Source organism: Jatrophihabitans sp. (assembly GCF_051960575.1).
Lineage (GTDB): Bacteria > Actinomycetota > Actinomycetes > Mycobacteriales > Jatrophihabitantaceae > JBQCEE01.
In genome coordinates, this window is the sequence record NZ_JBQCEE010000149.1 from 1 (window position 1) to 42,385 (window position 42,385).

The 42,385-nt window shown below is 72.6% G+C and carries 41 protein-coding genes; 7 read left to right on the plus strand and 34 right to left on the minus strand.

The window, feature by feature from the left end; all coding sequences use genetic code 11:
• Positions 1-74: 74 nt before the first annotated feature.
• On the plus strand, positions 75-968 hold the full coding sequence (locus ACTHMS_RS08410) for a COX15/CtaA family protein (protein ID WP_440306250.1): 894 nt from the start codon (positions 75-77) through the stop codon (positions 966-968).
• A 133-nt stretch (positions 969-1,101) separates the two neighbouring features.
• Here the strand turns inward: ACTHMS_RS08410 and ACTHMS_RS08415 are convergent, their stop codons facing one another.
• The 13 genes from ACTHMS_RS08415 to ruvC form a co-directional block, all read right to left on the minus strand.
• Positions 1,102-1,791 (minus strand): class F sortase, encoded by a 690-nt coding sequence (locus ACTHMS_RS08415; RefSeq protein WP_440306210.1) that lies wholly within the window; start codon positions 1,789-1,791, stop codon positions 1,102-1,104.
• A gap of 106 nt (positions 1,792-1,897) precedes the next feature.
• Positions 1,898-2,794 (minus strand): hypothetical protein, encoded by an 897-nt coding sequence (locus ACTHMS_RS08420; RefSeq protein WP_440306211.1) that lies wholly within the window; start codon positions 2,792-2,794, stop codon positions 1,898-1,900.
• Positions 2,795-3,004: 210 nt separating this feature from the next.
• Positions 3,005-4,360, minus strand: a complete 1,356-nt coding sequence (locus ACTHMS_RS08425) for a DUF445 domain-containing protein (RefSeq protein ID WP_440306212.1) — start codon at positions 4,358-4,360, stop codon at positions 3,005-3,007.
• Positions 4,357-5,217: an ATP-grasp domain-containing protein gene (locus tag ACTHMS_RS08430; RefSeq protein ID WP_440306213.1), complete on the minus strand. Its 861-nt coding sequence runs from the start codon at positions 5,215-5,217 to the stop codon at positions 4,357-4,359. Before ACTHMS_RS08430 ends, ACTHMS_RS08425 begins: the two co-directional genes overlap by 4 nt.
• A gap of 130 nt (positions 5,218-5,347) precedes the next feature.
• Positions 5,348-6,295 (minus strand): heme o synthase, encoded by a 948-nt coding sequence (locus tag ACTHMS_RS08435; RefSeq protein ID WP_440306214.1) that lies wholly within the window; start codon positions 6,293-6,295, stop codon positions 5,348-5,350.
• Between the two features lie 62 nt (positions 6,296-6,357).
• A complete protein-coding gene (locus ACTHMS_RS08440; RefSeq protein WP_440306215.1) occupies positions 6,358-6,906 on the minus strand; it encodes an adenine phosphoribosyltransferase in 549 nt (182 codons plus the stop codon).
• Positions 6,903-8,012 (minus strand): protein translocase subunit SecF, encoded by a 1,110-nt coding sequence (secF, locus tag ACTHMS_RS08445; protein ID WP_440306216.1) that lies wholly within the window; start codon positions 8,010-8,012, stop codon positions 6,903-6,905. Before secF ends, ACTHMS_RS08440 begins: the two co-directional genes overlap by 4 nt.
• Positions 8,012-10,174, minus strand: coding sequence for a protein translocase subunit SecD (secD, locus tag ACTHMS_RS08450; protein WP_440306217.1), 2,163 nt, complete (start codon positions 10,172-10,174; stop codon positions 8,012-8,014). Before secD ends, secF begins: the two co-directional genes overlap by 1 nt.
• 111 nt (positions 10,175-10,285) lie before the next feature.
• Positions 10,286-10,564 carry a preprotein translocase subunit YajC gene (yajC, locus tag ACTHMS_RS08455; RefSeq protein WP_440306218.1) on the minus strand — a complete coding sequence of 93 codons (279 nt, stop codon included), beginning with the start codon at positions 10,562-10,564 and terminating at the stop codon, positions 10,286-10,288.
• 10 nt (positions 10,565-10,574) lie between these two features.
• A complete protein-coding gene (gene ruvB, locus ACTHMS_RS08460; protein WP_440306219.1) occupies positions 10,575-11,642 on the minus strand; it encodes a Holliday junction branch migration DNA helicase RuvB in 1,068 nt (355 codons plus the stop codon).
• On the minus strand, positions 11,639-12,247 hold the full coding sequence (gene ruvA, locus ACTHMS_RS08465; RefSeq protein WP_440306220.1) for a Holliday junction branch migration protein RuvA: 609 nt from the start codon (positions 12,245-12,247) through the stop codon (positions 11,639-11,641). Before ruvA ends, ruvB begins: the two co-directional genes overlap by 4 nt.
• Entirely contained in the window at positions 12,244-12,801 is a 558-nt protein-coding gene (locus ACTHMS_RS08470) for a hypothetical protein (protein WP_440306221.1), read from the minus strand. Before ACTHMS_RS08470 ends, ruvA begins: the two co-directional genes overlap by 4 nt.
• Positions 12,798-13,316, minus strand: a complete 519-nt coding sequence (gene ruvC, locus ACTHMS_RS08475; RefSeq protein ID WP_440306222.1) for a crossover junction endodeoxyribonuclease RuvC — start codon at positions 13,314-13,316, stop codon at positions 12,798-12,800. Before ruvC ends, ACTHMS_RS08470 begins: the two co-directional genes overlap by 4 nt.
• Positions 13,317-13,457: 141 nt before the next feature.
• Here ruvC and ACTHMS_RS08480 point away from each other — a divergent pair, with 141 nt between their 5' ends.
• Positions 13,458-14,270 carry a site-2 protease family protein gene (locus ACTHMS_RS08480; protein WP_440306223.1) on the plus strand — a complete coding sequence of 271 codons (813 nt, stop codon included), beginning with the start codon at positions 13,458-13,460 and terminating at the stop codon, positions 14,268-14,270.
• Positions 14,271-14,282: 12 nt separating this feature from the next.
• Here ACTHMS_RS08480 and ACTHMS_RS08485 read toward each other — a convergent pair whose 3' ends face one another.
• The 9 genes from ACTHMS_RS08485 to pgsA form a co-directional block, all read right to left on the minus strand.
• Complete coding sequence (locus ACTHMS_RS08485; protein WP_440306224.1) at positions 14,283-15,860, minus strand: hypothetical protein; 1,578 nt, start codon at positions 15,858-15,860, stop codon at positions 14,283-14,285.
• Positions 15,861-15,888: 28 nt separating this feature from the next.
• A complete protein-coding gene (locus ACTHMS_RS08490) occupies positions 15,889-16,644 on the minus strand; it encodes a YebC/PmpR family DNA-binding transcriptional regulator (RefSeq protein ID WP_440306225.1) in 756 nt (251 codons plus the stop codon).
• Positions 16,641-17,300 (minus strand): pyridoxal 5'-phosphate synthase glutaminase subunit PdxT, encoded by a 660-nt coding sequence (pdxT, locus tag ACTHMS_RS08495; RefSeq protein ID WP_440306226.1) that lies wholly within the window; start codon positions 17,298-17,300, stop codon positions 16,641-16,643. Before pdxT ends, ACTHMS_RS08490 begins: the two co-directional genes overlap by 4 nt.
• 104 nt (positions 17,301-17,404) lie before the next feature.
• A complete protein-coding gene (gene pdxS / locus ACTHMS_RS08500) occupies positions 17,405-18,301 on the minus strand; it encodes a pyridoxal 5'-phosphate synthase lyase subunit PdxS (protein WP_440306227.1) in 897 nt (298 codons plus the stop codon).
• Between the two features lie 63 nt (positions 18,302-18,364).
• Positions 18,365-19,441: a DUF3048 domain-containing protein gene (locus ACTHMS_RS08505; protein ID WP_440306228.1), complete on the minus strand. Its 1,077-nt coding sequence runs from the start codon at positions 19,439-19,441 to the stop codon at positions 18,365-18,367.
• A complete protein-coding gene (locus tag ACTHMS_RS08510) occupies positions 19,438-19,980 on the minus strand; it encodes a hypothetical protein (protein ID WP_440306229.1) in 543 nt (180 codons plus the stop codon). Before ACTHMS_RS08510 ends, ACTHMS_RS08505 begins: the two co-directional genes overlap by 4 nt.
• A gap of 24 nt (positions 19,981-20,004) precedes the next feature.
• Positions 20,005-21,138 (minus strand): glycosyltransferase family 4 protein, encoded by a 1,134-nt coding sequence (locus tag ACTHMS_RS08515; protein ID WP_440306230.1) that lies wholly within the window; start codon positions 21,136-21,138, stop codon positions 20,005-20,007.
• 1 nt (position 21,139) lies between these two features.
• Positions 21,140-22,084 (minus strand): phosphatidylinositol mannoside acyltransferase, encoded by a 945-nt coding sequence (locus ACTHMS_RS08520; RefSeq protein ID WP_440306231.1) that lies wholly within the window; start codon positions 22,082-22,084, stop codon positions 21,140-21,142.
• Positions 22,084-22,713, minus strand: coding sequence for a phosphatidylinositol phosphate synthase (gene pgsA, locus ACTHMS_RS08525; protein WP_440306232.1), 630 nt, complete (start codon positions 22,711-22,713; stop codon positions 22,084-22,086). The genes ACTHMS_RS08520 and pgsA overlap by 1 nt, the downstream gene beginning before the upstream one ends.
• A gap of 149 nt (positions 22,714-22,862) precedes the next feature.
• Here pgsA and ACTHMS_RS08530 point away from each other — a divergent pair, with 149 nt between their 5' ends.
• The gene (locus ACTHMS_RS08530) at positions 22,863-25,049 is read left to right on the plus strand and encodes an elongation factor G-like protein EF-G2 (protein WP_440306233.1); all 2,187 of its coding nucleotides are present in this window, start codon (positions 22,863-22,865) and stop codon (positions 25,047-25,049) included.
• 73 nt (positions 25,050-25,122) lie between these two features.
• Positions 25,123-25,965, plus strand: a complete 843-nt coding sequence (locus tag ACTHMS_RS08535; RefSeq protein ID WP_440306234.1) for a DUF4328 domain-containing protein — start codon at positions 25,123-25,125, stop codon at positions 25,963-25,965.
• Between the two features lie 83 nt (positions 25,966-26,048).
• On the opposite strand, the gene ACTHMS_RS08540 is transcribed toward ACTHMS_RS08535, so the two are convergent.
• Entirely contained in the window at positions 26,049-27,626 is a 1,578-nt protein-coding gene (locus tag ACTHMS_RS08540) for a helicase HerA-like domain-containing protein (protein ID WP_440306235.1), read from the minus strand.
• Between the two features lie 456 nt (positions 27,627-28,082).
• Here ACTHMS_RS08540 and ACTHMS_RS08545 point away from each other — a divergent pair, with 456 nt between their 5' ends.
• The gene (locus ACTHMS_RS08545; protein ID WP_440306236.1) at positions 28,083-28,796 is read left to right on the plus strand and encodes a hypothetical protein; all 714 of its coding nucleotides are present in this window, start codon (positions 28,083-28,085) and stop codon (positions 28,794-28,796) included.
• Positions 28,797-28,949: 153 nt separating this feature from the next.
• On the opposite strand, the gene ffh is transcribed toward ACTHMS_RS08545, so the two are convergent.
• Positions 28,950-30,500, minus strand: coding sequence for a signal recognition particle protein (gene ffh, locus ACTHMS_RS08550; protein WP_440306237.1), 1,551 nt, complete (start codon positions 30,498-30,500; stop codon positions 28,950-28,952).
• 16 nt (positions 30,501-30,516) lie between these two features.
• Positions 30,517-31,068: a MarR family winged helix-turn-helix transcriptional regulator gene (locus ACTHMS_RS08555; RefSeq protein ID WP_440306238.1), complete on the minus strand. Its 552-nt coding sequence runs from the start codon at positions 31,066-31,068 to the stop codon at positions 30,517-30,519.
• A 70-nt stretch (positions 31,069-31,138) separates the two neighbouring features.
• Here ACTHMS_RS08555 and ACTHMS_RS08560 point away from each other — a divergent pair, with 70 nt between their 5' ends.
• The gene (locus ACTHMS_RS08560) at positions 31,139-32,143 is read left to right on the plus strand and encodes a methyltransferase (protein WP_440306239.1); all 1,005 of its coding nucleotides are present in this window, start codon (positions 31,139-31,141) and stop codon (positions 32,141-32,143) included.
• Positions 32,144-32,250: 107 nt separating this feature from the next.
• Here the strand turns inward: ACTHMS_RS08560 and fabG are convergent, their stop codons facing one another.
• The 9 genes from fabG to lgt all read right to left on the minus strand — a co-directional run bounded on the left by fabG (position 32,251) and on the right by lgt (position 41,568).
• On the minus strand, positions 32,251-33,015 hold the full coding sequence (gene fabG, locus ACTHMS_RS08565) for a 3-oxoacyl-ACP reductase FabG (RefSeq protein ID WP_440306240.1): 765 nt from the start codon (positions 33,013-33,015) through the stop codon (positions 32,251-32,253).
• A gap of 25 nt (positions 33,016-33,040) precedes the next feature.
• Positions 33,041-33,820, minus strand: coding sequence for an SDR family oxidoreductase (locus tag ACTHMS_RS08570; protein ID WP_440306241.1), 780 nt, complete (start codon positions 33,818-33,820; stop codon positions 33,041-33,043).
• On the minus strand, positions 33,817-34,776 hold the full coding sequence (locus ACTHMS_RS08575; protein ID WP_440306242.1) for an LLM class F420-dependent oxidoreductase: 960 nt from the start codon (positions 34,774-34,776) through the stop codon (positions 33,817-33,819). Before ACTHMS_RS08575 ends, ACTHMS_RS08570 begins: the two co-directional genes overlap by 4 nt.
• A 13-nt stretch (positions 34,777-34,789) precedes the next feature.
• A complete protein-coding gene (locus tag ACTHMS_RS08580) occupies positions 34,790-35,374 on the minus strand; it encodes a TetR/AcrR family transcriptional regulator (RefSeq protein WP_440306243.1) in 585 nt (194 codons plus the stop codon).
• Positions 35,375-35,387: 13 nt separating this feature from the next.
• Positions 35,388-36,617 (minus strand): acyl-CoA dehydrogenase family protein, encoded by a 1,230-nt coding sequence (locus ACTHMS_RS08585; protein WP_440306244.1) that lies wholly within the window; start codon positions 36,615-36,617, stop codon positions 35,388-35,390.
• A gap of 2 nt (positions 36,618-36,619) precedes the next feature.
• Entirely contained in the window at positions 36,620-37,651 is a 1,032-nt protein-coding gene (locus ACTHMS_RS08590) for a phosphotransferase family protein (protein ID WP_440306245.1), read from the minus strand.
• A 51-nt stretch (positions 37,652-37,702) separates the two neighbouring features.
• Positions 37,703-39,853 (minus strand): MMPL family transporter, encoded by a 2,151-nt coding sequence (locus ACTHMS_RS08595; RefSeq protein WP_440306246.1) that lies wholly within the window; start codon positions 39,851-39,853, stop codon positions 37,703-37,705.
• Between the two features lie 91 nt (positions 39,854-39,944).
• A complete protein-coding gene (locus tag ACTHMS_RS08600) occupies positions 39,945-40,676 on the minus strand; it encodes a VIT1/CCC1 transporter family protein (RefSeq protein WP_440306247.1) in 732 nt (243 codons plus the stop codon).
• Positions 40,648-41,568 (minus strand): prolipoprotein diacylglyceryl transferase, encoded by a 921-nt coding sequence (lgt, locus tag ACTHMS_RS08605; RefSeq protein ID WP_440306248.1) that lies wholly within the window; start codon positions 41,566-41,568, stop codon positions 40,648-40,650. Before lgt ends, ACTHMS_RS08600 begins: the two co-directional genes overlap by 29 nt.
• A 31-nt stretch (positions 41,569-41,599) precedes the next feature.
• On the opposite strand from lgt, the gene ACTHMS_RS08610 reads away from it, so the two are divergent.
• Positions 41,600-42,385: quinone oxidoreductase family protein (locus ACTHMS_RS08610; RefSeq protein ID WP_440306249.1), on the plus strand; the 786-nt coding region annotated here is incomplete at its 3' end.

The window sequence follows — 42,385 nt, forward strand, 5'->3', positions numbered from 1 at the left end:
GCGGCCGCGCGGTGGTTCAAGTGGGAGTGACGGCCGCGCCGCCGCTGCCGCTCGGCACGTCCGTACGGCGGCGACTGCCCGGCTGGGTGCACTCCCCCGCACTGCTGCGACGGCTGGCGCTCGCGGCGGTCGTGGTGAACGTCGGCATCGTCGTCACCGGCGGCGCCGTGCGCCTGACGAACTCCGGGCTCGGGTGCCCGACATGGCCGCACTGCGCCGGTGACTCGCTGGTGCCGCACGCCCAGCTCGGCTACCACGGCGCGATCGAGTTCACGAACCGCACGCTCACCTTCGTCGTCGGGCTGACGCTGCTCGTGACGCTGCTGGTCGCGCTGGTGCAGCGCCGCGGGCGCGCGCTCGCGCTGGTCGCGTTCCTCGGCATCCCCGCCCAGGCCGTGCTCGGCGGGATCGTGGTGCTCACCGACCTCAACCCATGGCTGGTCGGCGCCCACTTCCTGCTCTCGTCGGCGATCATCGCCGTCGCGGTGCTGCTGTGGTGGAAGGTGGGCGACCGCGTGGTGTCGCCGGTGCCGCAGGCCGTCGGCTGGCTGCTGCGCGCGCTGGTGGGCGTCACCGCGCTGGTGCTCGCCGTCGGGACGGTGGTCACGGGCACCGGCCCGCACGCCGGCGACCTGACCCACGGGCACATCCGGCGCATCGGCCTCTCGACCGCCGGCGCGGCCCAGCTGCACGCCGACCTGGTCATGATCCTCATCGGCCTCACCGTCGGGGCCGTCGTCGCGGCGCACCTGCTGCACCTGGCGGTCGTGCGGACGGCGGCGGTCGCGTTGCTCGGCGTCGAACTGGCGCAGGGGCTGCTCGGCTACGTCCAGTACTTCCTGCACGTGCCGGCCGTGCTGGTCGGCCTGCACATGCTCGGCGCCTGCCTCACCTGGGTGGCGGCCCTGCTCGTGCTGCTGCGCACCCGCGCGTCCACCCCGGCCACCGCGACCACCGCGACCACCTGACCGCGTCCGCTCGCCTCGACCACCTGACGCGCCCGCTACCCCGATGATCCCGCTACTCCGATGATCTCGGGAAAACCCCGGTGATCGCAGGGGTTTTCCCGAGATCATCGGGTGTCGCGGGCGCGTGGTGCGGTCAGGCGGGGAGGGCGTAGAGGAAGACGTTGTCCTCGTACGAGCCGGTGTCGGGGTCGAAGGCGCCGCCGCACGAGACGAGCAGCAGCCGTCCCGACGGCCGTGAGGCGGGCCCGAACGCCGAGGTCTGGTCGAACAGCGCCCGCCGCAGCGACGGGTCGGCGGCCAGCTGGTCCTTGCGGTACTCGCGGCCGGCGGTGACCCGGTAGGCCAGGGTGCGCCCGTCGGCGAGGGTGACGGTGAAGCGGCGGCCGATCGCGTCGTGCGCGTACTCGGCGAGGTCGGCGAAGGCGCCGGCGACGGTGCGCCCGTCGATGACGTAGTCGATGTGGCTGGTGAGGATGGCCGTGCCGGTCGCCGCGCCCGGCATGGCGTCCTGCCTGGCCCAGCTGACGTCCCGCGGGTCGGCGGGGACGTACAGCGCGCCGTTCGGCTCGAGGTCGTGGGCACCGATGCGGGCGTGCACGCCGTGCGGGTGGTTCGCGCTGGCCCACGGGATGGAGATTGCGACCGGGACGCCGGGGGCGGGTGTCGGCGCCGGGGCGCTGGTCGAAGCGGCGGACGTGCTGGTGATGCTGCCGTCCGGAGCAGGCGGGGCGGTGCTGCTGGGCGGCGGGACGCTGCCGGTGAGGTCGGTGGGCAGCGGCGCGGCGGCGGCGCGCGGGCCGCCGCCGGTCGCGTCCACCGGCATGCGCAGGATGCTGGCGCCGCTGATCAGCAGCGCGACGGCGGCGAAGAGGACGAGCGTGCCGCGGGCACGCCGTCCGTCTTAACCCCCGTCGGCGGGACGCGGAGCGTCAGTGGGCACGACCACGGATCGGCCGAAGACCGGTCGCCATGAGCGCCAGCGCCGCACCGAGCAGCAGCAGGGCCAGGCCCCACGTGGTGCGCGAGCCATTATCGACCGGGGCGTGCAGGCCGGCGTCGACCGCGCCAGGGATCGGTCCGGCCGAGGTGGCCTGCCCGGCGACACCCACGGTCTCGCTGCTGCTGGTGCTCGTCGGGTCGCCGGCGGACGACGTGCCGGTGGCGTCGACGCCCGAGCTGCTCGAGCTCGGCGGCGGGTCGGACGGGCTCGTGGCGCAGCTGTCACCCTCGGCGCACGTCGGGGTGTCCGTCGGCGGCGCGGTCGTGCTCGACGAGGACGACGGCGGCTCGGTCGTCGTGGACGACGACGACGGCGGCTCGGTCGTCGTGGACGACGACGACGGCGGCGCGGTCGTGCTCGACGACGACGACGGCGGCTCGCTCGTGATCGACGACGACGACGGCGGCTCGGTCGTCGTGGACGACGACGACGGCGGCGCCGTGACGAGGGCGCAGCCGTTGTTCCAGATCGCCTGGCCCTCGGCCGTCCAGTTCAGCTCGTAGGTCGTGCCCTGGTAGACGAACGGCGGGATGATGTCGCCCCACGTGCCGTGCTTGGTCGGGACGAGGTTGGTGCTCGGGTCCTTCAGGTGGGCGTCGTAGGCGCCGGCGGCATCGACGGTGGGTCGCGTCCACGGGTTGTCGACCGACGAGGTGGCGTGGCAGATCGTGACGTTCTCGCTGTCGGCCTTCGGCGTCGACGCGGTCGACGAGCCGGCGGAGATCGCCAGCAGGGCGCCGCTGGTGGCCGAGGCGGCGGCGAGGGTGAGCAGCGCGCGGCGACGGCGGAGGCCGCCGGAGGGCGCGCTGGAGCGGGTGGTGGTCATCGTCGGTCTCCGGTGTGCGGGGGTCGGAACGGAACTGACCGGCCCAACGAGACCACCGGTGGGGACGGCGGGGACGCGACTGCATGCTGTCAGCGACGCTGACGCAGCGTGCCGATCCGACTGCGGTCGGTGACCGGGCGCTACCCGTCCAAATCACCCGTGTCGCGCACCGTCGAAGATCGATTGGCAGCTTCGTGCCATGACCGTCCGTCAGAACAGGTGCGCCAGGGTGTAGATGAGCAGGCCGGCCAGTGCACCGACCACGGTGCCGTTGATGCGGATGAACTGGAGGTCGCGGCCGACCTGCAGCTCGAGCCGGCGGCTGGTCTCGGCGGTGTCCCACCGCTCGACCGTCGTCGTGATGACCGCGGCGAGGTCGTCGCCGTAGTGGCTGACCAGGTGCCCGGTCAGCTTCTGCAGGGCCTGGTCGACCTTCCCGGCGATGGCGGGGTCGTCGCGCAGGGCGGTGCCGGCGCGCAGCACGAGCGACTCGATGCTGCGACGGAGGTCGGAGTCGGGGTCGACCGCGCCGTCGAGGATCAGGCCCTTCACCGTCGTCCAGAGGTCGCTGAGGTAGCTGCGCACGGCGGGGTGGTCGAGCAGTTCCAGCTTCGCGTCCTCGATGCGGGCGGCCTGCTGCGGGTCGGTGCGCAGCCGCTCGGCGAACTGCTCCAGCTGCTCGGTGACGTTGCGGCGCAGGGCGTGCTCGTCGTCGCCGATGACGTCGCCGAGGAAGTGCTGCACGAGCGAGAAGCCCTTGGCGAAGACACGCTCGTCGACCCACTCCGGCACCCAGTCGGGCGACTCCTGGGCGACCTTCTGGCGCAGCACGTCGCGGTTCTGGTCGAGCATGGTGCTGATGCCCCGCAGCACCGCGGTGAGGGCGCGCTGGTGCTGGCCCGAGTCGCGGGCGGCGTCCAGCAGGCGGGCGAGGATCGGGGCCACCTCGACCTCGCGCAGCCGCTTGTCCGCGAAGGACGCGACCGCGTTGCGCAGCTCGTCGTCGCGCAGCAGGCCCGCGAGCCCGCCCACCGACCGCGCGGCCTCGGCAGCGAGCTCGCGCGCGTGATCGGGGTCGGCGAGCCACTCGCCGAGCCGACGCGGGATGCGGGCCTGGGCGACCCGCTCGCCGATGATCTCGGGGGTGAAGAAGTAGTCGCTGACGAACTCGGCCAGGCTCTCGCCGATCTGGTCCTTCTTGCGCGGGATGATCGCCGTGTGCGGGATCGGCAGCGCCAGCGGGTGCCGGAACAGGGCGGTCACCGCGAACCAGTCGGCCAGGCCGCCGACCATGGACGCCTCGGCCGCGGCCTCGAGGTAGCCCCAGGCGCCGCGGCTGTGGCCGACCCAGTGGCAGACGGCGTAGACGACCGCGGCGAGCACCAGCAGGCCGGCCGCGGTGGCCTTCATGCGGCGCAGCGCCACGATGCGCGAGCGGTCCATCGGCCGGAACGCCGGCGCGCTTCCCGGCCCGCCGGCGGGCGCGTCGCCCTGTCCGACGGGCGGCGGGGCGGGCGTGGGGAACGGCCGGGGCCGGGCCGCCGGGCGCTTCGCGGTCGACGTCATGTCCGGGCCGCCAGCACGGACGCGAAGCGGTCGGCCGCGCCGGGCGCGTGCTGCAGGAACAACGACGGCTCGGTGAGCTCGAGTTCGATGATCACCGGGCCGTCCGGCGAGGGCAGCAGGTCGACGCGGGCGTAGAGCGGCACGCCGAACCGGTCGCCGACGAGGCGGACTGCCGCCTCGGCGACGGCGAGTTCGTCCGCGTCCGGCTGCGCCGCCGTGATCTGCTCCTGCACGTAGAGCTCCTGTCCGTCCACCGGGTGCACGGTGCCGGTCGGCAGCAGCGCTCCCTTCGTGATGGCGTGGCTCACCTGGCCGTCGAGCACGACGACCGCCCGCTCACCCTCGACGTCTACCCGTCGCAGGTAGGGCTGCATCAGCACCGTGCGTCCCGTCTCGTGCAGCGCGGCCAGATGCTGCCGGGCCGCGGCGAGGCCGGCGGGATCGGCGGGGAAGCGGCCCGCGCCGCGCGAGCCTGCGCCGACGGCCGGCTTCAGCACGAACTCGTCCTGCGGCGGAGTCGGCCACTGCTCGCCGGGCGGGATGGCGGTGGTCGGCACGGTGGGGATGCCCGCGGCCGCGAGCTCGGTCAGGTAGGTCTTGACGGTGTTCCACCGAAGCACCTCGGCGCGGTTCGCCAGCCGCGGCACGGTGGCCGCCCAGGCGAGGAAACCGGCCCGGTCGCGCCAGTAGTCCCAGGTGCTGCGCACGACCACCAGCGCGTCGTCCCACCGGGCCGCCGGGTCGTCCCAGACCTGCCAGCGCGCCGTGATCCCCCGGCGCTCGAGCGCCGCGGCCAGCTCGGCGGCGTCCTCGTCCCCCCGCGGGTACTCGGCACAGGTCGCGAGGATGACGTCCACGCCGATGACCTTACGGAGATGGCGTCGTCTCACGTGACCACCACGCGATGAGCGCTCGCGCGAAGAGCCGGCCGCCGCGACGCGGCCCGAGCGCAGCGAGGTACGGCGCGGAGCGTCCGTCAGGGCCGGTTCAGGAGGAACAGAGGACGTCGACGGCGACGGCGACGAAGACGAACGCGAGGTAGCTGTTCGACAGGTGGAACAGCTGCATCGGCTTGGCCTTACCACCGCGCGCGGTGACGCGCAGCAGGCGGTGCGCCGAGGCGAGCAGCGGTACCGCGGCCGCCGCGGCGAGCACGCCGTAGACCCACCCGGTGGCCGGCACGAGCGCGAGGGACGCGGCCACGGTGAGCCAGGTGTAGACGACGATCTCGCGGGCGACCCGCACCGGCGACGCCACGACGGGGAGCATCGGCACGCCGGCGTTCGAGTAGTCCTCGCGGTACCGGATGGCCAGCGCCCAGAAGTGCGGCGGCGTCCAGAAGAACACGACGGCGAAGAGCACGGCGGCGGGCCAGGCGAGCGAGCCGGTGACGGCCGACCAGCCGATGAGCACCGGCATGCAGCCGGCGGCACCGCCCCAGACGATGTTCTGGGAGGTGCGCCGCTTCAGCAGCATCGTGTAGACGACCACGTAGAACGCGATCGCGACGGCGGTGAGCAGCGCCGACAGCCAATTGGCCACCAGCCCCATGACCGCGATCGAGACGACGCCGAGGATGACGCCGAACACGAGCGCGCCCTGCGGCGACACGTCGTGCCGGGCGAGCGGCCGGTGGCCGGTGCGCCGCATGAGGGCGTCGATGTCGCGGTCGACGTAGCAGTTCAGCGCGTTGGCGCTGCCGGCGGCGAGCGTGCCGCCGATCATGGTGGCGACCACGAGCTGCCAGTCGGGCAGGCCCTTGGCGGCCAGGATCATCGACGGCAGCGTCGTGACGAGCAGCAGTTCGATGATGCGCGGCTTGGTGAGGGCGATGTAGGACGCCACCCGCCCGCGCCGGTGCCCACGCACCCGCGGGGTGCCCGCGACGGGGTCTGCCAGACCCGTCGGGACGGGCGCCGTGGGGGTCTGGGTCACGACATCGAGCGTACTTGCCGGTACCGGCTGCTTCGCGCCGACCTCAGCGTGATGTGTGCCGATCACACCGTGAGCAGCGCGTGCAGCTCGGCCCCGTACGCCGCCCGGCCGCCGAGGAATGACAGCTCGAGCAGCACCGCGGTCGACACGACGTCGGCGCCCGCCTGCTGCAGCAGGTCGGCGGCGGCGACGAGGGTGCCGCCGGTGGCGAGCACGTCGTCGATGAGCAGCACGCGGTGGCCGTCGAGCACGCCGACCGGCACCTCGAGGGTGGCCTCGCCGTACTCGAGCTGGTAGGTGCGCTTGACGGTCGGTGGAGGCAGCTTGCCGGCCTTGCGCACCGACAGCACGCCGCAGCCGAGCTTGCCGGCCACCGCCCCGGCGAGCAGGAAGCCACGGGCCTCGACGCCGGCGATCAGGTCGGTGCCCGACGGCGCGCAGGACGCGAGCGCGGACACCACGGTGCCGAAGGCCGCCGAGTCGGCGAGCAGCGGGGTGATGTCCTTGAACAGCACCCCAGGCGTCGGGAAGTCGGGGATGTCGCGCAGGCCGCCTGCGACCGTGGCTGCCGCGGCCGCGCCGGTGTCGCCGCGGTGGACGGAGGCGGTCATCGACGCCGCCGCTGCGGACGGGCGCCGGGACGCGGGGCGGGCGCCGGCCCGCCGCCGCGGTGCACGCCGACCGCGGTCGCGCCGGCGAGTTCGCCCGACTCGTCCGCGGCCTTCTTGGCGTCGCTCGCCCGCTTGGCGACGACCCGGCGGGTGAGCGCCTTGTAGGCCGGCTCGCGCTCGGTGAGGTCGACGACCACGGGCGTGGCGAGGAACAGCGACGAGTACGCGCCGACGGCGAGGCCGACGAACAGGATGAGCGCGAGGTCCTTGATCGTGCCGACCCCGAGCAGGCCGGCGCCGACGAACAGCAGTCCGGCGACGGGCAGCAGGCTGATGAGCGAGGTGTTGATCGAGCGCATCAGCGTCTGGTTGACGGCCAGGTTGGCGGCCTCGCTGTAGGTCATCCGCGACCCGGCCAGGATGTCCTTCGAGTTCTCGCCCACCTTGTCGTAGACGACGACGGTGTCGTAGAGCGAGAAGCCGAGGATGGTGAGCAGGCCGACGACGGTCGACGGCGTCACCTCGAAGCCGACCAGCGAGTAGATGCCGGCCGCGATGACGAGGTCATGCGCCAGCGCCACCATGGCGCCGACCGCCATGCGCCACTGGTACCGCAGCGAGATGAAGATGGCGGTCAGGATCAGGAAGACGATGAGGCCGTACAGCGCGTTCGTCGTCGTGTCATGGCCCCACGACTGGCTGAAGGTCGTGTAGCCGACGTTGCCCTTCGCGTTCAGCGTGGACGAGACGTCGGTCTTGACCTTCTCGCTGAGCGAGGACGCCAGGGTGTGGAATTGAGAGATGAGCTGCCGGTTCGACCCGGTGCCGACCACCTGGATCGCCGAGTCGGGCGTGACACCCGCCTGCGAGAACGCCGACTGCACCTGCGAGACGCTGAGCCGGCTGTTCGGGTCGGCGATCTGGAACTCGGTGCCGCCCTTGAACTCGATGCCGTAGGTGAACCCGCGGATGATCATGCTCAGGATCGCGATGAGCACGAGCACGGCCGAGAAGGCGTACCAGCGCTTGCGGTGCCTGATGAACTCGAACCGCGTCTCGCCGCGGTAGAGCCGCCGGACGAGGGACTGGTGCTGCGGCGCCGACATCAGCGGTCTCCCTTCTCACGCTGGCGCGCTCGTCGCGCGGCCGCGCGCTCGGCCGCCGTGCCCGCCTCCGGGGTGGTGCGCCGCCGCGGCCGCTCGGGCTCGTCGTCGCCGCCGGCCTCGTCGGTGGCGGTCTTCTCGAGCGTGATCGTGCCCGCGAACGCCGACGGCGCGGCAGGCTCGGCGGCCGGCGTCGCCTCGGCGGCACGGGACGCGGGCCGGGCGGCCGACGCCGTCGCCGGGACGACGCCCTCGCGCAACGAGTTGAGCCCGGTGAACGTCGGCGAGCCGAACGCGCGCGAGCGCGACAGCAGCGAGAGCAGCGGGTGGGTGAACAGGAAGACCACGACGAGGTCGAGGATGGTCGACATGCCCAGGGTGAAGGCGAAGCCCTTCACATCGGCCGAGGCGAAGTAGTAGAGCACCGCGGCGGCGAGGAAGGACACGGCGTCGGCCGAGAGGATTGTCCGCCGGGCGCGCACCCACGCCCGCGGCACGGCCACGCGGATCGACCGGCCCTCGTGCACCTCGTCCTTGAGCCGTTCGAAGAAGACGACGAACGAGTCGGCGGTGATGCCGAGCGCGACGATGAAGCCGGCGATGCCGGCGAGGTCGAGGGTGAAGCCGATCTGCCGGCCGAGGAACACCAGCGAGGCGTAGGTCAGGCCGGCCGACACGATGAGCGAGGCGATGGTGACGAAGCCGAGGCCGCGGTAGTAGATCAGCGAGTACAGCACGACCAGGATCAGACCGATGCCGCCGGCGAGCAGCGCCGAGTGCAGCTGCGAGGTGCCCAGCGTCGCCGACACCGGGCCGCCGCGCTCGAGCTTGAACGAGAGCGGCAGCGCACCGTACTTCAGCTGGTTGGCCAGGTCGTTGGCCTCGGACTGCGAGAAGTTGCCGGTGATCTGGGTGGCGACACCGCTGATCGTCGTGGTGTTCACCGGCGAACTGATCACGCGGCCGTTCAGGGTGAACGCGACGAAGTCGGGGCACGGCGTGGTGGACGTCGAGCAGCTGTAGACCTGGCCGCTGCTGGTCGACGTCGCGCCGCCGATGTTGTGGGCGCCGGTGTAGTCGCCCCACTTCTTGTCACCGGACGACTTGAGGTTGAGCGACACGCTCCAGGTCGGCGAACCGCCGTTGGACGGGTTCGGCGCCTGCGCGTCGGCCGAGTCGATCTCGGAGCCCTTCACGATCACCGGGCCGAGCAGGTACACCAGGTTGGTGCCGTACTGCTTGCCGTAGTCGCAGGCGATGTAGAAGTGGTTCGGCAGGTCGGGCTCGTCCTGCGCCGAGTCGCAGTCGAAGTTGCCGAGGTACGCGGTGATCTGCTGCACCTGCGCGGTCGTGAGGCCGTTGGCGGTGTAGACGTTCGGGCTGCTCAGCGCGGCCTCGAGCTTCGGGTCGGCCTTGAACGCCGGGGCGAGCGGGTTCGACGTGCACTTCGCGACCGGTGCCGCGCTCGACGCCGACGGGGCCGGGGCGCTGGGCGAGCCGCTCGCCGAACCGCTGCCCGAGGTGCTGGGCGACGGGGCGGTGCTGCTGCCCGAGGGCACCTTCAGCGGCGTGGCGCTCGCCCGCGGCGCCGTGCTCGACGCGCCGGTCGGGGCGAGCCGGTGGTGCGACGCGTCCTTCGGCGTGACCGACGACGACGGCGAGGTGGACGCCGACGGCGACGGCGCGCCCGACGACGACGGCGCGCTCGGCGAGCCGGTCGTCGACGGCCCCGCCGACCCGCTCGGGCTCGGCGTCGCGCTGCCGGCCGGGCGGCAGGTGGTGGCCGCCGCCGGGGCGACGAGGCCGCGGAAGTTCAGGACGGCCGGCTGGCCGAGCTTGGCGATGTCGGTCGAGGTGCCGCCCGGGATGGACACGACGATCTCGTTGGTGCCCTGGACGACCACGGTGGCTTGGGTGACGCCGCTGCCGTTGACGCGGTCCTCCATGATCGCCTTCGCCTCGTCCATGGCCGAGGCGGTGGGCGTCTGGCTGCCGCTGAGGGTGCGCGCCTGGAAGGTCGCCTGCGTCCCGCCGACGAGGTCGATGCCGAGCCGTGGGGTGTGGCGGTCACCCGGCCAGAGGGCCAGGGTGTACAGCAGGGCGATGATCGCGGCGAGCGCCAGGAAATAGCGTCCGACGCGGAGTTGTCCGGGGGCTGCAGCCACGGGGAACGATCTCCTCGGCATCGATGAGGTGGTCAGAAGGGCGCAGCGCTGGGCCGCCCCGTGCCGTCGGCCAGTATGACGGACGCGCCGGAGAACCGGCGGCGGCGGCTCTCAGGCGGTGCGCCGCACCGGGAGCTCCTGCGGGTCGCGCAGCGCGGCGAGGGCCCACTTGACCTCGACGCCGGGGGCGATCTCGAGCTGCACGGTGTCCTCGTCGCGGCGCACGACGGTGCCGAACAGACCGGACGTCGTCATCACCTCGGCGCCGACCTGGATCGCGTCGGCGCGGGCCTGCTGGGCGTCGGCGACCCGCTGCCGGTTGCGCCGGGCCATCACCGTCAGCGCGACCAGCACGAGGATGACGATGACGAGCGGGAGCAGGCTTTTCACGGCGACGAGCCTACGCGTCGAACAGCGTCGGCCCCTGTGTGCCGCCGGTGCCGGGGCCGGGCGGCACCGCGCCGAGGTGGTGCCACGCCGCCGGGGTCGCGACGCGCCCCCGCGGGGTGCGCGCGAGCAGGCCGGTGCGCACCAGGAAGGGTTCGGCGACCTCCTCGACGGTCTCGACCTCCTCCCCCACCGCGACGGCCAGCGTGCCGACGCCGACCGGGCCGCCGCCGAAACGGCGCACCAGCGCGTCGAGCACGGCGCGGTCGAGCCGGTCGAGGCCGAGTTCGTCGACGTCGTAGACGGCCAGCGCCGCCGCGGCCACCGCGGCGGTGACCCGGCCGTCGGCGCGCACCTCGGCGTAGTCGCGCACCCGGCGCAGCAGCCGGTTGGCGATGCGGGGCGTGCCGCGTGACCGCGAGGCGATCTCGGCGACGCCGTCGGCCTCGACGGTGACGCCGAGCAGGGCCGCCGAGCGGTGCAGCACGCGCTCGAGCTCGCCGACGTCGTAGAAGTCCATGTGCGCGGTGAAGCCGAACCGGTCGCGCAGGGGCCCGGTGAGCAGGCCCGCCCGGGTGGTGGCGCCGACGAGGGTGAACGGCGCCAGTTCGAGCGGGATGGCGGTCGCGCCGGGCCCCTTGCCCACGACCACGTCGACCCGGAAGTCCTCCATCGCCATGTAGAGCAGTTCCTCGGCCGGCCGGGCGATGCGGTGGATCTCGTCGATGAACAGCACCTCGCCCTCGGTGAGGCTGGTGAGCAGCGCGGCGAGATCACCCGCCCGCTCGATCGCGGGGCCGCTCGTGACACGGATGGCGCTGCCGAGCTCGGCGGCGACGATCATCGCGAGGCTGGTCTTGCCGAGCCCGGGCGGGCCGCTGAGCAGGATGTGGTCGGGCGGCCGGTTGCGCCGCAGTGCGCTCGCGAGCACCAGTTGCAGCTGCTCGCGCACCTTCGGCTGGCCGACGAACTCGTCGAGCTTCTTCGGCCGCAGGGACGCCTCGACCTCGCGCTCGTCGGGCACCTGCACCGGCGAGACGAGGTCCTCGTCGGCCGGGTCGACGTCGTGGGCGGGGCTCATGTGGTGCGGCCGAGCAGCTGGATCGAGCGGCGCAGCAGCACCGCGACGTCGGGCACCTCCGGCGCGTCCTCACTCACGGCGTCGACGGCCTCGGCGGCCTCCTTGCCGGTGAAGCCGAGCCCGGCGAGGGCGTGCAGCAGCTGGTCCTTCCACGGCGCCACCGGCGTGACCCCGGCGACGTCGGCCGCCGTGCCGGCCTGGTCGATCGGCCCGATGCGGTCGCGCAGTTCGACGACGATGCGCTCGGCCCCCTTGCGTCCGATGCCGGGCACCTTCACCAGCGTCGCGTAGTCGGAGGTCGCGATGGCCCGGCGCAGCTCGCGCGGCGGGTGCACGGCGAGCATCGTCTGGGCCAGCTTCGGGCCGACGCCGTTGGCGGTCTGCAGCAACTCGAACAGCGCCCGCTCGTCGTCGTCGGCGAACCCGTAGAGGGTCAGCGAGTCCTCGCGCACGACCAGGGACGTGGCCAGCCGGGCGGCATCCCCCACCCGCAGCCGCGCCAGGGTGCCGGGCGAGCAGGACACCGAGAGCCCGACGCCGCCGACCTCGACCACGGCGCCGTCGGGGCCGAGGGCGGCGACGGTGCCACGCACGCTGGCGATCATGCGTCCTCCTGCGGGTCGTCGGTCGCGAGGTGCCGCTCGGCGGCGGCCACGGCGAGCCGTGAGGTGGCCGCCTCGTCCAGTTCGAGGTCGGCGCGGATGCGCAGGGCCTCGGCGAAGTGCTCGCGGGCCTCCGTCCACATCGCCTGGTCGTAGTCGTTCAGGCCGGCGTGGTGGTGGATGAAGGCGGCGATCACCGGCCCGAACTGTCCGGCGGCGGCGAGCAGCTCGGTGAACAGCAGGGTCGAGTCGGCGAACTCGCCGCGCCACTGGTGCACGTGTGCGAGGCGCAGCCGGGCGAGGTGCTGCTGCGGCAGCGTGCCGGCCAGCTCGGCCCGCTCGACGGCGCGGCGGCCTTCGGCGAGAGCCTCGTCGAGGTCGCCCGAGACGCGCAGCAGCTCGACCAGCTCACCCCGGGCGAGCAGTTCGGCGATCTCGTCCGGCGCAGTGCGCACCGAGCCGCGCAGGCGCTCGATGCGCGCCGACACCGCAGCCGGGTCGGTCACGGCCTCGCGCAGCGTGTCGGGGTCGAGGGCGAACGCGAGCGGCTCGGTCATCGGGTGGCCACCTTCCGCACGGCGGCGTCGATGCGGGCCTGCGCGCCGCCGCGCCAGATCTGGCAGATGGCCAGCGCCAGCGCGTCGGCGGCGTCCGCAGGGGTCGGGACGGCGGGCAGCCGCAGCAGCCGGGTGACCATGGCGCCGTCCTGGGCCTTCTCGGCCGTGCCCGACCCGGTGACCGCCGCCTTCACCTCGCTCGGCGTGTGCAGCGCGACCGGGATGCCGGCCCGGGTGGCGGCGACGAGGGCGAGGCCGGCGACCTGGGCGGTGCCCATCACGGTCCGGACGTTGTGCTGGGCGAAGACGCGCTCGACGGCGACGACGTCGGGACGGAACTCGGCGACCGCCTCTGCGAGCGCGTCGGCCAGGTGCAGCAGCCGGCGGCCGACCTCGAGGTCGGCAGGGGTGCGCACGACCGCGACGTGGGCGAGGGTGAGCGCACGGCCCGGCGCGCCGTCGACCACGCCGATGCCGCACCGGGTGAGGACCGGGTCGACGCCCAGTACGCGCACGCCGCCTCCTCGCCCGATCACCGCCCCGCCGAACAGTCGTTCGACCACAGGGACGATACGGCGGCGGCGCGACCGGACGCCCGAGCGACGCGCCGCCCGCGCACGGCCGGCACCCACCGGAACCGCCCGTAGGGTGACCCGGTGTCCGTCTACGACTGGAACGCCGGCGGCCGGCGCCGCACCGTCGTCCGCCCGAGCCCGCTGTTCCTGATCGTCCTCGCGGTCACCGTCGTCGGCGGCCTCGTCGCCTGGTTCGAGACCGGGCAGGGCTCGCGGCTCGGCGACCTCGGCGTCTTCGTCTTCGTGCTCGCCGGCTGGGTCGTTTCGGTCTGCTTCCACGAGTTCGCGCACGCCTACGCCGCGCACCGCGCCGGCGACCGCAGCGTCGAGTCGGCGGGCTACCTGTCGCTCAACCCGTTCAAGTACGCGCACCCGGTGCTGTCGCTGTTCCTGCCGCTGCTGTTCATCGCGACCGGCGGCATCGGCCTGCCCGGCGGCGCCGTCTACCTGCACCCGCACATGTTCCGGTCGAAGGCGTCGCGGGCGCTCGCCTCGGCGGTCGGACCGGCCGTCAACCTGGTGCTGGGCGTCGTGCTCATCGCGGTCGCGAACAGCGCCGACGCCGGCCCGCACCCGCGGTTCTGGACGGCGCTGGCCTTCCTCGGGTTCCTGCAGATCACCGCGGCGGTGCTGAACCTGCTGCCGGTGCCCGGCCTCGACGGGTGGGGCATCATCGAGCCCTTCGTCGCGCCGGAGACCCGGCGGGCCGCGGAGAAGATCAAGCCGTGGGGCCTGCTCGGCGTCATCGTGCTGCTGACGATCCAGGACGTGAACGCCCGCTTCTTCGAGCTGGTGAACTGGGTCTACCAGCTCTTCGGCGGCAACGACTACACGCAGTCCCTCGCCTACTTCGGACGCCAGTTCTTCCGGTGGTGGGTCGCCAACCCGCTCTGACGCGTCCAGGGGTCAGGGCTGGGCGGTGTCGTGCACGACGCCGGCGAGCCCCCGGCCGGCGATGGCCGTCGTGAGCCGGGCGACGGCCGCCGAGAGCGCCGCCGGTGTCGGGTCGTCCGCCCGGCCGTAGGTCGATGCCTCGATGAGCAGCGTCCGGCGGCCGTCGGAGCAGACGACGTGCGTCGACGTCTCGTCCGTGCCCTTCTCGAGCAGCCCCTCGCAGCCGGCGGCGAGGCCGGCGAGCGGCGTCGTGCCGGCGTGGTCGATGCGGGCGAAGGTCTGCAGTTCGGCGAGCGTGCTGCGGCGCACCGCCGCCGGGCTCACCGGGTCGGTGAGGGCGACCTGGACGTCGGCGTCGGTGCCGGCCGGCCCGAAGGTCGTGTCGAACCACCACTGCCCGGTGATCGGCGCCGTCCCGCCCGGTGCGGCCGGGTCGAGGTAGGCGTGCAGCACCTCGCGCGCGTTCGTGTCGACGGTGTAGAACGCCGTGCCGTCACTCCATCCGCTGCCCGCGAGCCACGGCAGGTGCACCGCGCGCTCGGTGGGCGGCGACTCGAACGCACCGCCCTGCCAGAGCGCGCCGGCGACGACGGCGACCGCCGCCGCCAGCCCGGCCGCGGTCAGCCCGCGCAGACGCCGCCGACGCACGATCCGCTCGGCCGCGCCGGGTTCGAGCGGCCGGAAGCCGAGGCGCACCGCCGGTGCCCGGCCGACCTGCAGCGTCGCGTGCCGCCCCTGGCCGAACGCCGCGAGGGCGCCGGCGAGCGACGGCGCCCCGGCCGCCCGCCGGCGACGCCGTTCCGCCCCGGCGCCGATGGTCAGGTAGCCGGCGGCGCCGAGGGTGATCACGGCGAGCATGACCGTCACGACCGCGATGAGGACGTAGTCATGGCCGCCGACGAGATAGGCGACGTTGTTGCCGGTGTCGTGCTCGAAGACCGTCCAGCGCTGACCGGTGCGGGGGTGGTGGTCCTCGGCCAGCGTCCGTCCGTACGGGGTGTCGAGGTAGTAGTTGCGGTGGCCGCGTGAGCTGACCTCGTACCCCGTCACGGTGGCGTCGTCGCCGATCGTGACCACCGGACCGCCACGGCCGTGGTTGCCCCGGTAGGCCGGCACCACGTTCCACCCGGCCGCGGCGGTGCAGCCGAGCAGCACGACGACCGCGAACAGGCCACCGGACGACAACAGGGCCTTGCGCCGCAGCAGCGGCAGCAGCCCGTGCAGATGCTGCTCGCCGCGCACCACCGGCTCACCGCCGCGGGCGAACGCCGGCACGAGCGCGGCGGCGACCCGTCCCGCGCGGCCGAAGCGCACCGCCACCTGCGCGACCAGCGCGCCGGCCATGATCGACAGCAGCACGACGAAGACGGGCCCGATCACCGCGTCCAGCTGCCAGAAGAACGAGGTCGTGCGGTCGAGGACGACCTCCTCGAGCAGGAAGGTCGCCGCGGCCCAGACGATGACGCCGGCGAAGGCGAGCCGCCACACCAGGCGCAGCCCGCGGCGGAGCTCGACCAGGGTCAGCAGCCGCAGGACGTCGACCTGTGGCTGCGTCGGCGCAGCGTCGTCGACCTCCGCATCGACGGCCACGCCGCCGGGCATAACGTCGGCAGGCGGGTCAGCCCGCCTCAACGGCCTCGAGCACGTCGTCCGGCACGTCGAAGTTGGCGTAGACGTTCTGCACGTCGTCCGAGTCCTCGAGCGCGTCCACCAGGCGCAGCACCTTGCGGGCGCCCTCCTCGTCGAGCGGCACCTGCACCGACGGCAGGAACGAGCTGTCCGCCGAGTCGTAGTCGATCCCGGCGTCCTGCAGCGCGGTGCGCACCGACACCAGGTCGGTGGCCTCGGAGATGACCTCGAACGAGTCGCCGAGGTCGTTGACCTCCTCGGCGCCCGCGTCGAGCACGGCGGCGAGGACGTCGTCCTCGGTGCGTCCGTTCTTCGGCACGATCACGACGCCCTTGCGGCTGAACAGGTAGGCGACCGAGCCCGGGTCGGCCATCGAGCCGCCGTTCCGCGTCATCGCGGTGCGCACGTCGGTGGCCGCGCGGTTGCGGTTGTCGGTGAGGCACTCGATCAGCAGCGCCACGCCGTTCGGGCCGTAGCCCTCGTACATGATCGTCTGCCAGTCGGCCCCGCCGGCCTCGGCACCCGACCCGCGCTTCACCGCGCGGTCGATGTTGTCGATCGGCACCGAGTTCTTGCGGGCCTTCTGGATGGCGTCGTACAGCGTCGGGTTGCCGTCGGGGTCACCGCCGCCGGTACGGGCCGCGACCTCGATGTTCTTGATCAGCTTCGCGAAGAGCTTGCCCCGCTTGGCGTCGATGACGGCCTTCTTGTGCTTGGTCGTCGCCCATTTGGAATGGCCGCTCATCGGGAATGCCTCACCATCTCGCAGAAGTACGCATGCACCCGCCCGTCGCCGGTCAGTTCCGGGTGGAACGACGTGGCGAGCAGGTTGCCCTGACGGACGGCGACGATCCTACCTACGGACGCGCCGGTGCTCACCCGCCCGAGCGGCTCGGCCCCCGGCCCGACCTCCTGCACCCACGGCGCCCGGATGAACACCGACCGCACCGGGCCGCCCTCGATGCCGTCGACCTCGACGTCCTCCTCGAACGAGTCGACCTGGCGGCCGAAGGCATTGCGCCGCACGGTCATGTCGATGCCGCCGAACGTCGCCTCGAGCGGGTCGCCGCCGTCGTCGACCCGGTCGGCCAGCAGGATCATGCCGGCACACGAGCCGTACACCGGCCGGCCCTCCTTGATGAACGCCCGCAGCGGCTCGAGCAGGTCGAAGATGCGGGCCAGCCGCACGATCGTCGTCGACTCGCCGCCCGGCAGCACCAGCCCGTCGACCTCGCCGAGCTCGCGCTCACGCCGCACCGGCACCGCGCGGACGCCGACGTCGGTGAGCATGCGCGCGTGCTCGCGCACGTCACCCTGCAGAGCCAGCACGCCCACCGTGGGCGGCACAGTCGTCACGCTGCTCCCTCTCGTCCCGCCGATCGTGTGCAGGACGCGCGGCATCGTGCGCGCGCCGTGCACAAGGTCGACATCACCGCGCCGATCGTGTGCAGGACGCGCAGCATCGTACGCGCGTCCTGCACAAGATCCGGATGCGGCGGATCCGCCTACCAGCCGCGCTCGGCCAGGCGGTGCGGCTGCGGGATGTCGTCGACGTTGATGCCGACCATCGCCTCGCCGAGGCCGCGCGAGACCTTGGCGATGACGTCGGGGTCGTCGTGGAACGTCGTGGCCTGCACGATCGCCGACGCGCGCTGCGCCGGGTTGCCGGACTTGAAGATGCCGGAACCGACGAAGACGCCCTCGGCGCCGAGTTGCATCATCATCGCGGCGTCGGCGGGGGTGGCGATGCCGCCGGCGGTGAACAGCACGACGGGGAGCTTGCCGAGCTCGGCGACCTCGCGGACGAGCTCGAAGGGCGCCTGCAGCTCCTTGGCGGCGACGAAGAGCTCGTCGGGCGAGAGGTTCTGCAGGCGGCGGATCTCGGCACGGATGGTGCGCATGTGCGTGGTGGCGTTCGAGACGTCACCGGTGCCGGCCTCGCCCTTCGAGCGGATCATCGCCGCGCCCTCGGTGATGCGCCGCAGCGCCTCACCGAGATTGGTGGCGCCGCAGACGAACGGCACGGTGAACTGCCACTTGTCGATGTGGTGCGCGTAGTCGGCCGGGGTCAGCACCTCGGACTCGTCGATGTAGTCGACGCCGAGCGACTGCAGCACCTGCGCCTCGACGAAGTGGCCGATGCGCGCCTTGGCCATGACGGGGATCGAGACGGCATTGATGATGCCGTCGATCATGTCGGGGTCGCTCATGCGCGCGACCCCGCCCTGCGCGCGGATGTCGGCGGGCACGCGCTCGAGGGCCATGACCGCGACGGCCCCGGCGTCCTCGGCGATCTTCGCCTGCTCGGCGTCGACGACGTCCATGATGACGCCGCCCTTGAGCATCTCGGCCATGCCGCGCTTCACGCGGGCGGTGCCGACCTCAACCTGCTGTTCGGACATGCCCACAGTCTACGGACGGCCGCACCCTGCATCCGCCGCGCGAGGGTGAAGCTGTGCGCGGGCTCAGCCGCTGACGGCGACACCCTTGCGGATGAGGACGACCCAGCTGTTGCCGGGCGCGAGCGGGATGCGCTTGCCGTTCACGGTGAAGGTGGTGCCCTTCTTCGGTCCGGGGCGCGACCACGTGCCGTCGATGCGCTTCCCGCCGCGGAAGATGGAGACCGGCCCCGACCCGACGGTGAAGGTGTACTGCGACGGGTTGCCGGCGATGTCGGTGTCCTGCGGGTGCGACACCACGCGGCAGGACTGCACGATGAGGTTCGTCGTCGCGACCGGGACGCCGGCGGCGGTGTACTGGCGCTGGCCGTCGATGTAGCGGACGTACTTCTTGAGCTTCGGGTCGTAGCGGAACTCGACCGCCGTGCCGTTGCTGTACGAGCCGGTGACGACCGTCCGGACGTCGGTGCCCGTGGAGGTGCGGAAGCCGGCGATCGACGGGCTGAAGGTCCAGCCGATGTTCTGCGCGTAGGGCGTCTTGATGTGCGCGGAGACCTGCGCGACGTCCAGGACGAGGTTCACGTAGCCGTGGTCGTTGTCGTGCGGCTGTCGCGAGTAGTAGGCCCGTCCGGCGTCGTTGCTCCAGCTCTGGATGCCCGACCGGTTCAGCAGCGGCAGCGAGTCGTGGGCGCCACCGGAGTAGGCCTCGGTGATCTTGCCGAACTGCAGCAGCAGCTCGGGATCGCTCGGCCGCGTGCTGCGGACGTAGCCGACCTGGTTCGGCACGGTGGTGGCGAAGACCGCCGCGAGGCGGGTCAGCCCGCCCTCGACCGCCTCGATGTAGACGATGTCGGCCTTGTCGATGTTGACCTGCGGTCGGCCGTTGACGCTGTCGTCGACCTTGACCACCACGACCCGGTGCTTCGGCACGCCACCGATCCCGGTGAACGGGTTGGTCGCGGGACCGGGCGCCGGTGCCGGCGCGCTGCTGGACGAGGACGCCGAGCTGGGCGCCGACGACGGTACCGACGACGACGGCGCCGACTTGCCACCACCGCCGCCGCAGGCGGTCAGCGCCAGGGCGGCGCCGGTGAGCGTGGTGGCGACGGTCACGGGCAACCGGCGGCGGGGGGACGAGATCAAGGGTGGTTCCTCCGTGGAGCGGCCGGCACGCTGTCGTCGATGTCGAAGAAGTCGGGAAGGTCGCGGCGTCCCGCAAGCCTAAGCAGCCGCGGCAGCCGGCGCCCGCGTAGCGACCGCGTGTCGCGCACCGCGTCGTTGTAGAAGCGGCGCGCGATCTGCACCCGGGCGGCAGCCTCCCGCAGTTCCGCGTCGGCGTCGGCCGCCAACGTGGGGCCGTCGGCCTCGAGGAGGTCGAGCAGGGCGCGGCCGACCTGGTTCTCGACGCCCTCGCGGCCGAGTCCGTCGACGTCGCGGGCAGCCAGCGCCGAGCCCGCCAGCTCGGCGAGCCGCGTCCGCTCGGCCGGCGGCAGCCCGCCGGTCGGTGTCTCGGCGACGTGCAGCAGCGCGGCGTCACGGCGCACCAGTTGGGCGTCGAGCGCGGCCTGCGCCGCGTCGACCCGGGCGTGCAGGCGGTCGAGCCGGGTGATGGTGAAGGTGACCCACGACGTCAGGAGCACGGCCACCAGCACGGCGAGCACGAGCCAGACGACGGTGGGCATCCGAGCACCGTAAGCGCCGAAGCGTCAGGCGACGATCCCGGCTCCGGCAATCGCCAGTTCGTACACCCGCAGGATCTGCGTGACGATCACGTCCCAGTCGTACGGGGCGACGGCGGCGCGGCCGGCTGCGACGAGCCGGGCGCGCAGGTCGGCGTCGTCGAGCACCGTGCGCAACGCGCCGGCCAGCGCGTCGGGGTCGCCGGTGGTGAACAGCTGCCCCGCGGTCCCGCCGCCGAGCACGCGCCGGAACGCGTCGATGTCGCTCGCGACGATCGCGGTGCCGGCGGCCATCGCCTCGAGCAGGATGATGCCGAAGCTCTCCTGCCCGGTGTTGGGCGCGCAGTAGACGTCGATGCTGCGCAGCAGCCCGGCCTTGTCGGCCTCGCTCACCTGTCCGAGCAGATCGACACGGGCGGAGAGGGCCGGAGACAGCTGGTCACGGAAGGCCTCGGCCTCGCCACGGCCGGCCACGACCAGCCGCAGGCCGGGACGCTCGGGCACGAGCCGCTCGAGCGCGGCGACCAGGATCTCCATACCCTTGCGCGGCTCGTCGTAGCGGCCGATGAAGCCGATCGTGCCGCCCTCGCGCGGGTAGCCGGCGAGCGGCACGGCCTGCCGGTAGTGCTCGACGGCGACACCGTTCGGGATGACGACCGCATCACCACCGAGATGTTCCACGAGCACCTTGCGCGCGGCCGGCGAGACGGCGATGCGTCCGCTCAGCTTCTCGAGGAACGGCTGCAGCACCGTGTCGAACATCGACAGGAAGCGCGACCGCACGGTGGCCGCGTGGAAGGTCGCGACCAGCGGCCCGTCGTGGATCATGCAGGTCAGCAGCGACAGGCTCGGCGGTGCCGGTTCGTGCACGTGCACGACGTCGAACTCGCCGTCCTTGAGCCAGCGCCGCACCCGGGCGGCCGACACCATGCCGAACTGCAGCCGGGCGACCGACCCGTTGTACGGGATCGGCACGGCCTTGCCGGCGACGACCACGTAGGGCGGCAGCGTCGGGTCGTCGTCGGCGTCGGAGGTGTCGCCGGGGGCGAGCACCGACACGGCGTGGCCGAGGGCGAGCAGCTTCTCGGCGAGGTCGCGCACGTGCGCCTGGACGCCGCCGGGGATGTCCCACGAGTAGGGGCAGACGATGCCGATGCGCACGTCAGGCCCGCGGACGTGCGGCGGCGACCCGGGCGGCCGCGCGGGGTGAGAGGTCGGCCAGCCAGAGCTTCTGCAGCATGTGCCAGTCGACCGGGTGCGCCTTGATCTCACGGGCGAAGAAGTCGGCGAGCTGCTGGGTGGCCAGCCGCACCTGCTCGCCGAGCCCGGTGTCCGGCAGGTCGAGCGGCGGCGCGATCGTCTGGCCCCAGCCGTCACGGGTGTACCAGACGTGCACCGGCAGCAGCGCCGCGCCGGTGCGGGCGGCGAGCAGCGCGGGGCCGGGCGGCATGCGCGTGGGCTCACCGAAGAAGTCGACCTCGACACCGTGCCGCGAGAGGTCGCGGTCGGCGAGCAGGCAGACGACCTTGTTGGCCCGCAGCCGGTCGGCGAGCACGTCGAGCGGCGGGCGCTCCCCACCGGTGAGCGCGATGATCTCGAAGCCGAGGCTCTCGCGGTACTCGACGAACCGCCGGAACAGCGACTCGGGCTTGAGCCGCTCGGCGACGGTCGTGAACGGCCCGTGCCGCTGGACGAGCCACACGCCGGCGACGTCCCAGTTGCCCGAGTGCGGCAGGGCGAGCACCGTACCGCGCCCGCGCTCGAGTGCTGCGTCCAGGTGCTCGGTACCGACGGTCGTGGTGCCGGCCTTCGCGGCGACCTCGCGCAGATCCATCTTCGGCAGGCGGAAGGTCTCGAGCCAGTAGCGCGAGTACGAGCGCAACGCGTCGCCGACGTAGGCGTCCATGAGCAGTTCGGAGACGTCCGGCCCGAGCACGCGGCGCAGGTTCTTCCGCAGCTGCTGGGCGCCCGGCCCGTTGCGCACCGTCGCGGCGTCCGCCCCCGCCTGGAACCAGCGTTCGCTCAGCGGGCGCGGCACGGACTTGATGGCGCCCCATCCGGCGGCGTAGCCGAGGTCGACGGCGCGACCGCGGGCGCGCTCGAACATCAGCCGACCGGTGCGCGGTCGAGCGCCCGCGACTGCTGGTACACCGTCGCGAAACGCTGCCACACCGTGATCGTGGACGCCGCGACGAGCAGCCAGAGCGCGACGGCGAGGATCGCCTTCGGGCCGAACAGGCCGGTGAAGCCCGCGCCGACGAGCACGACGATCAGCCGCTCGGCCCGTTCGGCGATGCCGACGGTGGCGGTGAGCCCGGCGCCCTCGGCGCGGGCGCGGATGTAGGACGTGAGCGCGCCGAGCACCAGGCAGAGCAGGGCGGCGAGCAGCATCCAGCGGTCGTGCCGCAGGCCGTAGTACCAGGCCAGCGCGCCGAAGATGGCGGCGTCGGCGACCCGGTCGCAGGACGAGTCGAGCACGCCGCCGAACTTCGTCGGCCGGCCGCTCGCGCGGGCGACCGCACCGTCGAGCATGTCCATCAGCACGCACAGGGTGATCAGCAGCGAACCGAGGAAGAACCAGTGCGGGCCCTTCGGGTAGAAGATCGCCGCGAACAGGACGACGCCGATGGTGCCCGTGACGGTGATGGCGTTCGGGCTCACGCCCTTGCGGGCCAGCGAGGTGCCCACCGGGGTGAGGGCTCGCGAGATCGCGTCACGACCGAGGATGTTCAGCACGCGGCGTTGATTCCGTTTCCGTCCGGGGGCTCGAGGATACCGGGTGCGCTCCGGGCCGCCCCGGGATCGACCGTTTGTCAAGCCTTGTCCACCTGACCGGTGCGGGTGTCGAATGCCTGAAACCTCTTCCAACTCGGGGGGACACCCGTATGTCGAAGAAGCCGACGCAGTCCAGGACGACCAGCAAAGGGACCGCGGCGGCGTTCGTGCCGGCCGACCGTCCGGAGAAGATCCGCAACGCGGCCCTGGTCGGGCACTCGGGTGCGGGCAAGACCACCCTCGTCGAGGCACTGCTGGCGGCGACCGGCGTGATCCCCCGCGCGGGATCGGTGGCCGAGGGCACGACGGTGAACGACCACGACCCGGTCGAGGTCGCGCAGCAACGCTCGGTCGGGCTGTCGGTGTGCCCGGTGCCCTGGGACAACGTCGTGGTCAACCTGCTCGACACCCCGGGGTACCCCGACTTCACCGGCGAGCTGCGCGCGGGGCTGCGGGCCGCCGACGCGGCGCTGTTCGTGGTGTCGGCCGCCGACGACATCGACCCGATCACGGTGTCGCTGTGGGAGGAGTGCGCGCGGCTCGGCACCCCGCGCGCCGTCGTCATCACGAAGCTGGACGCCCCGCGCGCCGACTACGAGGGCACCGTCGCCACCTGCCAGCAGCTGTTCGGCGGCGAGGACGGGCAGGACGCGCTGCCGCTGTACCTGCCCGTCGGCGGCGGCGCCGAACAGGCCCCGACCGGGCTGGTCGGGCTGCTCACCCGCGTCCACTACGACTACTCGGACGGGTGGCCGGCGCAGGAGGCGCCGCTGCCCGACGACGTCGACCTCGTCCCGGCGCGCGCCGCCCTCATCGAGGCGATCATCAACAACAGCGAGGACGAGACCCTGCTCGAGCGCTACCTCGGCGGCGAGGAGATCGGGCTCGACGTCCTCATCGACGACCTCGAGACGGCGGTCGAGCGCGGCACGTTCTTCCCGGTGCTGCCGGTGTGCGCGACGACCGGGCTCGGACTGGCCGAACTGCTCGAGGTGCTGGCGGGCGGCTTCCCCTCCCCCGCCGAGATGTCCCCGCCGGCGGTGACCGGACTCGACGGCGCGCCGGCGCCGGCGCTCAGCTGCGACGCGTCCGGCCCGCTGGTGGCCGAGGTGGTGCGCACGACCGTCGACCCCTACCTCGGACGTCTCTCGGTGCTGCGGCTGTTCTCGGGCACGTTGACGCCGGAGACGGCGATCCACGTGTCGGGTCACGGCGGCGCCTCGCGCGGGCACCCCGACCACGATGTCGACGAGCGGGTCGGGCAGGTGCACTCGCCGCTGGGCGCCACGCTGCGTCCGGTCGATCGGGTGATCGCCGGCGACATCTGCGCGATCTCGCGGCTCGGCAGCGCCGAGACCGGCGACACGATCTCGGCCAAGGCGCAGCCGCTGCTGATCGAGCCGTGGGAGATGCCCGAGCCGCTGCTGCCGATCGCCGTCCAGGCCGCGACGCGGGCGGACGAGGACGCGCTGGCCAAGGCGTTGGCGCGGCTCACGGCCGGCGACCCGACGGTGCGGGTCGAGCGGCACGCCGACACCGGCCAGCTCGTGCTGTGGTGCCTCGGCGAGGCGCACGCCGACGTCGTGCTCGAGCGGCTGCGCGCGACCGGTGCGCACGTCGAGACGGTGCCACTGCGCACCGCGGTCATGGAGACGTTCACCGTCGAGGCACGCGGGCACGGGCGGCTGGTCAAGCAGTCGGGCGGGCACGGGCAGTTCGCGGTCTGCGACGTGATCGTCACGCCGCTGCCGCGGGGGTCGGGCGTGCAGTTCGCCGAGAAGGTCGTCGGCGGTGCCGTGCCGTCGCAGTTCATCGGCTCGGTCGAGAAGGGCGTGCGCGCGCAGCTCGCGGCGGGACTCGACCAGGCGCACATCCCGGTCACCGACGTGCTGGTGACCCTCGTCGACGGCAAGGCGCACAGCGTCGACTCGTCCGACGCCGCCTTCCAGACCGCGGGTGGGCTGGCGGTGAAGGACGCGGCCACGTCGGGCGCGCCGGCGTTGCTCGAGCCGCACGCCCGTGTCGACATCACCGTGCCGGACGCCTACGTCGGGGCGGTCATGTCCGACCTGTCCGGCCGGCGGGCCAAGGTCACCGGCTCGGAACCCGACGCCTCGGCCCCCACGGGCATGGAGCGCACGGTCGTGCACGCCGAGGTGCCCGACGCCGAGCTGACCCGCTACGCGATCACGCTGCGCTCGCTCACCGCCGGCACGGGCCGGTTCACCCGCGAGTTCGCGGGCTACGACCTTGTGCCGACGACGGTGGCGTCGTCGCTGCGCCCGGTGCCTGCGTAGGCGGTCGTGTCAGAGCGCCGGACATGATCGGCACGAATGGCAGAAGTCGGACTCGTGCGCCACGCTGTGCGGCGTGACGAACCCCTGCGACGACGAGCCCGTCCACCCGTCGTACCCCGAGCCGCCCACGTACCCGGTGTCCAGGCCCTCGTCGCCGCCACTCGCGCGCACCGCTGCACCAACCACAGCACTTGGCCCGGGTGGATACGGCGGCGGCCCGGCCGTCTGGCCGGGGTCGCGGCTGCTGGCCCTGGGGGCCGTGACCATCGCGATGCTGCTGGTCGATCTCGGCGTCGCCGTCTGGAGCATGCACCTGTTGCTCGGGCAGAGAGACCTGCTCGATCGCGCCGAGACCGGTTCGCTCACAACATCGATGATCACCGACGCCGTGGCCGCCGCGAATCGAGCCGACCACGTGGCGCTCGTGGCGCACCTGGCGACCGCGGCGGTCTTCATCAGCTGGCTCTACGTCGCGCACCGCGCGGCGGCGAGCCAGAATCCCGGCGTCATCACGCACGGCAGCGGCTGGGCCATCGGCGGCTGGTTCGTGCCATTCCTCAATCTCGTCCGGCCGTACCAGATGACGACGGACGCCTACAACGGCGCGGTCGTGGGGCTCGGCGCACAGCCCCGGCATCGCAAGGCACGCCGGCCCGTCCAGGTCTGGTGGGGTCTGCTGCTGCTGGCCCAGATCGGTGACCGACTGGCGGCGACCGGCGACCCGACGACGCTCGACAGCGCGCGGGCGCAGAACGCGGTCGTCATGGGCGCGGAGGTCGTGTGGGTCCTCGCAGCCGTCGCCGCGATCGTCGTCGTGGCTCGCGTATCGAGCGCGTCCGACGAGCGGCGCGCCCAGCTCATCGCGCAGCGCGCCGCGGCGGTCGCCGCGGGCCACTCGTTGCCGCTGCACCCGTAGGTCGCGAGGCGGGTCGCCGCTCACGATCTTGTGCACGACGCACGGCAGATGCCGCGCGCCATGCACAAAGTCGTGGCGGGGCCTCAGCGGCGGCGGGTGCCGAACAGGCTCCGGGTGATCTCGCGACCGAGCGCCGAGCCGGCCGAGCGGGCGAACGAGCGGAACGCCGGGCTCTTCAGCATGCGCTCGACGCCGCCCTCCTCGTCCTTCTTCGCCTTCGGCTTCGGCGCCGGAGCCGGCGCGGCATCGGGCTGCTGCGTCGGCGCAGCGGGCGCGTCCGGCGCCGGCGCCTGCTGCAGCTTGGCGTTGAGCTTCTCGTAGGCCGACTCGCGGTCGATGCTCTGTCCGTACTTGGCCTGCAACGGTGACGACTGCACCATCGGCTGCTGCGTCGCCGGGTCGAGCTGCGCCATGAGCGAGCGCGGGGCGCGCAGCCGCGTCCACGCGACGGGGGTCGGCGCGCCCGTCTCGGAGAGCACGGTGATGATCGCCTCGCCGATGCCCAGGTGCTGCAGGTCGATCTCGAGGTCGTAGTCGTCGGTCTTCGGGTAGGTGCGCACCGCCTTCTTCAGCGCCGCGGCGTCGTCGGCGGTGAAGGCCCTCAACGCGTGTTGGACGCGGTTGCCGAGCTGCCCGAGCACCTCGTCCGGCACGTCCTGCGGGTTCTGGGTCACGAAGAAGATGCCGACGCCCTTCGAGCGGATCAGCCGCACCGTCTGCGTCACCGCCTGCAGGAACGCCTTGCTCGCGTCCGCGAAGAGCAGGTGCGCCTCGTCGAAGAAGAAGACGAGCTTCGGCTTGTCGAGGTCGCCGACCTCGGGCAGCTCGTGGAACAGGTCGGCGAGCAGCCACATCAGGAAGGTGCTGAACAGCGCCGGCTTGTCCTGCAGGCCGGCTAACTCGACGGCGGTGATCATGCCCCTGCCGTCCGGCGTCGTGCGCAGCAGGTCGGACGTCTCGAACTCGGGCTCGCCGAAGAACAGGTCGCCGCCGGCGTCCTCCAGGCCGATCAGGTCACGCAGGATCACGCCAGCCGTGGCCGCGGACAGGCCGCCGAGCTGCGCGAGGTCGCCCTTGCCCTCGTCGCTGGTGAGGTACGTGATCACCGCGCGGAGGTCCTTGAGGTCGAGCAGGCTCAACCCGGCCGAGTCGGCGAAGTGGAAGATCAGGTTGAGGCTCGACTCCTGCGTCTCGTTGAGATCGAGCACCTTGCTCAGCAGCGTCGGGCCGAAGCTGGTCATCGTCGCGCGCAGGGGCACGCCGGTCGCGGTCTGCCCGGGCACGGCACCGCCGATGACAGTGAACTCGACCGGATAGGCCTTCGGGGCCCAGCCTGTGTCGCCGGTGTCCTTGGCCCGCTGGGTGGTGCGGTCGCTCGCGGTGCCGGGCGCGGCCAGGCCGGACAGGTCGCCCTTGATGTCGGCGACGACCACGGGGACGCCGGCCGCGCTGAGCTGCTCGGTGAGTTCCTGCAACGTCTTGGTCTTGCCGGTGCCGGTGGCGCCGGCGATGAGCCCGTGGCGGTTCACCATCGCCAGCGGGATGCACACCAGCGCGTCGGGATGGGCCTGCCCGCCCAGCACCACGCTGCCGAGTTCGAGGGCCGGACCGGTCGTCGCGTAGCCGGCGGCGATCCGTGCCGCGGCGTCAGGAGTCGTCACGCGTCCGACCCTAGCGATGCGTCCCGTTCGCGCCGAGGGGTCGATCGCCCTACGTCCGCGATCTTGGGCCGGACGCGTCCGAGATCGTGTGCATGGCGCGCGCAGGGCCACGCATGCCGTGCACAAGATCGAGCCGCCCAACCTGATCGTGTGCAGGAAGCGCGCAGGGGCACGCGCGCCATGCACACGATCGGAAGACTCAGGCGCGGCGTCCACAATCGGCGGCTGTCCACAGGCTGCGGGTCATCGGCCGCCCGACGGCGACGGTTTCGGCGAGCCTGCGCGCATGTCACGTGACCGATCCGGACCAGGGCTGGTGTCGAGCAGCCGGGCGCTGCATGCCGAAGGGGTGCAGGCGACCGAGGCGCGAGGCGAGTTGCGGAACCGCCGCTGGCAGCGTCAGGGGCTCGCGGTCGTGCAGCACAACGGACCGCTGTCGCCTAGCAGGTCCGCGCGGTGGCGCTGGTGCACGGCGGCCCGCAGGCGGTGCTGACCGCCTTCACCGCCGGTGAGGAACTCGGGCTCGAGGGCTGGACGCGGACGCCCACCGATCTGCTCGTGCCGGCGGGCACCCGCGTGCGCAAGGGCTGCCCGGTGCCGATCACCGTCCACTTCACCGGCACGGCGCCCGTGGTCGTCGGACGCTCGCGCGTCGAGGTCCTCCCCCACGCCCTGCTGCGGGCGGCGGCCACCTTCGCGAGTGCCCGCCCGGGCTGCGGACTGCTCGCCGCCGCCGTGCAGCAGCAGCGGCTGCGTCCCGAGGAGTTGCTCGCCGCGCTCGACCGCTTCACCCGGGTGCGGCACCGCCGCCTGCTGCGGGCGGCCGTCGCGGACATCGCCGGCGGGTCGGAGGCGCTGAGCGAGATCGACTTCATCCGGCTCTGCCGCCGCCACCATCTGCCCGAGCCGGAACGCCAGGCGGTCCGGTGCGAGCCCGATGGCCGACGGAGGTACCTCGACGCGGCGTGGCGGCGGCGCGACGGACGGCTCGTCGTGGCCGAGATCGACGGGGCGCTGCACCTACTGCCACGGCGTTGGTGGGCCGACCAGATGCGACAGAACGAGCTCGCCCTGGCCGACGCCCTCGTGCTGCGCTACCCGACCGTGCTGTTCCGCGCCGAGGAACGGACCGTCGTCGACCAGCTCCGCCGGGCGCTGCTGCTCGTCTGACCGCGCGTCCCCATCGCGATCCTGTGCACGGCACGCGCACGATTCCGCGCGTCATGCACAAAATCCGGTCAGTGGCCGCGACGTTGTGCAGGACACGCGCACGATCCCGCGCGTCATGCACAAGATCCACTCGGACGCGCGGGGCCGGGCAGGCTACTCCTTGGGCAGGTTCAGCTTCGACAGGTCGGGGAGCTGGGTGCCGGGGGGCAGGGCGCCCATGGCACGGGGGTCGAAGGCGGAGTTCGGCAGACCACCGCCGGCGGGGAAGCCGCCACCGGGGAGTCCGCCCGGGAAGCCGGCGGGCATGCGTGCCTGCGTCGGACCGCGGCCGCCCTTCTTGCCCTTGCGTCCCTTGGCGTTCTTCGCGTTCTTGCGGTTGGTCGCGCGACGCATGCCGGGCATCGAGCCCGCCATCTGCTGCATCATCTTGCGGGCCTCGAAGAACCGGTCGACGAGCTGGTTGACGTCGCTGACCGTCACGCCCGAGCCCTTGGCGATGCGCAGCCGCCGCGACCCATTGATGATCTTCGGGTTCTCGCGCTCGGCGGGCGTCATGCCGCGGATGATCGCGGCGGTGCGGTCGAGGTCCTTGTCGTCGATCGAGTTGATGGCCTCCTTGAACTGGCCCATGCCCGGCATCATGCCGAGCAGGTTGCCGATCGGGCCCATCTTGCGGATGGTCATCAGTTGGTTCAGGAAGTCCTCGAGCGTGAACTGGTTGCCGGCGGCCAGCTTGGCCGCCATGTCCTCGGCCTCCTGCTCGTCGAAGTGCTTCTGCGCCGTCTCGATGAGCGTGAGCACGTCGCCCATGCCGAGGATGCGCGAGGCCATCCGGTCCGGGTGGAAGACGTCGAAGTCCTCGAGCTTCTCGCCGTTGGACGCGAACATGATCGGCTGACCCGTCACCGACCGCACCGAGAGCGCGGCACCACCGCGGGCGTCACCGTCGAGCTTGGTGAGGACGACTCCGCTGAAGCCGACGCCGTCGCGGAACGCCTCGGCGGTGTTGACGGCGTCCTGGCCGACCATGGCGTCGACGACGAAGAGGATCTCGTCGGGCTGCACGGCGTCGCGGATGTCCGCGGCCTGCTGCATCATCTCGGCGTCGATGCCGAGGCGGCCGGCGGTGTCGACGATGACCATGTCGTGCTGGGCGCGGCGGGCGAAGTCGATCGAGTCGCGGGCCACGCGCACGGGGTCGCCGACGCCGTTGCCCGGCTCGGGCGCGTACGTCGCCACGCCGGCACGCTGGCCGACCACCTGCAGCTGGTTCACCGCGTTCGGGCGCTGCAGGTCGCAGGCCACGAGCAGCGGGGTGTGCCCCTGCTCGCGCAGCCAGCGCGCGAGCTTGCCGGCGAGCGTCGTCTTGCCCGCGCCCTGGAGACCGGCGAGCATGATGATCGTCGGCGGCTGCTTGGCGTAGCGCAGGCGGCGGGTCTCGCCGCCGAGGATCTCGATGAGCTCCTCGTTGACGATCTTGATGACCTGCTGGGCGGGGTTCAGCGCACGGCTGACCTCCTCGCCCGCGGCCCGCTCCTTGATCGCCGAGATGAACTGGCGCACGACGGGCAGCGCGACGTCGGCCTCGAGCAGCGCGATGCGGATCTCGCGCGCGGTTGCGTCGATGTCGGCCTGCGACAGCCGTCCCTTGCTCCGCAGGCCGCTGAAGACCTTGTCGAGCCGGTCGGAGAGTGTGGCGAACAAGCGGTCCCGTCCTTCGTCAGTCGGCGTCTGCCAGGGTACGGCGTCGGACGCGACGCGGACGCGGGGTCGGCGGCGGCAGGGCCGCGAGCTCCGCCAGGCGTCGCCGCGCCTCGGTGCACCGCTCGACCAGGGCCTCAGCCTCAGCAGCGGTGAGTGCGCCGAAGACGTCGGTGGCGGTGCGGTGCACGATCGGCAGCATCTCGTCGACCACCCGCTGCCCCTCGGCGGTGAGCCGGACGAGGATCTTGCGCCGGTCGGTCGGGTGCGGCTCACGAGTGACGAACCCGCGCCGGACGAGGGTGTCGAGCAACGACGTGACACTGGCTGTGGTCACGAGCAGACGCTCGGCGATGACGTGCCCAGGCAGCGGCTCGCCCGCGCCCTCGAGCACCGCGAGCGCCTCGTAGGCACCGGCGGAGAGCCCGGCGACCGGTCGGCGGCGACGTTCGACCTCGTCCAGGAAGGCCGATGCGGCCCGCACGAGGTTCGCCGCGACCTCCGCCGCCGCAGGGTCGGCGCCGGGGAACTCGCGTCCGAAGTCCGCTCCGACCCGAATCGGCTGCATCATCGCATCCTCGTATCATCGCTAGACTTCTAGCTACTTGACTTCTAGCTAGTTCGTCCTACGCTACCCGTCCATGGACACCCCACCGCCACCGGTCCAGATGGTGCAGTTGCTGGCCGGCTTCCAGATCTCGCAGGCGCTCTACGCCGCGGCCCGGCTCGGGCTGCCGGACGCGCTCACCGACGGCCCGCGCACCGCCGCGGAGATCGCCCACGTACGGCAGACGGACCCTGCTGCCACGAGCCGGTTGCTGCGCAGCCTTGCGTCCCTCGGCGTCTTCACCGTCGACGGCGACCGCTACGACCTCACGCCGCTCGGCCGGACGCTGACGTCCGACTCCCCCGGCTCGATGCGCGACCTCGCGCTCATGTGGATGGAGACCCACTACGCGCCGTTCGGCGGCCTGGTCGACACCGTGCGGACCGGGGCGACCGCCGCCACGACCCACTACGGGCAGCCGTTCTTCGGCTGGCTCGCCGGGCAGCCCGAGCAGCTGCACCGGTTCGCCGGCGCGATGGCGAACCTCACCGGCGGCATTAAACTCGGCGCGGTCGACACCCACGACTTCGGCGCGCCGCGGCGGCTCGTCGACCTCGGCGGCAGCGACGGCACCCTGCTGGCCCACGTGCTGCAGCGGCTGCCCGGCACGGAGGGTGTCGTGCTCGACCGGCCCGAGGTCGTCGTCGCCACCGAGGCACGACGCAAGGGACACGGGCTCGGTGACCGCCTCGCCGCGGTCGGCGGCGACTTCTTCGACCGCGTGCCGGCGTCCGACGCCTACCTGATCAGCATGGTGTTGCACGACTGGGACGACGAGCACGCGCTGCGGCTGCTGCAAACCGTCGCGCGCGACGCCGAACCCGGCGCGGTCGTGCACATGGTCGAGCTCGTCGTGCCGCCCGGCGCGACCCCGCACATGGCGACGATGATCGATTTGACCATGCTCGGCATGCTCGACGGCCGCGAGCGGCGCGAGGACGAGTTCCGCACCCTCGTCGAGGCCGCCGGGCTGGTGTTCGGCGGGGTGGAGACGACCCCGACGCCGATCAGCGTGCTCACCGCGAGGGTGCCGGGCTGAGCGGGTGACGCATCCACCTCGCGGGTGACGGCTCCGGCCCGCGGGTGATGGCGTGGCGCGCCGTCACCCGATGCCGAGATACGTCACCCCCCTGGCTGGACGCGGGATCAGAGCAGCTCGGAGCCGCCGTCGACGTAGAGCACCTGGCCGGTGACGTAGCCCGACTCCTCGGCGGCGAAGAACGCGACCGCGTTCGCGATGTCCGCGGGCACACCGCCGCGGCGCACGGGCACGGTCGAGGCCACGGCGTCGCGCATCTGGTCGATGGTCGTGCCGATGCGCTCGGCGGTCGCCTTGGTCATCGCGGTCTCGATGAAGCCCGGGGCGATCGCGTTGGCGGTGATGCCGCGCGGGCCGAGCTCGATGGCGAGGGTCTTGGTGAAGCCCTGTAGGCCCATCTTCGCCGTCGAGTAGTTCGCCTGGCCCCGGTTGCCGGTGGCCGAGGTCGACGACATCGAGATGATGCGGCCGAAGCCCGCGTCCCCCATGTGCTTCTGCGCGATCTGGCTGCACAGGAACGCACCGCGCAGGTGCACCTCCATGACCAGCGTCCAGTCCTCGTCGGTCATCTTGAACAGCAGGTTGTCGCGGATGACGCCGGCGTTGTTCACCAGGATGTGCAGCCCGCCGAACTCGCCGACCAGCTGGTCGACCGCGGCCTGCACCTGGTCGCGCTTCGACACGTCGGCGCTCAGCGCGATCGCCTGGCCGCCCTCGGCCTTGATCGCCTCGGCGACGGTCGTCGCGTTGTCGAGGTTGAGGTCGAGCACGCCGACCTTCGCGCCGCCCGCGGCGAGGCGGTGGGCGATGCCCTCGCCGATGCCCTGCCCGCCACCGGTGACGAGCGCGACGCGGTCCTGTACTCCTGGCATGTCTTCTCCTTGGTCTTCGATGGTTTCAGCGATCGATGAACCGGCGCATGCCGGCGAGCCAGCGGTCCGGGTCGGACGCCTTCTGCGACCAGAACGTAGCGACCTCCGGATGCGGGGTGATGAGGAACCTCTCCGCGGTGACCGCCTGCACGACGTCCTCGGCGACCTGGTCGGGCGACAGGATCGCCCCGGACGCCGCCACGACCTTCGCGCCGGGCTCCCCCGCGTGCAGGCCGTCCATCAGCAGCGGTGTCTCGACGCCCATCGGGCAGAGCACGCTCACCCGGATGCCCCGGCCGCCGTAGGTGATCGCGAGCCACTCGGCGAGCGCCACGGCGCCGTGCTTCGACACCGCGTACGGCGCGTCGCCCGGCGAGGTCAGCAGTCCGGCGGCCGACGCGGTCTGCAGCAGGTAGCCCTCGCCGCGCTCGAGCATCGACGGCAGCACGGCGCGGGCGGCGTAGACGTGCGCCATCGTGTTGACGGCCAGCACGCGCTGCCACAGCTCGTCGTCGTCGAGCCCGCCGCCGGTGGCGATGCCGGCGTTGGACGCGAACAGGTCGATGCGGCCGTCGCGCTCGAGCGTGCGGTCGACCAGGGCCTGCACCGCGGCCGCGTCGGTGACGTCGACCTCCTCGGCCACCGCGACGTCCCCGATGTCGGACGCGACCTCCCGGGCCGCGTCCAGCCGCCGGTCGACGACCACGACCCGCGCAGCGCCCTCGCGCGCGAAGCGCCGCGCCATCGCCGCGCCGATGCCGCTGGCACCGCCGGTGACGACGCAGACCTTGTCGGAGATGATCATCGCGGCGGCCCCAGTCGTCGGACGAGTTCGAGCGGCGGGAGGTTCTCGGGCGTCGGCAGGATCGCGATGGTCGGCGTCTTCACGCCGGCCGCCCGGTACTCCTCGACCCGCTCCGCGCACGCCTCGGGCGTGCCGTGCACGACGAGGTCGTCGACGACCGCGGTGGGGATCGCCGCGCCCGCGCCGGCGCGGTCGCCCGCTGCCCACGCCTCGTGCATGCCTTTGAGCGCGTCGCCGCGGCCGAGCCAGTCCTGGAACGCGGCGTAGGCCGGCACGGTGAGGTAGCTCGAGATGAGGAAGCGACCGACGTTGCGGGCGAACTCGGCGTCCGGCGTCGGGCAGACGAAGACGCGGGCCACGACGTCGGCGTCGGCGTTGCCGACCGCCCCGACGCACTGCGGCACGTCGTACGGCGCGAGCCAGTTCAGGATCGCCCCGTCGGCCTCGTGGCCGGCCAGTCGCAGCATCTGCGGACGCAGTGCGGCGAGCAGGATCGGGGGCGGCTCGGGCGGTGCCGCCTCGAGCTTGAACCGCTTCACGGTGACGGTGTCGAACTCGCCGTCGACCCGGTCGCCGCGCAGCGCCGTGCGCACGATGCGCAGCACGTCGCGGGTCTTGCGGAACGGCTGCTCGAACGGGATGCCGTTCCAGTTGCCGACGATCACCGGCGACGATGCCCCGAGGCCGAGCACGAACCGTCCGGGCGCGGCCATCGCGAGCGACGCCGCCGACATCGCGAGCAGCGCCGGCCCGCGCGTGTAGACGGGCACGATCGCGGTGCCGAGGCGCAGCGTCGGCTCCCACGCCGCGGCGAGCGCCAGCGGGGTGAAGGCGTCGACGCCGTTCGTCTCGGCCGACCAGACGTCGGTGTAGCCGAGGTCGGGCAGCGCCCGGATCACCTCGGCGTGCTCGGGCAGTGACAGCCCGAGCAGCGGCACGGTCAGACCCCAGCCCATCAGGCCTCCTCCATCACGTCGACAGCGACCGCAGGACCAGGTCGGCGAACTCGGCGCCGATCTGGGCGGCCTTCTTGCGCCCGCTCGGGCGGTACCAGAGCGGCAGTTCGTTCACGAGCCCGAAGATCGTGAAGGTGACGATCTCCGGCGACGCGGTCGGGGCGAAGTCCCCCGCCGCCTGGCCGCGACGCACCAGCCTCAGCACGGCGTCGTGGTAACGGCGGCGCTGCCGGCGGGCCTCGGCACTGCCCTCGTCGTCCAGCCGGTTCATCTCGCGGTGGAAGACGAGCGCCTGCTGGGCGCTGGCGGCGGTCGACTCGACGAGGTCGAGGATCACCGCGCGCAGCGTCTCGGCGGCCGGCCGCTTCGCCGCGAGGATCGCGTCGAGCGAGGCGAGCTGGCGGGTGATGAGGTCGCCGTACACCTCGTAGAGCAGCGCCTCCTTGCTGGCGAAGTGGTGGTAGAAGCCGCCCTTCGCCACCCCGGCCGCGGTGATCACCTGCGCGACGGAGGTGCCGTCGAAGCCCTGCCGCGCGAACAGGTCGACGGCGGCGGCGAGGATCCGCTGCCGTGCGTCGAGCGGGCGGGCCGCCGTCACCGCTGCCCCGCCGTCATCGCGGCGGCAGGTACGAGCGCAGTTCCTGGCGGGCGACCGTGCGCAGGTGCACCTCGTCCGGGCCGTCGGCGAAGTGCAGCGTGCGCAGCTGGGCCCAGGCCTCGGCGAGGAAGAAGTCGCCCGAGACGCCGGCGCCGCCGTGCACCTGGATCGCCCGGTCGAGCACGTAGGACGCCGCGCGTGGTGCCGCGACCTTGATCGCGGCGATCTCGGTGCGGGCCTTGCTCGCGCCGACGGTGTCGATGAGCCACGCCGTCTTGAGCACCAGCAGGCGGGCCTGCTCGATGGCCAGCCGCGACTCGGCGATCCACTCCTGGACGACGCCGTGCTGGGCGATCGGGCGACCGAACGTCGACCGGCTGACGGCCCGCGCGCACATCAGCTCGACGGCCCGCTCGGCCATGCCGAGGGCGCGCATGCAGTGGTGGATGCGGCCGGGGCCCAGGCGGGCCTGGGCCATCATGAAGCCGCCGCCCTCCGGGCCGAGCAGGTTCTCGACCGGCACGCGGCAGTCGTAGTCGATGACGCCGTGGCCGCCGTGGGGGCCGTCGTCGTAGCCGAAGACGCTGGTCGAGCGCTCGATCGTCACACCCGGGGTGTCGAGCGGGACGAGGATCATCGAGTGCCGCTGGTGCGGGCCGGCGTCCGGATTCGAGACACCCATGACGATCGCGACCTTGCACTCGGGACGCATCGCGCCGGTCGACCACCACTTGCGGCCCTTGACCACGTAGCTGTCGCCGTCGCGCGTGATGCGGGTGGCGATGTTGGTGGCGTCGGAGGACGCGACGTCAGGCTCGGTCATCGAGAAGCACGAGCGGATCTCGCCCTCGAGCAGCGGCTGCAGCCACTGCTGCTTCTGCTCGTCGGTGGCGAACATCGCCATCAGTTCCATGTTGCCGGTGTCCGGGGCGCTGCAGTTCATCGACTCGGGCGCGATGGCGCCGCTGCGGCCCGTGAGCTCCGCGATCGGCGCGTAGTCGAGCACGGTGAGCCCGGGGCTGCCCTCGTGCCCCTTCGGCAGGAAAAGGTTCCAGAGGCCCTGGGCGCGCGCGGCCTGCTTGAGGTCGGCGAGCACGGCCGGCGTGCGGAACGGGTTGCCCTCGGCGCGGTAGGCGGCGGCCTGCTGCTCGAAGGTGTGCTCGGCCGGGTAGACGTGCTCGTCGAGGAAGGTCTGCACCTGCTGCTGCAGCTCGGTCGAGCGCTCGGAGAACGCGAAGTCCATGGTCAGGCTCCCAACTTGGTGAGGGCGGTGTCGAGCAGCAACGGGACGGCCGGACCGAACTGGTCGAAGCCCGGGCCGACGGTCTTGCCGGCGAGGAAGCGCTTGTGGATGCCTTCTGCGACGACGGCGAGCTTGAAGTAGCCGAGCCCGACGTACCAGTCGATCGCGCTCATGTCGCGGCCGCTGGCCGCCGCGTACCGCTCGACCATCTGGTCGGACGTGAGGAAGCCCTGCTCGGGCTTCATCGGCGGCATGACCGACGTGCCGAACGCGGCGAGGTCCTGGTAGACGACGAGCAGGCCGACGTCGGCGAGCGGGTCGCCGAGGGTTGCCATCTCCCAGTCGACGACGGCGGCGATGCGCTCGAGGTCGGGGGTGAACATGACGTTGGTGACCCGGTAGTCGCCGTGCACGATCGCCGGCGCCTGCTGCTCGGGCAGGTTGGCGTTCAGCGCGTCGACGGTGCGCTGCAGCGAGTCGAGCGGGCGGGTCTCGGACGCCTGCCACTGCTGGTGCCAGCGCTTGACCTGCCGGGCGAGGAAGCCCTCGGGGCGCCCGAACCCGCTCAAGCCGACCGACGCCGGGTCGACGCGGTGCAGGTCGACGAGGGTGTCCATCACCAGTTCGCAGCTGCGGCGGGCGTCGTCGGCACTGAGCGCGCCGAGGTGCTTCGGCTTGTCGAGCACGATGCCGTCGACCCAGCCCATGAGGTAGAACTGCGCACCCAGCACCGAGGTGTCCTCGCAGAGCGCGACGGCCTCGGCCACCGGCACGTCGGTGCCGGTCAGCGCCTTGATCACGGTGAACTCGCGCACCATGTCGTGCGCGGTCGGCAGCACGTGCGCCAGCGGCGGCCGCCGCAGCGCCCAGGTCGTCGTGCCGTCGGTGATGCGGTAGGTGAGGTTCGACTTGCCGCCGGCGATCACCTCGCCGCGCAGCTCGCCCTGCCGGGCGCCCGGCACCGTGGCGTCCAGCCAGGCGGTGAGGGCGGCGAGGTCGACTCCGGGCAGGTCGTCAGCAGCGGCGTCCGTCACGTCTCCGGACGCTACAGACCGACCGGTCGGTCGGTCAAGGAGTGGTCGCGGTCAGCCGACGGGTTCGGGCAGTGGCGGCGCTGGACGGGCCTCGACCCGCGCCGGCGACGGACGGACCCTGAGCACCCGGGCCGCCCAACCCGGTAGGTACCAGTTCCAGCGCCCGAACAGCGAGACGAGCGACGGCACGAGCAGTGACCGGACGATGGTGGCGTCCAGGAGGATGCCGAAGCCGAGCCCGGTGGCCAACGTCTTCAGGTCGGTGCCGGGCCCCGAGGCGAGTGCTGCGAAGGCGAGGAAGAGGATCAGCGCCGCGCACGTCACCAGCCGGCCGGTGCGGCCGATCCCCTCGATCACGGCCGCGTCCGTCGTCCGCGCACCGTCGTACTCCTCGCGCACGCGGGACAGGATGAAGACCTCGTAGTCCATCGACAGCCCGAAGAGGAAGGCGAAGACCATCAGCGGGATCCAGAACGTGATCGCGCCGGTGGCCTGGATGCCGAACAACGTGTCCGAGCCGTGCCCGTCCTGCCAGAACCAGACCATCAGGCCGAGGGTCGCGGCCAGGGACACGAGATTCAGCAGCACCGCCTTGAGCGGCAGCAGCAGCGACCGGAACGCACGTGCGAGCAGGACGAAGGTCAACACCGCGATGACGAGCAGCATCAGCGGGAAGTTGCCGTAGACGGCGTGCAGGAAGTCGAGCTGGGCGGAGCCGAGGCCGGTCACACCGAGGACACCCGTCATGCCGTGCGTGGTGGTGATGACGCGGCGGACGACGTCGACGCTCTTGGAGTTCACGGTCTCGTGCGCCGGCACGAGCACGATCACCGACCGGCCGTCGCGGTTGCTGGCCTGCCCGGACGGGACGAGCGCACGGGCGATCCCGTCGACCTCGGCCAATCGGTCGGCCACCGGCTGCGCGCGGTCGGTGTCGACGAGCACCTCGATCGGCGTCAGCACGCCGGTCGGCACGCCACCTCGTTCGAGCCTCCGGAGCGCCTGGTACTCGGGGCCCGAGCTGGCCAGCGAGGCCGACGACGCCTGACCGATCTTCGCCGTGAACAGGACGCCGACGAGCACGCCCAGCAGGGCGAGCGACCCGATCGCCGCGAACCACCGGCGCCTGACGATCATGGCCGCCCAGCGGCTCCAGGCCCGGCTCGCGCGGTGCTCGTGGCGGACCTTCGGCCAGTCGATGCGCGGGCCGATGCCGCCGAGGATCGCCGGCGTGAAGGACAGTGTCGACAGCACACTGGCCAGTGGGATGAGCGCGCCCCCGTAGCCCATCGAGCGCATGAACGGCACGGGCAGGACGACGAGCGCGAGCAGGCCGATCGCCACGGTGACGCCACTGAACAGCACGGCGTGCCCGGCGGTCTGCATCGCCACGACGACGGCGTCGTGGTTGTCGCGGCCGTGGTCACGTTCCTCACGCCATCGCGTGACGAGCAGCAACGAGTAGTCGATGGCGACGCCGAGCCCCACGAGCGCCACGAGGAACTGCACGATGAACGACACGTCGGTCAGGTAGGTGATCGGCAGCAGCAGGATGAACGTCCCGAGGATGGACGCAGCCGCGACGACCAGGGGCATGAGGGCCAGGAACGACCCGAAGACGAAGGCGAGGACGGCCAGGGCACCGACGGCGCCGAGCAGCGTCTCGCCGAGGACGCCCGGGCCGCCGCCGTCGTCACCGCCGCTCGCCAACGCGTCCTCGCCGGTGACGAGGACGGTGGCGCCAGCCGGAGCCGCCCCGGCGGCGGCCGCGCGGATGGGCGCGGTCAGCAGCTTCTGCGTCGGCGACGGGTCGAAGCGGTAGAAGACCATCGCGTAGGCGGTGCGGTCGTCCTTCGTGCGGAAGGCCTTGTCGTCGGTGACCGCCTCGTCGACGACGCGGACGTCCGCCACCTTGTCCGAGACAGCGGTGAAGGTGCGCGCGACCTCGGCCTCGTGACCGGTGATCCGCTGGCCCGCCGGCAGGGTCACCGTGACGATGAAGGGCGCGGTGTCACCACCGTTGCCAACCAGCGCCTTGATCTTGTGGGCGGCCTCCGTGCCGGGTTGGCCCGGCAGCGAGAAGTCGATCGTCAGCCGGTTCGACACGGCCCCGGCGGCCGCGGCGCCACCCACCATCACCAGCAGCCAGAAGCCGATCACCCACCGGCGACGACGCAGGACGAACTCGGCCCAAGCCCGCATGGTTCGACTCCCCGGCTCGCGGACGGATTCGGGGACTGTACAAGTCCGCAGGGACCCTGTCTGCGGTCCTTGAGGACGTCAACCGAAGCGGTCAGCCGACGGTCGCGCCGAAGATGCTGCCCACCCCGAAGGTGACGGCCGCGGCGAGCACGCCGAGCACCAGCTGCCGCGTGCCCGCGAAGCCCCAGTGCCGTGCGGTGAAGCGTGCCGACAGCGCGCCGGCCAGGAACAGCGCGACCACCGCGAGCACGGCCGACAGCAGCAGGTTCGTCGCCCCGAAGACGTACGGCAGCAGCGGGACGAGCGCGCCGACGCTGAACGCGGCGAGCGACGAGAAGGCGGCCGTCCACGGGCTGGGCAGCGCGGTCGGGTCGATGCCCAGCTCCTCCTGCGCGTGGATGAGCAGCGCCTGGTCGGGGTCGGCCGACAGCTGCCGCGCCACCTCGTGCGCGAGCGCGGGCTCGACGCCGCGACCGACGTACATCTGCGCCAGCTCGTTGATCTCGGCCTCGCGGTTGTGCACGATCTCGTGGCGCTCGACGAGCAGTTCGGCCTCGGTCGACTCGTTCTGGCTCTGGACGCTCACGTACTCGCCTGTGGCCATCGAGAACGCGCCGCCGACCAGCCCGGCCAGGCCGGCGAGCGTCACGCTGTGGGCCGTCGCGTTCGCGCCGGCGACCCCGGCGATGAGGGCGAAGTTCGACACCAGGCCGTCCATGGCACCGAAGACGGTCGGCCGCAGCCAGCCGCCGCTGACGTCGCGGTGCTCGTGGTGGATCTCGGTGTCGGGGCGCTCAGGCAGATCGATGGTCGCGTCCGGCATGGGTGGCGGCCTCCTCGGGTGTCCCCTCCATCTTGCCCGCCCCGGCGGGTGCGCGCCCCGTGATGTGGATCGGCTCCTGGGCGGCCCGGAAGCCGCCGTGGCGCACGAACCAGATCAGCGCGCCGAGGAAGACGAGCAGCGACGTCCAGTCGTTGAGGCGCAGGCCGAGGATGTGGTTCGCGTGGTCGGTGCGCAGCGCCTCGATCCAGGCGCGGCCGACGGTGTAACCCATGACGTACAGCGCCATCACGTTGCCGCGCCCGAGCCGCCGCCGGCGGTCGACGATCAGCAGCGCCACGCCGAGCCAGACGTCCCAGAGCGACTCGTAGAGGAAGGTCGGCTGGAAGTAGCCGATGACCCGCGAGCTGGTGCCGGTGGTGATGCTGAGGTCGTGGATCTGCAGCTTCCACGGCAGGTCGGTGCGTCCGCCGTAGAGCTCGTTGTTGAAGTAGTTCCCCCAGCGCCCGATCGCCTGGGCGATGACGACACCGGGCGCCGCGGCGTCGGCGAACGCGGTGAGTCGCACGCCCTTGCGCCGGCAGCCGATCCACGCCCCGAGCGTGCCGAGTGCGACGGCACCCCAGATACCGAGGCCGCCGTCCCAGATCTTGAGGGCGTCGACGGGGCTCGTGCCCGGTTTTCCCTCGAAGTACAGCTCGGGGTCGCTGACCACGTGGTAGAGCCGGCCGCCGAGGATGCCGAACAGCACCGCCCAGCCGGCGATGTCCCAGATCTCCTCGGACGTGCCGCCGCGGGCGCGCCAGCGCTGGATGGTGAACCAGATGGCGAGCAGCACCCCGGCGACGATGCACAGGGCGTAGGCCCGCACGGGCAGCGGGCCGAGGTGCCACACGCTGCGTGTCGGGCTGGGGATGTACGCCAGTTCGTGCACGGGCTCACGGTAGCTGTCTAGGTTGGGAGGCATGACGTCGCGAGCGGTGGTGGTGACCCGCCACGGCGGGCCCGAGGTGCTGTCGGTGCAGGAGCGGGACGTCCCCGAGCCGGGTCCGGGCCAGGTGGTCGTCGAGGTCGCGGCGTCCGGCGTCAACTTCATCGACGTCTACAAGCGCACCGGCGTCTACGCGACGACGCCGCCGTTCGTGCTGGGCGAGGAGTGCGCGGGCACGGTCGTCGCGGTGGGCGGCGACGTCACCGCGGTCGGCGAGGGCGATCTCGTCGCCGTGTCGAACAGCCCGCACGGCACCCACGCGACGCACGCGCTGCTCGAGGCCGCGCGTGTCGTGCCGGTGCCCGACGGCCTCGCCGCCGAGGTTGCCGCGGCCGCGATGTTGCAGGGCATGACCGCGCACTACCTGGTGGACGCGACCTTCCCGGTGCAGGCCGGGCAGTGGGCGCTCGTGCACGCCGCCGCAGGTGGGGTCGGCCAACTGCTCGTCCAGATGATCAAGGCGCGGGGCGCGCACGTCGTCGCGACCGTCGGCAGCGAGGCCAAGGTGGCGGTCGCCGAGCGCCTCGGCGCCGACGCCGTGATCCGCTACGACGAGGTCGACGACCTGGCGCGCGCGGTGCGCGACGCGTCCGGCGGCGGAGTGCACGTCGTGTACGACGGCGTCGGGAAGGCGACCTTCGAGGCGTCGCTGGCGTCGCTGCGCATCCGCGGGACGCTCGCGCTGTTCGGCGCGGCGAGCGGCCAGGTGCCACCGTTCGACCTGCAGCGGCTCAACTCCGGCGGGTCGCTGTTCGTCACC

What these genes read in the sequence shown, in the direction of transcription:
- ACTHMS_RS08425 (WP_440306212.1), bottom strand. Translation starts at nt 4,360, where the DNA reads ATGACGTCGACCGCGAAGCGCCCGGCGGCCCGGCCCCGGCCGTTCCCC.
- ACTHMS_RS08595 (WP_440306246.1), bottom strand. Translation starts at nt 39,853, where the DNA reads ATGCGGGCTTGGGCCGAGTTCGTCCTGCGTCGTCGCCGGTGGGTGATC.
- ACTHMS_RS08570 (WP_440306241.1), bottom strand. Translation starts at nt 33,820, where the DNA reads ATGATCATCTCCGACAAGGTCTGCGTCGTCACCGGCGGTGCCAGCGGC.
- ACTHMS_RS08520 (WP_440306231.1), bottom strand. Translation starts at nt 22,084, where the DNA reads ATGTTCGAGCGCGCCCGCGGTCGCGCCGTCGACCTCGGCTACGCCGCC.
- ACTHMS_RS08470 (WP_440306221.1), bottom strand. Translation starts at nt 12,801, where the DNA reads ATGACCGAGCCGCTCGCGTTCGCCCTCGACCCCGACACGCTGCGCGAG.
- ACTHMS_RS08510 (WP_440306229.1), bottom strand. Translation starts at nt 19,980, where the DNA reads ATGCCCACCGTCGTCTGGCTCGTGCTCGCCGTGCTGGTGGCCGTGCTC.
- fabG (WP_440306240.1), bottom strand. Translation starts at nt 33,015, where the DNA reads ATGCCAGGAGTACAGGACCGCGTCGCGCTCGTCACCGGTGGCGGGCAG.
- ACTHMS_RS08415 (WP_440306210.1), bottom strand. Translation starts at nt 1,791, where the DNA reads ATGCCGGTGGACGCGACCGGCGGCGGCCCGCGCGCCGCCGCCGCGCCG.
- ACTHMS_RS08490 (WP_440306225.1), bottom strand. Translation starts at nt 16,644, where the DNA reads ATGAGCGGCCATTCCAAATGGGCGACGACCAAGCACAAGAAGGCCGTC.
- ACTHMS_RS08560 (WP_440306239.1), top strand. Translation starts at nt 31,139, where the DNA reads ATGGACACCCCACCGCCACCGGTCCAGATGGTGCAGTTGCTGGCCGGC.
- ruvB (WP_440306219.1), bottom strand. Translation starts at nt 11,642, where the DNA reads ATGAGCCCCGCCCACGACGTCGACCCGGCCGACGAGGACCTCGTCTCG.
- ACTHMS_RS08585 (WP_440306244.1), bottom strand. Translation starts at nt 36,617, where the DNA reads ATGGACTTCGCGTTCTCCGAGCGCTCGACCGAGCTGCAGCAGCAGGTG.
- ACTHMS_RS08440 (WP_440306215.1), bottom strand. Translation starts at nt 6,906, where the DNA reads ATGACCGCCTCCGTCCACCGCGGCGACACCGGCGCGGCCGCGGCAGCC.
- ACTHMS_RS08600 (WP_440306247.1), bottom strand. Translation starts at nt 40,676, where the DNA reads ATGCCGGACGCGACCATCGATCTGCCTGAGCGCCCCGACACCGAGATC.
- ruvA (WP_440306220.1), bottom strand. Translation starts at nt 12,247, where the DNA reads ATGATCGCCAGCGTGCGTGGCACCGTCGCCGCCCTCGGCCCCGACGGC.
- ACTHMS_RS08555 (WP_440306238.1), bottom strand. Translation starts at nt 31,068, where the DNA reads ATGATGCAGCCGATTCGGGTCGGAGCGGACTTCGGACGCGAGTTCCCC.
- pdxS (WP_440306227.1), bottom strand. Translation starts at nt 18,301, where the DNA reads ATGTCCGAACAGCAGGTTGAGGTCGGCACCGCCCGCGTGAAGCGCGGC.
- ACTHMS_RS08575 (WP_440306242.1), bottom strand. Translation starts at nt 34,776, where the DNA reads ATGGGCTGGGGTCTGACCGTGCCGCTGCTCGGGCTGTCACTGCCCGAG.
- secF (WP_440306216.1), bottom strand. Translation starts at nt 8,012, where the DNA reads ATGTCGGCGCCGCAGCACCAGTCCCTCGTCCGGCGGCTCTACCGCGGC.
- ACTHMS_RS08530 (WP_440306233.1), top strand. Translation starts at nt 22,863, where the DNA reads ATGTCGAAGAAGCCGACGCAGTCCAGGACGACCAGCAAAGGGACCGCG.
- ACTHMS_RS08420 (WP_440306211.1), bottom strand. Translation starts at nt 2,794, where the DNA reads ATGACCACCACCCGCTCCAGCGCGCCCTCCGGCGGCCTCCGCCGTCGC.
- pdxT (WP_440306226.1), bottom strand. Translation starts at nt 17,300, where the DNA reads ATGCCGCGCGTCCTGCACACGATCGGCGGGACGAGAGGGAGCAGCGTG.